Annotated in this window: 39 protein-coding genes (1 of these 39 only partly in view); 28 read left to right on the top strand and 11 right to left on the bottom strand. The window is 67.6% G+C overall.

Translation table 11 applies throughout. The features are described from left to right. Nucleotides 1–137 precede the first annotated feature (137 nt). From IHE47_RS17695 to IHE47_RS17670, 6 genes are all read left to right on the top strand, one after another. Nucleotides 138–557 carry a hypothetical protein gene (locus tag IHE47_RS17695; RefSeq protein ID WP_192108308.1) on the top strand — a complete coding sequence of 140 codons (420 nt, stop codon included), beginning with the start codon at nucleotides 138–140 and terminating at the stop codon, nucleotides 555–557. Nucleotides 558–611: 54 nt separating this feature from the next. Then, nucleotides 612–944: a hypothetical protein gene (locus IHE47_RS17690; RefSeq protein WP_192108306.1), complete on the top strand. Its 333-nt coding sequence runs from the start codon at nucleotides 612–614 to the stop codon at nucleotides 942–944. Between the two features lie 425 nt (nucleotides 945–1,369). Beyond that, nucleotides 1,370–1,678, top strand: coding sequence for a hypothetical protein (locus IHE47_RS17685; RefSeq protein ID WP_192108304.1), 309 nt, complete (start codon nucleotides 1,370–1,372; stop codon nucleotides 1,676–1,678). A gap of 1,121 nt (nucleotides 1,679–2,799) precedes the next feature. After that, nucleotides 2,800–3,042, top strand: coding sequence for a DUF6429 family protein (locus tag IHE47_RS17680; protein WP_192108302.1), 243 nt, complete (start codon nucleotides 2,800–2,802; stop codon nucleotides 3,040–3,042). Between the two features lie 66 nt (nucleotides 3,043–3,108). Next, entirely contained in the window at nucleotides 3,109–3,555 is a 447-nt protein-coding gene (locus IHE47_RS17675) for a hypothetical protein (RefSeq protein WP_192108300.1), read from the top strand. 70 nt (nucleotides 3,556–3,625) lie between these two features. Next, on the top strand, nucleotides 3,626–4,267 hold the full coding sequence (locus tag IHE47_RS17670; RefSeq protein ID WP_192108298.1) for a hypothetical protein: 642 nt from the start codon (nucleotides 3,626–3,628) through the stop codon (nucleotides 4,265–4,267). 256 nt (nucleotides 4,268–4,523) lie between these two features. Here the strand turns inward: IHE47_RS17670 and IHE47_RS17665 are convergent, their stop codons facing one another. Then, nucleotides 4,524–5,627, bottom strand: a complete 1,104-nt coding sequence (locus tag IHE47_RS17665) for an IS110 family transposase (RefSeq protein WP_192108296.1) — start codon at nucleotides 5,625–5,627, stop codon at nucleotides 4,524–4,526. Nucleotides 5,628–5,861: 234 nt separating this feature from the next. Here IHE47_RS17665 and IHE47_RS17660 point away from each other — a divergent pair, with 234 nt between their 5' ends. The 11 genes from IHE47_RS17660 to pgm all read left to right on the top strand — a co-directional run bounded on the left by IHE47_RS17660 (nucleotide 5,862) and on the right by pgm (nucleotide 15,749). Next, nucleotides 5,862–6,326 carry a GNAT family N-acetyltransferase gene (locus IHE47_RS17660; protein WP_343227504.1) on the top strand — a complete coding sequence of 155 codons (465 nt, stop codon included), beginning with the start codon at nucleotides 5,862–5,864 and terminating at the stop codon, nucleotides 6,324–6,326. A 38-nt stretch (nucleotides 6,327–6,364) separates the two neighbouring features. Next, nucleotides 6,365–6,793, top strand: coding sequence for a pyrimidine dimer DNA glycosylase/endonuclease V (locus IHE47_RS17840; RefSeq protein ID WP_225562048.1), 429 nt, complete (start codon nucleotides 6,365–6,367; stop codon nucleotides 6,791–6,793). A 154-nt stretch (nucleotides 6,794–6,947) separates the two neighbouring features. Continuing rightward, nucleotides 6,948–7,328: a GFA family protein gene (locus IHE47_RS17650; RefSeq protein ID WP_343227507.1), complete on the top strand. Its 381-nt coding sequence runs from the start codon at nucleotides 6,948–6,950 to the stop codon at nucleotides 7,326–7,328. Nucleotides 7,329–7,439: 111 nt separating this feature from the next. Next, nucleotides 7,440–7,820 carry a VOC family protein gene (locus IHE47_RS17645; RefSeq protein ID WP_192108292.1) on the top strand — a complete coding sequence of 127 codons (381 nt, stop codon included), beginning with the start codon at nucleotides 7,440–7,442 and terminating at the stop codon, nucleotides 7,818–7,820. 82 nt (nucleotides 7,821–7,902) lie between these two features. Further along, nucleotides 7,903–8,217 (top strand): hypothetical protein, encoded by a 315-nt coding sequence (locus IHE47_RS17640; protein WP_192108290.1) that lies wholly within the window; start codon nucleotides 7,903–7,905, stop codon nucleotides 8,215–8,217. Nucleotides 8,218–8,286: 69 nt separating this feature from the next. Continuing rightward, nucleotides 8,287–8,523: a hypothetical protein gene (locus IHE47_RS17635; protein ID WP_192108288.1), complete on the top strand. Its 237-nt coding sequence runs from the start codon at nucleotides 8,287–8,289 to the stop codon at nucleotides 8,521–8,523. Between the two features lie 232 nt (nucleotides 8,524–8,755). Then, nucleotides 8,756–10,153 (top strand): glucose-6-phosphate dehydrogenase, encoded by a 1,398-nt coding sequence (zwf, locus tag IHE47_RS17630; RefSeq protein WP_192108286.1) that lies wholly within the window; start codon nucleotides 8,756–8,758, stop codon nucleotides 10,151–10,153. Then, nucleotides 10,150–10,824, top strand: a complete 675-nt coding sequence (locus tag IHE47_RS17625; RefSeq protein WP_192108284.1) for an HAD family hydrolase — start codon at nucleotides 10,150–10,152, stop codon at nucleotides 10,822–10,824. The genes zwf and IHE47_RS17625 overlap by 4 nt, the downstream gene beginning before the upstream one ends. Nucleotides 10,825–10,926: 102 nt before the next feature. Continuing rightward, nucleotides 10,927–12,009 (top strand): transaldolase, encoded by a 1,083-nt coding sequence (gene tal / locus IHE47_RS17620; protein WP_192108283.1) that lies wholly within the window; start codon nucleotides 10,927–10,929, stop codon nucleotides 12,007–12,009. Between the two features lie 237 nt (nucleotides 12,010–12,246). Continuing rightward, on the top strand, nucleotides 12,247–13,899 hold the full coding sequence (gene pgi / locus IHE47_RS17615) for a glucose-6-phosphate isomerase (protein WP_192108281.1): 1,653 nt from the start codon (nucleotides 12,247–12,249) through the stop codon (nucleotides 13,897–13,899). Nucleotides 13,900–14,102: 203 nt separating this feature from the next. Next, nucleotides 14,103–15,749: a phosphoglucomutase (alpha-D-glucose-1,6-bisphosphate-dependent) gene (gene pgm / locus IHE47_RS17610; RefSeq protein ID WP_192108279.1), complete on the top strand. Its 1,647-nt coding sequence runs from the start codon at nucleotides 14,103–14,105 to the stop codon at nucleotides 15,747–15,749. A 133-nt stretch (nucleotides 15,750–15,882) separates the two neighbouring features. Here pgm and purD read toward each other — a convergent pair whose 3' ends face one another. Next, nucleotides 15,883–17,163 (bottom strand): phosphoribosylamine--glycine ligase, encoded by a 1,281-nt coding sequence (gene purD, locus IHE47_RS17605; RefSeq protein ID WP_192108277.1) that lies wholly within the window; start codon nucleotides 17,161–17,163, stop codon nucleotides 15,883–15,885. Nucleotides 17,164–17,688: 525 nt separating this feature from the next. On the opposite strand from purD, the gene IHE47_RS17600 reads away from it, so the two are divergent. After that, nucleotides 17,689–20,256, top strand: coding sequence for an EAL domain-containing protein (locus IHE47_RS17600; protein WP_192108275.1), 2,568 nt, complete (start codon nucleotides 17,689–17,691; stop codon nucleotides 20,254–20,256). A gap of 71 nt (nucleotides 20,257–20,327) precedes the next feature. Here the strand turns inward: IHE47_RS17600 and IHE47_RS17595 are convergent, their stop codons facing one another. The 5 genes from IHE47_RS17595 to IHE47_RS17575 all read right to left on the bottom strand — a co-directional run bounded on the left by IHE47_RS17595 (nucleotide 20,328) and on the right by IHE47_RS17575 (nucleotide 27,670). Then, on the bottom strand, nucleotides 20,328–21,692 hold the full coding sequence (locus IHE47_RS17595; RefSeq protein ID WP_192108273.1) for an AMP-binding protein: 1,365 nt from the start codon (nucleotides 21,690–21,692) through the stop codon (nucleotides 20,328–20,330). 144 nt (nucleotides 21,693–21,836) lie between these two features. Next, on the bottom strand, nucleotides 21,837–22,409 hold the full coding sequence (locus IHE47_RS17590; protein WP_192108271.1) for a Sua5/YciO/YrdC/YwlC family protein: 573 nt from the start codon (nucleotides 22,407–22,409) through the stop codon (nucleotides 21,837–21,839). A 263-nt stretch (nucleotides 22,410–22,672) separates the two neighbouring features. Continuing rightward, nucleotides 22,673–25,159, bottom strand: a complete 2,487-nt coding sequence (locus IHE47_RS17585) for a DNA topoisomerase I (protein ID WP_192108266.1) — start codon at nucleotides 25,157–25,159, stop codon at nucleotides 22,673–22,675. A gap of 151 nt (nucleotides 25,160–25,310) precedes the next feature. Continuing rightward, nucleotides 25,311–26,435 (bottom strand): DNA-processing protein DprA, encoded by a 1,125-nt coding sequence (dprA, locus tag IHE47_RS17580; protein WP_192108264.1) that lies wholly within the window; start codon nucleotides 26,433–26,435, stop codon nucleotides 25,311–25,313. A 110-nt stretch (nucleotides 26,436–26,545) separates the two neighbouring features. After that, complete coding sequence (locus tag IHE47_RS17575) at nucleotides 26,546–27,670, bottom strand: LysM domain-containing protein (protein ID WP_192108257.1); 1,125 nt, start codon at nucleotides 27,668–27,670, stop codon at nucleotides 26,546–26,548. Nucleotides 27,671–27,797: 127 nt separating this feature from the next. On the opposite strand from IHE47_RS17575, the gene def reads away from it, so the two are divergent. From def to IHE47_RS17545, 6 genes are all read left to right on the top strand, one after another. Beyond that, entirely contained in the window at nucleotides 27,798–28,307 is a 510-nt protein-coding gene (gene def / locus IHE47_RS17570; protein WP_192108255.1) for a peptide deformylase, read from the top strand. After that, the gene (gene fmt / locus IHE47_RS17565; RefSeq protein ID WP_192108253.1) at nucleotides 28,304–29,251 is read left to right on the top strand and encodes a methionyl-tRNA formyltransferase; all 948 of its coding nucleotides are present in this window, start codon (nucleotides 28,304–28,306) and stop codon (nucleotides 29,249–29,251) included. Before def ends, fmt begins: the two co-directional genes overlap by 4 nt. Continuing rightward, on the top strand, nucleotides 29,248–30,543 hold the full coding sequence (gene rsmB / locus IHE47_RS17560; RefSeq protein WP_192108251.1) for a 16S rRNA (cytosine(967)-C(5))-methyltransferase RsmB: 1,296 nt from the start codon (nucleotides 29,248–29,250) through the stop codon (nucleotides 30,541–30,543). The genes fmt and rsmB overlap by 4 nt, the downstream gene beginning before the upstream one ends. A gap of 166 nt (nucleotides 30,544–30,709) precedes the next feature. Next, nucleotides 30,710–32,455, top strand: coding sequence for a glycosyltransferase family 39 protein (locus tag IHE47_RS17555; RefSeq protein ID WP_192108249.1), 1,746 nt, complete (start codon nucleotides 30,710–30,712; stop codon nucleotides 32,453–32,455). 294 nt (nucleotides 32,456–32,749) lie between these two features. Next, a complete protein-coding gene (locus IHE47_RS17550) occupies nucleotides 32,750–33,934 on the top strand; it encodes an O-antigen ligase family protein (RefSeq protein ID WP_192108247.1) in 1,185 nt (394 codons plus the stop codon). Further along, complete coding sequence (locus IHE47_RS17545; RefSeq protein WP_192108245.1) at nucleotides 33,934–34,803, top strand: glycosyltransferase family 2 protein; 870 nt, start codon at nucleotides 33,934–33,936, stop codon at nucleotides 34,801–34,803. The genes IHE47_RS17550 and IHE47_RS17545 overlap by 1 nt, the downstream gene beginning before the upstream one ends. A gap of 39 nt (nucleotides 34,804–34,842) precedes the next feature. Here the strand turns inward: IHE47_RS17545 and IHE47_RS17540 are convergent, their stop codons facing one another. Both IHE47_RS17540 and IHE47_RS17535 read right to left on the bottom strand, forming a co-directional pair. Next, complete coding sequence (locus tag IHE47_RS17540; RefSeq protein WP_192108243.1) at nucleotides 34,843–35,697, bottom strand: glycosyltransferase family 2 protein; 855 nt, start codon at nucleotides 35,695–35,697, stop codon at nucleotides 34,843–34,845. 31 nt (nucleotides 35,698–35,728) lie between these two features. Next, on the bottom strand, nucleotides 35,729–36,697 hold the full coding sequence (locus IHE47_RS17535) for a glycosyltransferase (RefSeq protein WP_225562045.1): 969 nt from the start codon (nucleotides 36,695–36,697) through the stop codon (nucleotides 35,729–35,731). A 127-nt stretch (nucleotides 36,698–36,824) separates the two neighbouring features. Between IHE47_RS17535 and IHE47_RS17530 the strand changes: the two genes are divergently transcribed. The 4 genes from IHE47_RS17530 (at nucleotide 36,825) to IHE47_RS17515 (ending at nucleotide 41,094) form a co-directional block, all read left to right on the top strand. Further along, a complete protein-coding gene (locus IHE47_RS17530) occupies nucleotides 36,825–37,640 on the top strand; it encodes a glycosyltransferase family 2 protein (protein ID WP_192108241.1) in 816 nt (271 codons plus the stop codon). 228 nt (nucleotides 37,641–37,868) lie between these two features. Continuing rightward, a complete protein-coding gene (locus IHE47_RS17525) occupies nucleotides 37,869–38,906 on the top strand; it encodes a CDP-glycerol glycerophosphotransferase family protein (RefSeq protein WP_192108239.1) in 1,038 nt (345 codons plus the stop codon). Between the two features lie 116 nt (nucleotides 38,907–39,022). Further along, a complete protein-coding gene (locus IHE47_RS17520; protein ID WP_192108237.1) occupies nucleotides 39,023–40,762 on the top strand; it encodes a glycosyltransferase family 39 protein in 1,740 nt (579 codons plus the stop codon). Continuing rightward, the gene (locus IHE47_RS17515; RefSeq protein ID WP_192108235.1) at nucleotides 40,759–41,094 is read left to right on the top strand and encodes a hypothetical protein; all 336 of its coding nucleotides are present in this window, start codon (nucleotides 40,759–40,761) and stop codon (nucleotides 41,092–41,094) included. The genes IHE47_RS17520 and IHE47_RS17515 overlap by 4 nt, the downstream gene beginning before the upstream one ends. Nucleotides 41,095–41,278: 184 nt before the next feature. Here the strand turns inward: IHE47_RS17515 and ntrC are convergent, their stop codons facing one another. Then, a complete protein-coding gene (ntrC, locus tag IHE47_RS17510) occupies nucleotides 41,279–42,655 on the bottom strand; it encodes a nitrogen regulation protein NR(I) (protein ID WP_192108233.1) in 1,377 nt (458 codons plus the stop codon). After that, nucleotides 42,648–43,557: the 3' portion of an ATP-binding protein gene (locus IHE47_RS17505; RefSeq protein ID WP_192108231.1), read on the bottom strand. The gene runs 101 nt beyond the window's last position; 910 of the gene's 1,011 nt are visible here — the last part of the coding sequence; its start codon lies beyond the right edge, outside the window — the gene reads right to left on this strand; its stop codon occupies nucleotides 42,648–42,650. The genes ntrC and IHE47_RS17505 overlap by 8 nt, the downstream gene beginning before the upstream one ends.

Here is a 43,557-nt window from a genome sequence, read left to right as displayed (position 1 = left end):
GTATCGGCGAGTGGTGGAATCCCTCGCCGACCTGAGGAAACGTGCGTCCGGGGGGCGCCATTACCGGGGGTTTTCGATCAACAAAATCGATCGATCGGCTTGGCGATAGGGGTTTCTCAACAGCCTGTTAGGCCGCAATGACAAACGTCGAGGAATTCGAACTTCTGCATCCTGTAGGCCTTCGCATAGCGCGTGCGCTCACGGAGGACGCTTTGTTGTCCTCGTTTCAGCACGAGCAACTCACAAGCACCGACATGCACACAGGTTGGGTGTGGTATCGCTTGCCGGCCTTCGCCGAGTCCAACCTTGTCATTGGTGTCTCGCTCGGCTTCAACTCAGGTGTTCTGGAGCAAGTTTCGCTCTCGGATACTCACCCCAAATACGGCACAAATTGGAATACTTGGTCCGAGGAGCGGGAGCTGGCCCGTGCAGAGCAAATTGGCAGTTGGCTCGCTGGCAACGGCTTTGCTCCCGGCACATATCCGTGGGGTAGCATCTGGGCAGGCTATGATGCAAAAAGCGGGTTCGGCCATGCAGTGGTGCGGTATGCGGCCTAACCAGTCGTTCAAGGCGGACGGCTTCGCCGCCGCTTAACTCCAGCGTTAGAACTCATGAACAGCACACAGAAATTGCAGAGTCTTTCGACTCTCAGCGAAGCGCTTGAAGGGTTGCTGGCTTCTCGCATCGGTGTCGTTGAGGCATCTCGCATCGTCACGTCAAGCCGCTTCGCCCTGGGGCAGGACAACAACCCTTTGTTCATTCCGTTCGTCGGTATCGACTCAGAGACTGACCAATTTCCGCTTGGCTCAGTACGTGAGTTGTGGGCGCGTGATGCGCTTGTACGTTACGATCAGGAGCGCGAAGCTGCTGAGCAGCACTACACAGCTTGGGCAATGGAATCAGCAAAAGCACTACTTGTTTGGGCGCATTCGCAAAAGTTCTAACATTTCGTTCAAGGCGGACGGCTTCGCCGCCGCTTAACTCCAGCGTTAGGTGTCAAATGGCAAGTTCTCAGGAGACATTGCGTGGTGGCGCAAGAATCGATCTGGCAAATGCTACATGGCCATTCGCCCAGCTTCAGATCACATCGGAGCACCTTGTATTGCAGGTCAAGTTTCTGGGCACCTACACGTTCACGCCTGAGCAAGTGATCCGGGTTGCTCCGTTTGGGCTTATTCCCTTCTTTGGCAAAGGGATCCGCATTTTCCATCGCGTTGCAGGCTACCCAGACAAAATCGTATTTTGGTACTTATGCGCAGACCCACGGCCCATCGTCGCTAAGATCGCAACTTACGGCTATGGCACCTAACCAGTCATTCAAGGCGGACGGCTTCGCCGCCGCTTAACTCCAGCGTTAGGCCTCAAGAGCATGGCTGCTTCTACTTTTCGCAAGCGCTTCAACACTGTCGCTGGCCTCCTCTTGCTAGCGGGCCTTGGCTACATGTTCTGGCCATTTGTCTTCGGCCGCTCACAAATGCAGCATTTCTGCACCACGCTACCCATCGGCGCTTCAGTTTTCCAAGTGCAGGCTCTGGTCGCTGCACGAGGCTACAAAGTCTCGTCACTCATCAACGGCGAGGCCTTTGTTCACGACCCGCGCTCAATGGGCCGCTTCAATTGTGTGCTGCACTTTGACTCCAAAGGCCTTGTATCCGCTCCGTATGCGGACAATCCTTAGGCCTAACATTTCGTTCAAGGCGGACGGCTGCGCCGCCGCTTAACTCCAGCGTTAGGCGGTTGCTTTGCTGTTGTTTCGCACGTGTATTTCGTCCAGCTTTGCGTCGGCTTGTTGTTCTTCGCTTCGGCAGCATTTTTCTGCAGCAGTGCGGCGAGCCTTCAGCTTTCAGAGCTGGTAGTTTTGGGGTGGTCGGTTGCTCATGTTCTGCGCTCGTCCTGGCCACAAGCCATCGCTCAAGCGCGTCGTGGCGCACCCGTCTAACATTTCGTTCAAGGCGGACGGCTTCGCCGCCGCTTAACTCTAGCGTTAGACCTCACCGATTCCAGAAGACCAGGATGTAGCCATGTTCCTAAGAAATAGGTTCTTCAAGTGGGCCAGTTTCTCACTCATAGGGAACATAGCTCTTTCGGAGCTGCTTCTTTCCTTACCCTTGCTCGCTGCTTTTACTTTGTTGTCATCTCGCGACGGCACTTTAACTCTAGACAGATTCGGCTACATGGTCTTCGTTTGTGCTTTGGCCGGTATATTTTTTGCGCTATTTATGTGGTTCATGGTCGCTCGACCACTTATTAAGCTTAAGCGTCAGCGCTGAGCATCATCAACACGATGTTTCGTCTAACAAACCGTTCAAGGCGGACGGCTTCGCCGCCGCTTAACTCCAGCGTTAGGCATGATAGCCATGAAGTATCAATTTCTATTGTTAATTAGCGCCATGGCTCTCGGGCCATCTGTTTGCATTGCCCAGACAATACTTAAGCCAAGTATTCCGAAAAGCGCACAAGAGTGCACGGCCCGTGGTGGAAAGTGGCAACCATTTGGCTTCTCTCGAACAATTCATTTCTGCGACATTGTCACGACTGACGCTCATAAGGCATGTACCGATTCAAGCGAGTGCCAAGGCACTTGCGTAGCAATAGTCAATCCGGCAACAAAACAGATTCGTGGAGAATGTGCGAGCCACCTACAAGATCAGGGTTGCGTGGCTTATCTTGAGCAAGGCCAGTTGAAGCGCGAGCCGTGCTTCTAAGGCCTAACATTTCGTTCAAGGCGGACGGCTTCGCCGCCGCTTAACTCTAGCGTTAGCCGTCATACTGAGTCAGTCGCAATTTGGAGCTCCGAAGATGAGCTACGACCAGGCGAAAATCGAAGATACTGTTCTTGCACTGCTTGCCGCATTCAGCTTCGATGGCAGTCGAGCTTGGAAGGGGTTTGACTTTGACGTCATGGATCACCTGCACGCCCAAGGTTTCATCGACGATCCCAAGGGCAAGGCCAAGTCGGTTTGGCTCACCCCTGAAGGCTTCGAGCGCGGCAGCAAGATCGCCGAGCAACTATTTGGCGGCACATCCACAGGTGCCGGCTAACCATTCGTTCAAGGCGGACGGCTTCGCCGCCGCTTAACTCCAGCGTTAGATTTCAGGGGCGTTCCGGTGCATTGGACTCAGTACATTTCACCGATTGGTGTTCCGATCATCGCCGCTATCGCTGCATGGATCGCCTTCAGACAGTTCCAGATTGCGCGAAACAAGTTGAAACTCGACTTATTCGACAAGCGCATGGAGGTATACAACGCCGTGCGGGAAGCTCTTGGTAACATCACTCGGCAAGGCAGCCTCACGCAAGAGCAACAAATTCAGTATCTCCAAGGCACGCGCACCGCTCGCTGGCTTTTCGGCAAAGATGTGTTTACGTACCTGGACGAGACGCTGTGGCACAAGATCGTAGATCTGGAAATGCATAACGAGCTTTCCAAGGATCCATCCGAACCTGAACGCATCAAGCACGTTCACGCGAAAGCCGAGACATTCAAGTGGATGATCGATCAGCACAAAAGCTTCGATGCCATGGTCGCCAAGTATCTCGAACTAAAGCACTGAAATCTAACTATTCATTCCAGCGGACGCGCTGCGCGCGCCGCTAAATTCGGGCGTTAGACCGCGGGAAAAAATGGCAAGAGACGATTGGTTCCGGCGAACTACTTGGTCCGATACAGAGGGGCAAGCGTTCTTTGCGCGCCTCCTCCGGAGCCGAACTGCCTTCCACAAAGCTCAGTACCTGCGAATCCAGGCATACACGCTCGCTGAAACTCGAAAAAAGGAGCTGATACAGATTGCTCTTGAGTTGCTGCATCGACTTTTTGCCGAACAACCCGCGCCATCGGAACTTGCGTCGGCTCATCTGCAGGCTGCTCTGTGCTACGAACAATTAGGCGATCTCAGCAGTGCGCTTAACCAATTCCGTCTCTCGCTAGCCGCACACTCCGCATATCCGAACCACGACGCAGGCACCGCTCTTGAGCTTTCATGGTTTATCGCCAAGCACGACTTGGCGAGTCACTACGACGAAGCTCTCGATGTGCTTGAAGCAGCCCATCTGGCCTTTCCTGTGCAGTTCTTCAAGGCTGCAGCGGTTCGTGCATTCGTGGCCCAATCGCGCAATCAACAGCAAACTGCCTTGCAACACGCACGTAAAGCTCTTGAGGCAGCGGGTCTATCGCAGTCGCAGTTCCATCGCCACCCATCACTCGGACTTGTTGGACCAGAGTACGGGCCATTCGTACAACGCCTCAGCAAACTCGCAGCTGTCTAACAATTCGTGTATGGACTCCTCGTGCAACTAGCCGGTGTGCTGTGGCGGTTGATGCCGGGTGAATGAATCGGTTGCAGTCGTGTATTCGGCCTTGGGGTGAGCGGATAACGCTCGGGCCATCATGGAATCCGCGAATCGAAAACCAATCGTTCGGAGCGGCCTCGCAGGCCAGAAGTGTTATCGGCTTGGTTCGATTCGGGACCGACACATTCGCCATGACACAGATCGCCCTGGCAACTCGGGGACAGTAAAACGGTTACTCGCTGGCACACGCTACGCCGGCTGCGACAGCAGGCCGCACGCTGCAGTGATTGCCATCGAACGCGGCGTGGTGATGTTCCATGGCCCAGACGCGGCGGGCGACCTTGTTGGCCAGCGCGACCGCCGCCTTGTTGTGGCCTTGCCGGGCCTGCAACGCCAGCGCCCAGGTCTGCAGACGGTCGAGCGGTTGATCCTTTCGCTGCCGAACCTGCGCGGCACGCAGGGCGGCGCGTGCGCCATGGATCAGCAGCAGACGCAGGTAGCCGTCGCCGCGCTTGCTCATGGCGCCGAGGTGACGCTGCGCACCGGAAGAATGCTCGCGCAGCGTCAGTCCCAGCCACGCGGCAAAGTGACGGCCGCTGCGGAACCGATCCAGCGAACCGACACTGGCTCGCAAGGCGGTGGCCGTCAGCACGCCGATACCCGGCACGCTCTGATAGCGCCGGCTGGCCGGGTCGTTCTCGGCAAATCCCTCCAGCCGTTGTTCGATCGCCGTCATGTCCGCTTGCAAGCCGGCCAGGCGATCGAGCAACTCACCCAGCGTGTGGCGCAAGGCCATCGGCACGTCGTTGTCGCCGTCTTCCAGCACCGCCAGCACCGCCGGACGAACCTTGGCGGCTCCCAGCGGAATGACCAGACCGAACTCGCGCAGCACGCCGCGCAATAGATTGATCGTCGACGTCCGCTGGGCCTTGAGTCGCTCGCGGATGCGATGCAGTGCCTGCACGCCCTGTTGCTCGGGCGACTTGATCGGCACTGGGTCGATCGGCGCACAGCGATCCGCTTCCAGGATACCGGCCACGTCGGTGCGATCGGTCTTGTTGCGGCGCACGTACGGGCGCACATCGCGAGCAGGAAGCAGCCGCACCGTATGCCCCTGCCCGGCAAACCGGCGCGCCCAGTAATGCGCGCTGCCGCAGGCTTCCATCACCACGCGCAGTGGCCCACGGTTATCCAGCACATGCGCAAAGGCCCGGCGCGACAGCCGCTTGCGCTCCACGATACGGTGATCGGCATCGGCAAACGCCAGCTCGAACACGTCCTTGGCCAGATCCACGGCGACCGTGGCCACACCGGCAGTTTCAGGCGTAGCATGCATGGCGGACTCCTCTCGTGATCCCGTGTCCGGAGCCTACGCTCCTGTCTGGCTCATCGAAGCCGTGGGGTGACGCGGGAGGAGTCCATTCAATCATTCAAGGCGGACGGCTTCGCCGCCGCCTGACTCCAGCGTCAGGACTCACCATGGCAAAGGTTCGCTTCGTATTGTCCGTAACCGCCCTATTGGCTACGGCATGCGCCAGTCAAGCATCAGCCACGTACGGGAGACCACATCGTGCGCATAGACATCCGGCAAGACGACCTCTCCTCCACGGAAGTCCAGTCGCTCATTGCCGAGCATCTCTTGGGCATGCACAGGAATTCACCGCCCGGCCATGTGCACGCCCTCGCGATCGAGAGCCTTCGCGCGCAGGGTGTTACCTTCTGGACGGCGTGGGAGGATGGCGCGTTGTGCGGGTGCGGAGCGCTGAAGGAACTGGATCCCCGCTGCGGCGAGATCAAATCCATGCGCACGCAGGCTCCCTTTCTCCGGCGCGGCGTCGGGCAAGCCGTCCTTGATGAAATCGTCCGTGCGGCCCGCCGGCGCGGATATTCGCGCCTGCTGCTCGAGACTGGCACGGGCGAGGCCTTCGAGCCTGCGCACGCACTGTACCGGCGGAACGGGTTCGTATCGTGCGGCTGCTTTGGCGAGTATTCCGCGACGGACTTCAATGTGTTCATGGCCAAGGCCCTTGCCTAGCAAGCCGCGGCCTTCCCCTGACGCCCTATCCCATCAGCATGCGCCTTTGGTCATTGCACCCCGGATACCTGGACGCCCAGGGCCTCGTCGCGCTGTGGCGCGAGGGGCTGTTGGCGCGGGCAGTCCTGCGCGGGGAAACGCGCGGGTACAGGCATCATCCGCAACTCGAACGCTTCACTGCGCATGCGCAGCCGCGCCTGGCGATCAATGCCTACCTCGCCGGGGTTCACGCGGAGGCGGTGGCCCGCGGGTATGCGTTCGATCGCGCGAAGATAGGGCCGGTCAAAAGCGTCGAGCCCATCGTCGTCACCGCTGGCCAAATCCATCACGAATGGCGGCACCTGCTTGCCAAGCTGGCCGCCCGCAGTCCTGCGTTGTTTGAACAATGGCGACTGCTCGAACGGCCGGCATGCCATCCGCTGTTTCGCCAATGCCCGGGGCCGGTGGCATCATGGGAACGGGCGTAGCCAGGTCACCCGGGCAACGGGTACCGCGCACCATGGGCATCGCAGGCATCCGCCTTTCGGTTCCTCGTCGTTTGGTGGTGGCTTGCGCTGGATTCGTTCGACCGGGGCGTCGGGTGCCGCAGGCATGAGCGTTGCAAATTCCTCCGTCGCACGCGTGGCCTCCTGCAGTTGCGGCCAGTTGCAGGCGCGTGTGTCCGGCGCACCCGTGCGCGTGAGCGTCTGCCACTGCCTGGCATGCCAGCGCCGCACGGGGAGCGTGTTCGGGGCCCAGGCGCGCTTTCCGCGCGCGGCCGTCACCATCGTCGGCACCTGCACGGAGTACGTCCGGGTCGGCGACGAAGGCAGCAGGGCCACGTTCGCGTTTTGCCCGCGATGCGGCGCCACCGTGTACTACGCCGGCGACGATGCCGAAACCATCGCGATACCCGTCGGCGCATTTGCGGATCCCGCGTTCCCCGCGCCAACCGTCTCGGTCTACGAGGAGCGCATGCACCCGTGGGTCCATATGCCCCATGACATGGAACACATACCCTGAGGTCCAAGGCCCCAGCCATATATGCGTCCAGGCAGGCGTGCGGGAAATACCATGCCGCCCCGGCCGAGTCAGTCGCAGGCAAACATCGGATCGACCCATGGAGGAAATCGAATGAAGCGCGTGACCGGCATCGGCGGCATCTTTTTCAAATCCCCGGATCCCAAGCGCCTGGGGGCCTGGTATCGCGACCACCTCGGCCTGGACGTGAGCGACTGGGGTGGCGCCATCTTCCCCTGGGGCGGCCCCGGCAGCGAGCCGGGCATGACGATCTGGAGCGCATTCGCGCAGGACACGAAGAAGATGGAGCCAGGCTCCGCGTCCTTCATGGTCAACTTCCGCGTGGACGACCTCGACGCGCTGCTGGCCGCATTGCGCACGGAAGGCTGCAACGTCCTCGACGACACGGAATCCTCGGACTTCGGCAAGTTCGGCTGGGTCGTCGACCCGGACGGCAACAAGATCGAGCTGTGGGAACCGCCGGCGGGCCAGTGATCCGCGCACGGTGCCCGGCCATCCGCCCAGGTAAAGGCCGTTGCACGGTGGCGCGGCCGGGCCACGGCATCGCGGGGAACCCATGAAAGTCGTCGACCATGAACCGCACTGGTGGTACCTGTTTGAAGAGGCGGGAAACCTGTTCCTGGATGTCAATTGCAGCCACGGCTTTCTCGGCTACTCCTACCTCATCCAGCTCGACATGGACGAGTCGAGCAGGTACCGCGAGCAGGGGCACGGTTTCGTCGACCAGCTTGCGCAAGCCATCCAATACACTGCCCCGATACTGCAGGGCAGCCAGTCGCCTTACAAAGACCGGGACTTGTCGCAGTCCCGCAGGAAGCACGTCATGGCCGCCGTGGCGGCCTGGCGCGCCGGCGGCGGCGAGCGGCCCTGAGATTCCGTTCGAGGCGGACGGCCGCATCGCCGCCCGACTCCGATGCCACGCTTCACGGAGCCACACTTCGTGCCCGCCGGTTTTCTCCTCCACCTGCAACGCAACTGGCCCCTCGCGGCCGCGGCTCTCGTGTTGCTGGCGATGGTCTCGTACGCACTTTTCACCGGCACCGTGCCCACGAACCAGGGCAGCATCCTGAGGTCGCGCGAGCCCGCTGCCTACTGGCGCTGGTTGCGTCGGCTGGGCGCCCTGCTGGTGCTTGCCCTCGCCGTCCTTGCCGGCACCTTTTTCCTTGCCCGACGGTGACGAGCCGGCCCGGCTATCCGCACGGCCCTGCAGGATCGACGCCGAGGTCCAGCCGCACGGCAGGCGCTGCCTTGCCCAGGCGACGGCGGCCATCGACCCCCTGGCATCGCCCGCGCGCAGGCTTCGCCCTCCCCCGGCATGCGGATGGGATGCCAACCGCCCACGCATCATGCGATTCTCCACTTTCCCGCGCGTTACCCGCGACGCGCCCCGTCCCCTACGGAGCAGCTCCATGGCGAACCCCGCTTCCGATGCGCTGGTGTTTTTCGGCGCCACCGGCGACCTGGCCTACAAGCAGATCTTCCCCGCGTTGCTGGCAATGGTGGCGCGCGACGGGCTGGACCTGCCGATCATCGGCGTGGCGCATGCGGGCTGGTCGCTGGAACAGTTGCGGCAGCGGGCGCGTGACAGCGTGGCGGCGGCGGCGCAGAAGGACGGCGGCAGCGTCGACGAGGCCGCGTTCGCGAAGCTGTCCGGGTTGCTGAAGTACATCGACGGCGACTACCAGGACGCCGCCACCTTCACCCGGCTGAAACAGGCACTGGGCGACGCGCGGGCGCCGCTGCACTACCTCGCGATCCCGCCTTCGCTGTTCGGCACGGTGGCCAACAGCCTCAAGGCCGCGGGCTGCGCGGAGAACGCGCGGGTGGTGGTGGAAAAGCCCTTCGGGCGCGACCTGCCCACCGCGCGGGCGCTCAACGCCACGCTGCACGAGGTGTTCCCGGAGCACGCGATCTTCCGCATCGACCACTACCTCGGCAAGGAGGCGGTGCAGAACCTGCTGTATTTCCGCTTCGCCAACAGTGTGCTGGAACCGGTGTGGAACAACCGCTACGTGGACCGCGTGGAGATCACCATGGCCGAGCAGTTCGGCGTGGACGGGCGCGGCAGTTTCTACGAGGGCGTGGGCGCGATCCGCGACGTGCTGCAGAACCACCTGCTGCAGGTGACCTCGCTGCTGGCGATGGACGCGCCGATCGGCCACGACCCCGCCGCGTTGAACGCGGAGAAGCTGCGGCTGTTCCGCGCGATGCGCCCGCTACAGCCGCAGGACGTGGTGCGCGGCCAGTTCAAGGGTTACCGCGACGTGCCCGGCGTGGCGCCCGACTCCGACGTGGAGACCTTCGTGGCGCTGCGCCTCGCCATCGACACCTGGCGCTGGTCGGGCGTGCCGTTCCTGATCCGCGCGGGCAAATGCCTGCCGCTCACCACCACGCAGGTGATGGTGGACATGAAGAAACCGCCGATGTCGGTGTTCGACGACGTGGGCGCGCAACAGTCCAACTACTTCCGCTTCCGGCTCAGCCCGCAGGTGGTGATCGCCGAGGGCGTGCGCGTGAAGCGCCCGGGCGAGGCGATGCAGGGCGATCCGGTGGAACTGGTCGCGCACCATCGCGAGAGCCGGGACAAGTCGCCCTACGAGCGCCTGCTCGGCGACGCGCTGCGCGGCGACAACGCGCTGTTCACCAGCGACGAGTGCGTGGAAGCGGCGTGGCGCGTGGTGGACAACATGCTGGAACACGAGGAGGCCGTGCGCTTCTACGAGCCCGGCAGTTGGGGGCCGCCCGAGGCCGTCGCGCTGGCCGGCGCCGAGGGCTGGCACGACCCGCAGCCGGAGGCCACGCAGTGACGGCCACCGAACCGCTGGTCATCCTGCTCGACGTCGACGACACCCTGCTCGACAACGACCGCTTCGCCGCCGACCTCAGCGACGAGCTGGAACGCCGCTTCGGCGCCGCCGAGCGCGAACGCTACTGGGCGATCTACAACGAATTGCGCCAGGAGCTGGGCTACGCCGACTACCTCGCCAGCCTGCAACGCTTCCGCGTCGGGCTGGAGAACCACCCCGCGCTGCTGGAGATGTCCGCCTTCGTGCTCGACTACCCGTTCGAGCAGCGGCTGTTCCCCGGCGTGATGGAAACCCTGGCCCACCTGCGCACGCTGGGCCGGCCGGTGATCCTCTCCGATGGCGACGTGGTGTTCCAGCCGCGCAAGGTGCATCGCGCCGGCCTGTGGGACGCACTGCACGGCGACGTGCTGATCTACCTGCACAAGCAGCAGATGCTGGACGGCATGCAGCAACGCTACCCCGCCGCGCATTACGTGATGGTGGACGACAAGCCGCAGATCCTCGCCGACATGAAGCGCCTGATGGGTGCGCGCCTCACCACGGCATGGGTGAAGCAGGGCCACTACGCCGCCGCCGCCGCCGGCCTGTCCATCGACCCTGCGCCCGATCTGGAGATCGCGTGCATCGCGGAACTGCGCGGGCGTAAGCTTGGTGACTTCCTGCAGGCTTGAAAGAACGCGCATCGCGGCTGAGGCCGCTCCTACGGGTCGACGCATCGCAGGAGCGGCTTCAACCGCAAGACAAAACCTTCCCCTACATCCCCCGGAGCCACCATGAAAGCGACCCAGCAACTCCACGACCTCGGCCAGAGCCTATGGCTGGACAACATCACCCGCACCCTGCTCGACAGCGGCACGCTGGCGCGCTACATCGCCGAGCTCTCGGTCACCGGCCTGACCTCGAACCCCAGCATCTTCGACGCCGCGATCGGCGACGGCGACGCCTATGACGCCGCCGTGCGCGCCAAGGCATTGGCCGGGTTGTCGGGCGAGGCGCTGTTCATGGAGCTGGCGCTGGAAGACCTGCGCCGCGCCGCCGACCTGTTCAAGCCGGTGTTCGACGCCACCCACCAGGTGGACGGCTGGGTGTCGATGGAAGTGTCGCCGCTGCTCGCCGCCGATACCGCCGGCACCATCGCCGCGGCCGAGGCGATCCACCAGCAGGCGCAGCGGCCGAACCTGTTCGTGAAGATCCCGGGCACGCCCGAGGGCATCCCCGCCATCGAAGAGGCGATCTTCCGCGGCATCCCGGTCAACGTGACCCTGCTGTTCTCCTGCGCGCAGTACCTCGCCGCGGCGGAAGCCTACCTGCGCGGCATCGAGCGCCGCGTCGCCGCGGGCAAGGACCCGAAGGTGGCCTCGGTCGCCTCGGTGTTCATCAGCCGCTGGGATGTGGCCGCCAATGCGCAACTACCCGCCGACCAGCACAACCGGCTCGGCATCGCGGTCGCCAGGCAGACCTACCGCGCCTACCGCGAGCTGCTGGCCTCGCCGCGCTGGCAGAAGCTCGCCGCCGCCGGCGCATGGCCGCAGCGCGTGTTGTGGGCCAGCACCGGCAGCAAGGATCCCAACGCCTCCGACACGCTGTACGTGGATGCGCTGGGCGCGCCCGACACGGTGGACACCATCCCCGAGAAGACCCTGCTGGCGGTGGGCGACCACGGCAAGCCCGGCCCGGCGATGCCGGTGGACGGCGGCGACGCCGATGCGGTGCTGGCCTCCGTCACCGCTTCCGGCGTGAACCTCGATGCGCTGGCGACGAAGCTGCAGCAGGACGGCGCGGAAGCCTTCGTGAAGTCGTGGAAGCAGCTGCTGCAACGCATCGCCGACAAGCAGGCAGCGTTGAGCAAGCACTGAAAGAGCCCCTTTCACCGTGGGAGAGGGGTTGGGGCGAGGGTTCGTGCCAAGCGCAGCGTTGAAACTCGACGCAAGACTCGCCACCTCGCTTCGCCCGTACCCTCATCCGGCGCTGCGCGCCACCTTCATTCGGCACATCCCTGTGCCTCACCCTTCGGGCGGCTTCGCCGTGCAAATCGGCAATCCTGCCGATTTGTCTCCCACAGTGAGAAGAGAAACTCCAAGGAACCTCTGCCCATGAGCCGCGCCGACCTCACCCTGCTGCCCGAGTGGCAAGCCCTGCAGCAACACTGCAACCACCTCGCCACCCGCCACCTGCGCGAACTGTTCGCCGCCGACCCCGGCCGCGGCGAGCGCCTCGTCGCCGCGGCGGTGGGCCTGTACTTCGACTACTCCAAGCAGCGCGTGGACGACGAGGCGCTGCGCTTGCTGCGCGCGCTGGCCGAGGCGCGCGACCTCGAGGGCCGCACCGCGGCGATGTTCCGCGGCGACCGCATCAACAGCACCGAGAACCGCGCCGTGCTGCACGTGGCGCTGCGCGCGCCACGCGACGCGCACATCCTCGTCGACGGCCACGACGTGGTGCCGGACGTGCACGACGTGCTCGACCGCATGGCGGCGTTCGCCGACGCCGTGCGCAGCGGCGCGTGGAAGGGCTACACCGGCAAGCCCATCCGCAACGTGGTGAGCATCGGCATCGGCGGCTCCGACCTCGGCCCGGTGATGGCCTACGAGGCGCTGCGCGACTACAGCCGGCGCGACATGGCGTTCCGCTTCGTCTCCAACGTGGATGGCGTGGATTTCGTCGAGGCGGTGCGCGACCTCGACGCCGCCGAGACGCTGTTCATCATCTGCTCCAAGACCTTCACCACGCTGGAAACGCTCACCAACGCGCATGCCGCGCGCGCCTGGTGCGTCGAGGCGCTGGGCAGCGAGGACGCGGTGGCGAAGCATTTCGTGGCGGTCTCCACCGCCGCCGCGGAGGTGGAAAAGTTCGGCATCGACACCGCCAACATGTTCGGCTTCTGGGACTGGGTGGGCGGCCGCTACTCGATGGACTCGGCGATCGGCCTGTCCACCATGATCGCCGTCGGCCCGGACAACTTCCGCGACATGCTCGCCGGCTTCCATGCGATGGACGAGCACTTCCGCAGCACGCCGTTCGACACCAACCTGCCGGTGCTGATGGGCCTGATCGGGATCTGGAACGCGAACTTCCTCGACGCCGCCACGGTGGCGGTGCTGCCCTACGAGCAGTACCTCAAGCGCTTCCCCGCCTACCTGCAGCAGCTCACGATGGAGAGCAACGGCAAGCACGTCACGCTGGAGGGCGCGCATGTGGACTACGCCACCGGCCCGATCTACTGGGGCGAGCCGGGCACCAACGGCCAGCACTCGTTCTACCAGCTGATCCACCAGGGCACGCGGCTGGTGCCCTGCGACTTCATCGGCTTCGGCCAGACCCTGCAGCCCGTGCCCGCCCAGGGCGGCGGCGACCAGCACGACCTGCTGATCGCCAACCTGATCGCGCAGGGCGAGGCGCTGGCCTTCGGCAAGAGCGCCGAGGAAGTGCGCGCCGAAGGCACGCCGGAAGCGCTGGTGCCGCACCGCAGCTTCGAGGGCAACCGGCCCAGCACCACCATCCTCGCCGAACGCCTTACCCCTTTTGCACTCGGCAGCCTGGTCGCGCTGTACGAGCACAGCGTGTTCGTGCAGGGCGTGATCTGGGACATCGACTCGTTCGACCAGTGGGGCGTGGAACTGGGCAAGCAGCTCGCCAGGACCACCATCGCCGAGCTCACCGCAACGACCGAACCGAAGCTTGCGCACGATAGCTCGACCAACGCGCTGATCCGTCGCTATCGCCAGTTACGCGGAAACAACGCATAGCAACGAACTCCCTCCCCTGCGTGCAGGGGAGGGCTGGGGTGGGGTCGCTCTTCGAGACGCCAAAGCACCCCCTCCCGACCTGCATTCGGGCCATCCTTGGCCCTCACCCTCCGGGCGGCTTACGCCGTGCAAATCGACAATCCTGCCGATTTGTCCCCTGCAAGCAGGGGGAGGAGAACGGCAAAACCACCATCCGAGGTTCCATGAGCCAGCAGATCAGCCCGCTCGCCGGCAAGCCGGCGCCGAAGTCCATCCTCGTCGACGTGCCGCGCCTGCTCGCGGCGTACGGCGAGTTGAAGCCCGATCCCACCGTGCCAGCGCAGCGCGTGGCGTTCGGCACCTCGGGCCATCGCGGCTCGTCGTTCGAACGCAGCTTCAACGAGGACCACATCCTCGCGGTGAGCCAGGCGATCTGCGAGTACCGCAAGGCCAAGGGCATCGATGGTCCGCTGTTCATCGGCGCGGATACCCACGCGCTGTCGCAGCCCGCGTTCGAGAGCGCGCTGGAAGTGCTGGCCGCGAACGGCGTGGAGACGATGGTCTCCGCGGGCGGCGAATTCACGCCCACGCCCGCGGTGTCGCACGCCATCCTCGTGTACAACCGCGGCCGCAGCAGCGGCCTGGCCGATGGCATCGTCATCACGCCCTCGCACAATCCGCCGGCCGACGGCGGCTTCAAGTACAACCCCACCAACGGTGGTCCCGCCGACACCGACATCACCAGGTGGGTGGAGAACCGCGCCAACGCGCTGCTGGAAAGCGGGCTGCGCGAGGTGCGCCGGGTGCCATACGCGCAGGCGCGCCGCGCCGCCACCACGCATGAGCACGACTACCTCGACACCTATGTTGCCGACCTCGCGAACGTGGTGGATTTCGACGCGATCCGCGCCGCCGGCGTGCGCCTCGGTGTCGACCCGCTGGGCGGCGCGGGCGTGCACTACTGGGCCGCGATCGCCGAGCGCCATCGCATCGCGTTGGACGTGCTGAGCGAGACGGTCGATCCGCAATTCGCCTTCATGAGCGTGGACTGGGACGGCAAGATCCGCATGGATCCCTCGTCCAGCTACGCGATGCAGCGCCTGATAACCCTGCGCGACAAGTACGACGTGGCCTGCGCCTGCGACACCGACCACGACCGCCACGGCGTGGTGACGCGCTCGGCCGGGCTGCTGCCCGCCAACCACTACCTCACCGTGCTGGTGGACTACCTCTATCGCCACCGCCCGCAGTGGAACGCGCAGGCGGCGGTGGGCAAGACCGTGGTGAGCACCGAGCTGATCGACCGCGTGGCGCGGCGCCTGGGCCGCCAGCTGTACGAAGCGCCGGTGGGCTTCAAGTGGTTCGCGCCCGGCCTGCACGACGGCACGCTGGGCTTCGGCTGCGAGGAAAGCGCGGGCGCCTCGCTGCTGCGCATGGACGGCGGCGCGTGGAGCACCGACAAGGATGGCCTGGTGCCCGGACTGCTTGCCGCGGAAATCACCGCGCGCGAAGGCCGCGACCCCGGCGAGGTCTATGCGCGCATCGCCGACGAACTCGGCCGTCCGTACAGCCGCCGCATCGACGCCGCCGCCACGCCGGCGCAGAAGGCGAAGTTGTCGAAACTCTCACCCGACCAGCTCAAGGCCGAGCGCATCGCCGGCGACAAGGTGGTCAGCGTGCTCGACAAGGCTCCCGGCAACGATGCCGCCATCGGCGGCATCAAGGTCGTCACGGAGAACGGTTGGTTCGCCGCGCGGCCGTCAGGCACCGAAGCGATCTACAAGATCTACGCCGAGAGCTTCCGCGATGAATCGCATCTCGACAGCTTGTTGCAGGAAGCGCAGTCGGTGGTGGACGCGGCGCTGTCTTGAGGTGTTTCCCCTCCCCCGCTTGCGGGGGAAGGTGCCGAAGGCGGGAGAGGGGCGCGGCGCAGCCGCGCTGGCTTGCAAGCAAGAGCACCCCACCCCGGCCCTCCCCTGCAAGCAGGGGAGGGAGCAAGGCGCATCAGCGGTGCAAGGCGCGATGCGCGATGTCGCGCCGGCAGAACGCGCCTTCGAAGCGGATCTTCGCCACCGCGCCGTAGGCGGTTTCGCGCGCCGCGGCGATGTCCTTGCCCAGCGCGCACACGGTGTGCACGCGGCCACCGGCCGTGGTCACGCGGCCTTCGGCATCAAGCTTCGTGCCCGCATGGAACACCTTGGCGTCGGCGCCGAAGTCGCTGTCCAGGCCTTCGATCACGTCGCCGCTGCGCACCTTGCCGGGGTAGCCCCCGGCGGCCAGCACCACGCCAATGGACGGGCGTGCGTCCCACTGCGCGCGGGTCTGCGCCAGCTTGCCGTCCAGCGCAGCCTCGACCAGTTCCACCAGGTCGGACTTCAGGCGCAGCAAGATGGGCTGCGTCTCAGGGTCGCCGAAGCGCACGTTGAACTCGATGACTTTCGGGTTGCCCTGCCTGTCGATCATCAGGCCCGCGTAGAGGAAGCCGATGAAGGGCGCGCCCTCCATCGCCATGCCGCGCAGCGTGGGTTCGATCACCTGCTTGAGGATGCGCTGCTCCACCTCCGGCGTGACCACCGGCGCCGGCGAGTACGCGCCCATGCCGCCGGTGTTGGGGCCGAAGTCGCCATCGTCGCGACGCTTGTGGTCCTGGCTGCTGGCCATCGGCAGCGCGTGCTGGCCGTCGCTCATCACGATGTAGCTGGCTTCCTCGCCGTCGAGGAATTCCTCGATCACCACGCGCGCGGAGGCGTCGCCGAAGGCGTGCGCGCCCAGCATGTCGTGCAGCGCCAGCTCCGCGTCGGCCTGGGTCAGCGCCACCACCACGCCCTTGCCGGCGGCGAGGCCGTCGGCCTTGATCACGATGGGCGCGCCGTGCTGCCGCACGTAGGCCAGCGCCGGATTCAACTCGGTGAACACCGCGTAGCGCGCGGTGGGGATGTTGTGGCGCAGGAGGAAATCCTTGGCGAAGGCCTTGGAGCCTTCCAGCTGCGCGGCGATCGCGCGCGGCCCGAAGATGCGCAGGCCCGCCGCGCGGAACCTGTCCACCACGCCGGCCACCAGCGGCACCTCGGGGCCGACCACGGTCAGTTCGACCTTCTCGTGTTTCGCCAACGCCAGCAGGCCATCGAGATCGGTCACCGCCACGTCCGCGTTGCGTACGCCGCGCTCGCGCGCGGTGCCGGCGTTGCCCGGCGCCACGATCACCTCGTCCACGCGCAGCGACTGCTTGAGCTTCCACGCCAGCGCGTGCTCGCGACCGCCGTTGCCGATGACGAGAACCTTCATGCCGATGACTCCGAAAGCGCGCTGTCGCGTGGGGATGGCTGGCTATTGTAGCGGCTTGCCCCGTGCGTCCCGACGCGGGGGATCCCGGGTCACCCGCGCCGACCGACCTCCACGCAACCCCAGGGGGCAACGGCGACGAAGCCCGCGGCGCTGGCGGCGGGCACGGCGATCCACCGGGCCGGGCCGGAAGGCGGCGGCAGACACGCGCCCGGGGGACATCCCGGGCCTTTCCCCCGGGCACCGTGACATCGGCTCGACGTCACGCGCGATGCCCCGCTAAAGATCAGCCCGCGCGGGTCGATCAGCAAGGGACGCGCAATCCGGGGACAGCAGCCAGGCCATTCCGCGACCAGCCTCACAAGCGGGCCGCAAGGGGGGATTCCCGACCCGGGACGAAGCCGCTGCCCTGCGGTAGAGTCCGCAAGTCGCTTGGTCCAGGTTCGCCATGAGGGGGGCGCTCCCGAACGAAGGTGGGACACCGATCGTGCAAGCCTCGTCTCCTGATTGAAAACCGAAGGTGATTCCTTGCCGCCCGCCTCACCCAGCGCCTCGCTGATCCATCGACTATCCCTCACCCTCTGGGGACTGTTCCTGACGCTGCTGCTGCTGCTGTCGCTGCTGGGCTATGTCGCCCTGCGGCTGGCGGCGGATCGCGTGGTGCCGCTGGCCATCCAGCAATGGGTGCAGATCAAGGCGCAAACCAACGAAAGCCTGCTGGTGCAGGCCGACGCCAGCGTGCGCCGCCTGCGCCAGACGCTGGTGCAGCGGCTGGACCAGGCCCCGCCCGGCACGGCCGAACGCTTCGACAGCCTGTTCGCGCGCAACCCCGACGGGCTGTGGCGCGTGCGCCCCGAACGGCTGGACACCGAGAACGCCCCCACGCTGTACCTGCACGACGGGCCGCACGGCCTCTCCGATTCGGCGCGCCTGCGCGCCGTCGTCAGCTACGAGCTGCTGCGCGAGCAGGGCCCGGCGCTGGTGCCGCCGTTCTTCTCGGCCTACATGGACTTCGTGGAAAACGGGCTGATGGTGTATTCACGCGGCATCAACTGGGGCGGCAACGCCGACGCACAGGCCAGCAACGCCAATTACCCCACCATGCTGGGCTCCGACCCGCGCCGCAATCCCGCGCGCCAGGTGTTCTGGACGCCGGTGTACCTGGACAACCAGGCGCACACCTGGATGGTGTCCGTCATCGCGCCGCTGGACTGGCAGGGCCGCTGGGTGGGCACGCTGGGGCATGACGTGGCGATACAGACGCTGATCGACTCCGTGGCGCCGCCCCGCCCGGACGCGGCCGTGCAGCAGCTCATCATGGACAACCAGGGCAACCTGATCGCCTATGCGCAGCTGCGCAGCCGGATCGCCGCCGCGCAGGGCCAGCTGCAGATCGACGCGCTGAAGGACCCCACACTCGAGCAGGCGATGCGCCTGGTGCTGGCCAGCCATTCCGACACCGGCACCGGCCGCACGCCGGACGGCAGCCAGTGGGTGGCCTGGTCGCGCATCCGCGGGCCGGGCTGGTTCCAGGTGAATGCGCTCTCGCAGGCGTGCGTGAACCGGTGGGTCATGCTGGCCTGGCTGACGATGTGCGCCATCGGCCTGCTGATCCTGGCGCCCACGCTCTGGCTGCTGCGCCGCCGCGTCCATGCGCTGGTGACACGTCCCCTGCAGCGGTTGACCCGCGCCGTGGACGAACTGGGCCAGGGACGCACGCCCCAGCCGATCGCGCTGGACAGCCCCGACGAGCTGGGGCGGCTGGCGGATGCCTTCGACACCATGGTGGCCGAGCTGGTGCAGCAGCGCGAGCGGCTCACCACGCTGGCCGAACGCGACGCCCTGACCGGCTTGCACAACCGCCACTACTTCGAGGCCGAGCTGGCGCGTTTCTTCCGGGCCGGCATGCGCGCCGGCCACCAGGGCGCCGTGCTGCTGTTCGACCTGGACGAGTTCAAATACGTCAACGACACCTTCGGCCACTTCGCGGGCGACTCGATGCTGCTGCGCGTAGCGGGCGAAGCCAGGGCGCTGGTACGCGAGACGGATATCCTGTGCCGGCTGGGCGGCGACGAGTTCGCCGTGTTCATGCCCCACGCCACGCTGGACAGCGCCCTGGTACTGGCAGAGCGCATCGTGCGCACCGTGGGGCGCACGGCGCTGGAGGTCGAGGGGCAGCCCCTGCGGCTGACCACTAGCTTGGGCGTGGCGCATTACCCGGATCACGGCCAGGGCGCCGAGGAGCTCGTGTCGCACGCCGACATGGCCATGTACCAGGCCAAGCGCCTGGGCAAGAACCGCTGGAACATCTACCGGCCGGACCACGACGCCGTGCAGGCCATGGCCGCGCGCCTGGCCTGGAACGAGCGCATCGAGCACGCGCTCGAATGCGACCTGCTGCGCCTGCATTTCCAGGGCGTGTACCGCACCAGCGACGGCGCGATGACGCACCTGGAGGCGCTGGTGCGCATGGTGGACGAGACCCGTCCCGGGCAATACATCGTGCCGGACCAGTTCGTCGGCCACGCGGAGAAAAGCGGCAAGATCCTCGACATCGACCGCTGGGTGGTGCGCGAAAGCATTGCGCTGCTGGCCGCGCATCCCCGCCTGCCGGCCCTGGCCATCAACATCTCGGGACGCTCGTTCGACGACCCCGACCTGCCCGGTTTCATCACCACCCAGCTGGCCAGGCACGGCGTGGCGCCGGGCCGGCTGCTGGTGGAGCTGACCGAGACGGCCGCGATTTCCGACCTGCGCGACGCCGAGCGCTTCATCGACGCGCTGCGGCACGCCGGCTGCACCCTGTGCCTGGACGACTTCGGCAGCGGCTTCGCCTCGTTCGCCTACCTCAAGCGCCTCAAGGTCGACGTGCTCAAGATCGACGGGCTGTTCATCCGCGACCTGCCGCACGAGCGCGACAACCAGGTGTTCGTGCGCTCCATCATCGAGGTGGCCCGCGGCATGGGCCAGCACACCGTGGCCGAGTTCGTGGAAGACGAGGAAACCCTGCGCCTGCTGCGGGAGTTCGGCGTGGACATGGTGCAGGGCTACTACCTGGACAAGCCCCGGGCGGACCATCCGGCCCTGCGGGAATGACGGGGTTTCCGCCGCCCGCGCGCAAACGGCTGCCGGCGCGGGCCACCAGGCCCTGAGGAAAAGCCGGACCGTCAGCCCAGCATCGACAGCAACGCCGCGCGCGGCAGCTTGCCGGTGTCGTTGCGCGGCAGTGCGGGGACGCGACGCAATGGGCGCGGCAGGAACACCGGGTCGATCGCGCGGCGCAGGGCATCCAGGATCGCCGCCTCGTCCAGCGCGGGCGCCACCGCCAGCGCGGCGATGCGGCGCACGCCGGCGGCATCCGCCGCGTCGAGCTGGAACACGATGCCGTCCTCGACGCCAGGGATCGCCAGCAGGCGCCGCGTGAGGTCGCCCAGCGAGGCGCGCTTGCCGGCGATTTCCAGCAGGTCGGTATTGCGGCCGCACAGGCGGAAGCGGCGGCCGCCGTCGTGCAGGCTCACGATGTCGGCCAGCACCACCGGCGCGTCGAGCTGGGGCGCCTCGACCAGGGTGCCGTCGGGCTGCGGGTGCAGGCGCACGTCCTCGTACAGCGTCCAGTCCGTGTCGGCGGTGACGCGGCGGTTGGCGAAGGCGCAGGTCTCGGTGGAGCCGAACACTTCCAGCAGCGGCGCGCCGAACGCCTGCTCGGCGGCCCGCGCCAGCTCCGGCGGCAACGGGGCGGTGGCGGAAAGCATCGCCGCCAGCGGCGGCAGCGGCATGCCGGCGGCGACCAGCGCGCGCAGGTGCACCGGCGTGGTCACCAGCACGCGCGGCGCGGGTACCTCGGCCAGCGCGGCGGCCACGTCGGCAGGGAAGAACGGCCGCCCCGCATGCACGCCCACCTCGCCCAGCAGCGGCAGCAGCACGCTCATCTCGATGCCGTAGATGTGCTGCGGCGGCACCGTGGCGACCACGTTGAAGCGCCCGCCGGCCACGGCACCGAGCATCGCCAGCGTGCCCGCGCTGCAGGCGCGCAGGCTGCGCCAGCTCTTGGCGTTGGCGCGCGGCGTGCCGGTGGAGCCGGAGGTGTAGCCGATCGCCACCGTCTGCCCGACGGGAATCTCCGGCACCGCCACGGGCGCGGCGTCGTGGCAGGCATCCAGTGCGGGCAGCTTGCGGTAGCCATGCGGCGCGGGCGACAGCGCCAGCTCGCCCAGCGCATAACTGCCGGGATGCGCGGCCATCACTTCCTCCACGGCCTGCGGCGCGCGCGAGGGCGGCAGCAGGTTGGCCTGGCCGCGCCGCGCGATGGCGCAGAACGCCACGAGGAAGGCATAGCGGTCCTCGCACAGGTTCACCGCGGCGGGCGCCTCGGGCAGCAAGGCGGCGACCTGCTCGACATGGGCGAGGAACTGCGCCGCGCCCACCGCTTCACCGTGGCGCCAGGCCACGACGCGTTGCGGATCGCGCGCGTGCAACAGCGGCAATACGGCTTGCGCCAGCTCGCGTTCCAGGCTGTGGTGAACGATGGCCAAAACTACCTTGCTCCCAATCCACGGCGACGCGAGGCCGCTGCCGTCCTGCCCGCCCGGCGTGGGCGGCTTCCGCGATGCTAGGGATCCCCCTCGTGCGCGCCGCTGAACCACGCGCGGCTGCAACAACCGCGGTTCACCGGCAAGTCAGGCGCGGATGATAGCGCTGGTCAGCGCATCGCGGATCGTGGTGGGGCGGTCCTGCGCGCCCAGCGGAGCATCGAGCACGCCGTCCAGCGTGTCGCCGAAGTAGTCGCGCACGGTCTGCACGCTCTTCGCGGACGGCTCGCCATGCAGGTTGGCGCTGGTGGAAACCAGCGCGCCGCCGAAGGCCCGGCACAGCGCGGCGGCGGGCTCGTGTGCGGTGACGCGCAGCGCGATGCCCGCGTGCGCGCCGGCCACCCAGGCGGGCACGGCGGCGCTGCGCGGGAAGATCCAGGTATTCGGCCCCGGCCAGCTGGAACGCACCTGCGCAAGCACGGCATCCGGCACCTGCGCGAAATCGATGTAGCGCTCGACCTGGGCGAAATCGGCGGCGATCAGCAGCACGCCCTGCGTGGCCGGGCGCTGCTTGAGCGCGAAGATCTTCTCGAAAGCCGCCTGGTCCTGCGGATCGCAGCCGAGGCCGAACACCGCCTCGGTGGGATAGGCGATGACGCCGCCGGCATGCAACAGCGCAGCAGTGGCATCGAGTTCGGCCAGCGTGAAGGTTTGCAGCATCGGGTCAATACTCGAGATGTTTCATGCAGCGAAGTGCCGGCCTAGTGAGCCCCTTCCCTTGCGGGAGAGGATTCCGACCCGTGGGCACAGGAGCGCCCGTGGAACGGCGAAGCCGGCCCCGATGGGGGTGAGCGCCATGGATGGCGCGAGTCCAGGTGAGAGAGGGTTCGGTCGAAGCGCAGCATTGAGGCAAGCCCGAACCCTCACCCCCGCCCCCTCTCCCGAAGGGAGAGGGGGAAATGCACGGCCAGGCATACGCAGCATCAGGCGGGAGTCTTCTTCGCTGCGGCTTTCTTCGTGGCGGTCTTCTTGGCCGCGGTCTTTTTCGTGGCGGTTTTCTTGGTGGCCGTCTTCTTCGCCGGCGCCTTCTTGGTGGCGGCCTTCTTCACGACCGTTTTCTTCGCCGCTGGCTCCTTCTTCGCCGCGGTCTTGCGGCCGAAGCGGCCACCCTTCTTCACGGGAGCGGCGGCCAGCAGCTCGAGGCACTGCGCCTCGGTGAGCTCCTTCGGCTCCTGGTCCTTGGGGATGCGCGCGTTCTTCTCGCCGTCGGTGATGTAGGGGCCGTAGCGGCCGTTGAGCACCTGCACGCCGTTGCCGAAGTCGAGGATGACGCGGTTGGCGAGCATGGTGAGCTTGTCCTCCACCAGCTGCAGCGCGCGCGGCAGTTCGATGGTGTAGGGATCGTCCTCGGGCTTGAGCGAGGCGTAGGTGCTGCCCTGCTTCACGAACGGTCCGAAGCGGCCGACGCCCACGCTGACCTCGTCGCCGTTCGGCGCGGCGCCCAGCTTGCGCGGCAGCTTGAAGAGTTCCAGCGCCTCCTCCAGCGTGATGGTGTGCATGCTCTGGCCGGGACGCAGCGAAGCGAACTGCAGCTTCTCGTCGCTGTCCTTGTCGCCGATCGCGGCATACGGCCCGAAGCGGCCCAGCCGCACGAACACCGGCTTGCCGCTCTTGGGATCGCTGCCCAGCTCGCGCGCGCCGGTGGCCTCGCTGCGGTCCACCGACTCGGTCTTCTCTTCCACCTGCTGCTTGAACGGCTGCCAGAAGCGCTGCATCAGCGGCACCCAGGCCTCCTCGCCGCGGCTCACGGCGTCGAGTTCGTCCTCGAGCTTGGCAGTGAAGTCGTAGTCCACGTAGCGGGTGAAGTGCTGGGTGAGGAACTTGCCCACCGCGCGGCCGATGTCGGTGGGCTTGAAGCGGCGGTTGTCGAGCAGCACGTATTCGCGGTTGAGCAGCACCTGGATGATGCTGGCATAGGTGGACGGACGGCCGATGCCGTATTCCTCCAGCGCCTTCACCAGCGAGGCTTCCGAGTAGCGCGGCGGCGGCTCGGTGAAGTGCTGGTCGGCGGCGATCTCGTGCAGCGGCACCTGCTCGCCCTTCTCCAGCCGCGGCAGGCGGCGGCCTTCGTCGTCGTCGTCCGCGTTCTTCTGGTCGCGCCCCTCCTCGTACACGGCGAGAAAGCCGGGATCGACCACGGTGGTGCCGGTGGCGCGGAACGCGGCGGGGCCGCCAGCCGCGTGCGGCAGCTCGAAATCCACCGATACGGTGTTGAGCGTTGCGTGGATCATCTGGCAGGCCACGGTGCGCTTCCAGATCAGCTCGTACAGCTTGCGCTGCTCGTCGTTGAGGAAGGCGGCCACTTCGCGCGGCGTGCGCATCGCCGAGGTAGGGCGGATCGCCTCGTGCGCTTCCTGTGCGTTCTTGCTCTTGGCCTTGTAGAACTGCGCATGATCGGGCAATGCCTTCTGGCCGAAGTCGCGCGCGATCAGCGCGCGCAGCTCGCCCAGCGCGTCCTCGGACAGCGCCACCGAGTCGGTACGCATGTAGGTGATCAGGCCCACGTTGCCCTCGCTGCCGAGGCTCACGCCTTCGTACAGGCCCTGCGCCACCTTCATCGTGCGGCTGGTGGTGAAGCCGAGCTTGCGCGCGGCCTCCTGCTGCAGCGTGGACGTGGTGAACGGCGGTGCGGGGCGGCGCTTGCGCTCCTTGCTGCCCACTTCGCTGACGGTGAGGCGGCCGTGCGCGGCCTCCTTCAGCGCGGCGCGCGCGGCCATCGCGTCGGCCTCGTTGGTGAGGTCGAACTGCTCGAACTTCTTGCCGTTGAGCCGGGTGAGCTTGGCGCTGAACTCGCCCTCGGCGTGGCGCAGCTGCGCCTCCACCGTCCAGTATTCGCGCGCCTTGAACGCCTCGATCTCCTCCTCGCGCTCCACGATCATGCGCAGTGCAGGCGATTGCACGCGGCCGGCGGACAGGCCGCGCTGCACCTTGCGCCACAGCACCGGCGAGAGGTTGAAGCCCACCAGGTAGTCCAGCGCGCGGCGCGCCTGCTGCGCGTCCACCATGTCCAGCGACAGCTCGCGCGGCGCGGCCACGGCGGCCTTGATCGCCTTCGGCGTGATCTCGGAGAACACCACGCGGTGCAACTGCTTGCCCTTGGTCAGGCCGCGGTCCTTGAGGATCTCGCTGATGTGCCAGCTGATCGCCTCGCCTTCGCGATCCAAGTCGGTGGCGAGGTAGATGTCGTCGGCGAGCTTGGCGGCCTTGGCGATGGCGTCGACGTGCTTCTCGTTGCGTTCGATGATCTCGTAGTGCATCGCGAAGTGGCGCTCCGGATCGACCGCACCCTCCTTGGGCTTGAGATCGCGCACATGGCCGTAGGAAGCGAGGACCTGGAAGTCCTTGCCGAGGTATTTGTTGATCGTCTTGGCCTTGGCGGGCGACTCGACGATAAGCAGGTTCTTGGCCATGAATCTCTTTGGTAGGTGTGGCGAATCCATGCCGCATCGCGGCATGCCTATATATCTAGTGAGACCACGCCAGCCGGCGCACTGTCAAGCCGGATGGCGTGAAAGCGTGTCAGGGCGCGGGTTCCGGCACAACCCGCCCGGGCCGGACCGATCAGGGCAGGCGCTGGTAGCGGCTGCCGGGCAGGCTGGCCACCCGCCCCTCCAGTTCCAGCATCAGCAGCATCGAGGACAAGGCCGCCGCCGCCAGCCCGCTGCGCACCACCAGCTCGTCCAGCGTGGCCGGATCGTGCCCCAGCGCGGCCAGCAGGCACGCGTACTCCGGGTCGCCACGCCAGCCACCGGACCCCGGCGCCGGCGCATCGGGCCGGGCCAGCCGGACCGCCAGTTCCACGCCAAGGGCGTGCGCCGCAGGCGCCAACGCCTCGGCCACCTCGGCCGGCTCTTCCACCAGGTGCGCACCGTCGCGGATCAGCCGGTGGCAGCCGCGCGCCAGCGGGTTGGCGATGGAGCCGGGCAGCGCGAACACCTCGCGCCCCTGTTCGCCGGCCAGCCGCGCCGTGATCAGCGAGCCGGACCTGAGGTCCGCCTCCACCACCACGGTGCCCAGCGACAGCCCGGAGATGAGGCGGTTGCGGCGCGGGAAATGGTCGGCACGCGGCGCTGTGCCCGGCGGAAACTCGCTGACCTGCGCCCCCTGCGCCACGATGCGCTGCGCCAGCGCGTGGTGCTTGCGCGGGTAGACCCGGTCGAGGCCGGTGCCGACCACGGCAATGGTGGCCGCGCCCGCGTCCAGCGCGGCCTCGTGGGCGGCGCCGTCGATGCCGTCGGCCATGCCGCTGGTGACGGTGAAGCCGGCCAACGCCAGCGCGCGGGCGAAGCGGCGCGCGTGTTCCAGCCCCGCCGGGGTAGCGCCGCGCGCGCCCACGATGGCCACCTGCGGGTGCAGCAACAGGCCGGCGTCGCCGGCCACGAACAGCGCGGCGGGCGGCTGCGGGACGGTTTCCAGCAACGGCGGGAAATCCGCCTCGGTACAGCGCAGCAGGCGATGGCCGGGCTCGGCCAGCCAGGCCAGGTCGGCGGCGAGCCTGGCCTCGTCCGGGGCATCCAGCCAGGCGGCCACGCCCGCGTCCGCCCCGCCGGCCCGCCGGCGCAACAACGCCAGCGCGGCATCGATGCGGCCACCGGCCATGGCCAGCACCTCGCGCAACCCGCCCGGCCCCAGGCCGGGCGTGCGCAGGGCGAGCAGCCAGGCGCGCAGTTCGTCGTATTCATCCATGCGGCGAGTCTAGTGACCGCCACACACGACGACGGCGCGGGGTTGCCGCGCCGTCGTGTGGGTCCAGGCCGTGCCGGCGCCTCTTCCCGACGGGAAGAGGCGGGCAAGCGTCATTCCGGCAACTGCAGCTTGGCGCCCTTCTTCACCGGGCGCAGGCCGTCCATCACCAGGCCGTAGCTGACGTGGTCGAAGGTGCGGAACACCATCACGTGGCCGACGTATTCGTCCGGCAGGGTGACGCGCGGGCCCACGCCACGGCGCCAGCTGCTGCCGGCCACGTCGTCATGGATGTTCTCGCCGGGCTGCCAGACGGCGAAGGTGGTGCCGTTGTCCACGCCATCGGCCGAACCCACCGACAGCGCCACCACCTGGTGCGGGCCCACCGCATCCATCGCGCCGGTGAACGCGATCACGCGACCGTCCTTGGGCAGGCTCTTCGGCGGATGCGGGAAGAAGCTCGGGTCGTAGGGGTTGTCATCCACCGGCATCAGGCGATCGCCCTTGTGGATTTCCGAGGTGGACTCGAGCACCAGCAGGGTGGTCGGATCGCCAGTGCGCAGCGTCTCGGCCGTGCCGATCACCTTCACCTCGAGGCCCATGTCCTTGCCATGGCGGTACTGGCCGGAGCCATTGTTGAAGTCCTCCTCCCACGGCGACCGCACCAGCGCCGCATTGGCGTACAGCTCGTCGCCGAAGACCGAGGTGCCGCCATTGCCGTCGTCATAGCCGCGGAACAGGTGCTCGGGCCGCACGATGGCCCAGCGCTGGCCGGGCTGGCTGTCCAGGCCACGCACGTAGATGTTCTGGCCCGAGCTGCCGTCCAGTTGGTTCTCTTCCAGGCCGACCACGTAGGGCGCCTTGCTGGCCGCGCTGGAATCCATCACGCGCAGGTCTTTCAGGAAGGTCTTCACGGCATCCAGCGGGATCGCCGGCACGGCATCGTCGTCGTGCACGCCGGGTTCCAGCCTCAGCGCCGGGCCACCGTTGATGAAGGAGAGGTTGAGCACGTCGCCCGGGTAGATCAGGTGCGGATTGCGCACCTGCGGGTTGGCCTGCCAGATTTCCGGCCACAGCCAGGGCTTGACCAGGAACTTGGCCGAGATGCCCCACAACGTGTCGCCGCGGCGCACGGTATAGGAATCGGGGTGACTGCTGCGCAGCTGCGAAGCACCGGCGGCGCACACCGCTGCCGCGACCATGGTGCCAGCCAGCACCGTGAAGGCTTTCTTGAGCATGGGTGGGATCCCCTCTCCCCGTGATTGTGGCGAGTGTAACCGAAGCATTAAGCCGTGCAATCGGCCGCGGTTCGCAGAATTCCCCGGACGTGACCCCGTCCGGAAGCGGCGTACTACAATAGCCGGCATGTCCGTGCTCACCATCCTCGAATTCCCCGACCCCCGCCTGCGCACCAGGGCTGCGCCGGTCGCCGTGTTCGACGCCCAGCTGAAGCGGCTCGTCGCCGACATGTTCGAAACCATGTACGCCGCCAACGGCGTGGGCCTGGCCGCCACCCAGGTGGACGTGCACCAGCGCGTGCTGGTGATCGACATGAGCGACGAGCGCGACCAGCCGCTGGTGCTGGTCAACGCCGAGATCGTGGAAAAGGACGGCGCGCAGGTGTACCAGGAGGGCTGCCTGTCCTTCCCCGGCATCTACGCCGACGTCACCCGTGCGCTGAAGGTGAAGGTGAAGGCGCAGGACGCCGACGGCCAGGCGTTCTTCTACGAGGCCGAAGGCCCGCAGGCCGTGGCCGTGCAGCACGAGCTGGACCACCTCGACGGCAAGGTGTTCGTGGACTACCTCTCGCCGCTGAAGCGTTCGCTGCTGCTCAAGCGCCTGGAAAAGCAGCGCAAGCAGGCGGCCAGCGCTTGAGCGCCCGACCCCTGCGGGTCGTCTTCGCCGGCACCCCGGAATTCGCCGTCCCCTGCCTCGAAGCCTGCCGCGCCAGCGGCGCCGAGGTGGTGGCCGTCTACACCCAGCCCGACCGCCCTGCCGGCCGCGGCCGCAAGCTCGCGCCCAGCCCGGTGAAGCAGGCGGCGCTGGCTGCCGGCATCGCCGTCGAGCAACCGGAAACGCTGAAGACCGCCGAAGCGCAGGCCACGCTGGCCGCGTACCGGCCCGACCTGATGGTGGTGGTGGCCTACGGCCTGATCCTGCCGCGCAAGGTGCTGGCGATCCCGCGCCTGGGCTGCTGGAACGTGCACGCCAGCCTGCTGCCGCGCTGGCGCGGCGCGGCGCCGATCCAGCGCGCCATCCTCGCCGGCGACAGCGAGACTGGCGTGGGCCTGATGCAGATGGAGGCGGGCCTGGACACCGGCCCCGTGCTGCTGGAAAAGCGCACGGCGATCACTGGCGACGACACCGGCGGCACGCTGCATGATCGCCTCGCCGCATTGGGCGCCGAGGCCCTGGCCGATGGCTTGGCCCGCGTGCTGGCCGGCGCAATGCTGACCGCCACGCCGCAGGTCGCCGAAGGCGTCGTCTATGCGCACAAGCTGGACAAGGCTGAGTCGGCGCTGGACTTCAGCCGCCCCGCCATCGCGCTGGAACGCCAGGTGCGCGCCTTCGATCCATGGCCCGGCAGCGATGCGGAGCTTGCCGGCGAGCGGGTGCGGGTCTGGGCGGCACGCGCCGTCGGGCCTTCACAGGCAGGCGAAGCAGGCCGCGTGATCGCCGCGGGCCGCGAAGGCATAGCCATCGCCTGCGGCGAGGGCACGCTCCGCATCACTGCACTGCAGCGCGCGGGCGGCCGGCGCATCAGCGCGGCGGATTACCTCAACGCGCGCCCCGAGTTGCGTTCCCCGCGCCCACCATGAACGACACGCGCGCCCTCGCCGCGAAAACCCTCGCCGACATTGCCCTGCACGGCGCCTCGCTGCGCGAAGCGATGGATCGCCACGCGCAAAGACTCCCCGACCCGCGTGACCGTGCCCTGCTGATGGCGCTGGTCAGCGACGGCGCGCGCTGGTGGCCGCGTTTCGATGCCGCGCTAGATCGCCTGCTGGATCGCCCGTTGCGCAAGAAGGAACCGGCGGTACATGCCCTGCTGGTGCTTGGCCTGGTGCAACTGGAGGTGCTTGAGCTGGCCGATTACGCCGCGGTGGCGGCCACCGTGGAAGCCGTGCGCGCATTGAAGCGCCCGCAGCTCGCAGGCCTGGTGAACGCGGTGTTGCGCCGCTGGCAGCGCGAGCGCGCCACGCACCTCGCCGCACTCGATGCGAAAGCGGAAACCCGCCATGCCCATCCGCGCTGGCTGGCCGACGCCATCGCACGCGACTGGCCCCTGCAGGCCGAAACGATCATGGCGGCGGACAACCGCGAGCCGCCGTTGATGCTGCGCGCGAACCGCCGCCGCACCCGCCGCGAGGCCTTGCTCGAGCGCCTGCGCCTGGACGACCAGACGGCCGAAGCGCATGCCTGGCTGACCGATGCCATCGTGCTGCCGCACAGCACCGACGTGACCCGCCTGCCCGGCTTTGCCGATGGCCTGTTCGCGGTGCAGGATGGCGCGGCCCAGGTCGCTGCCGACCTTGCCGACGTGCACGCCGGCCAGCGCGTGCTGGACGCCTGCGCCGCACCCGGCGGCAAGGCCTGCCACCTGCTGGAGCGTGCGGACGTCGCGCTCACCGCGCTGGAATTCGAGCCAAGGCGCGCCGAACGCATCCGCGAAAACCTCGCCCGCCTGCATCTCCAGGCCGAGGTGGTCGTGGGCGATGCCGGCGATCCATCCACGTGGTGGGACGGCCAGCCCTTCGACCGTATCCTGGTCGACGCGCCCTGCTCCGCCACCGGCGTGCTGCGCCGCCGTCCGGACGTGCGCCTGCACCGGCGCGCGGACGACATTCCCGCGCTGGCAGCGCAGCAGCGACGCATCCTCGAAGCGCTGTGGCCATTGCTGGCGCCGGGCGGCCGGCTGCTCTACATCACCTGCTCGCTGCTGCGCGCGGAGAACGAGGCGGTGGTGGCACCCTTTCTCGCCACGCATGCCGACGCACATGCCGTGCCGTCCGCCCTGCCCGCGGGACAGGCCGCCGCCGTCGGCTGGCAGATCCTGCCGGGCGATGGCGATCTCGACGGCATGTACTATGCGATGCTCGAAAAACGCTGATCCATAGTCCCCTCTCCCGCTTGCGGGAGAGGGCGCCGAAGGCGGGAGCGGGTCGCGGCGGCGCCGCGCGTCCAGACGAAAACACCCTCTCCAGCCCTGCCGGGCAGCCTCTCCCGCAAGCGGGAGAGGCGAAAGCACGAAACTCACCATCCTTCCGAGTTGCTCCATGTCCGCTCTCACCCAGGCCACCCCGCAGGAACGCCGCCGCTTCTGGCTGCTGCTGCTGATCGCACTGGTGATCCTGGGCGCCGGCGTCGGCCTGCGCGATCCCTGGCCTTCGGACGAACCGCGCTTCACGCTGGCCGCGAAGCAGATGGTGGAGAGCGGCGACTGGCTGTTCCCGCACCGCGGCAGCGAACTGTACGCGGACAAGCCGCCGATGCTGATGTGGGCGGAAGCCGCCAGCTTCGAGCTGGTGCGCTGGTGGCGGCTGGCCTTCATGCTGCCTTCGCTGCTGGCGGGACTGGGCACGCTGCTGCTGGTGTACGACCTCGGCCGCCGCCTGTGGAACCGGCGCATCGGCCTGTACGCGGCCGGCGGCCTGCTGCTGGCCTTCCAGTTCACCTACCAGAGCCAGCGCGCGCAGATCGATCCGCTGGTGATGTTCCTGATCACGGCCGCGAACTGGGGCCTGCTGCGGCACCTGCTGGCGCCACCCGACCACGGGACGAGTGCCAACTGGCCGATGTACTGGTTCGGCTGCTTCTGCGCCGGGCTGGGCGTCATCACCAAGGGCGTGGGCTTCCTCGCCCTGTTGATGCTGGTTCCCTATGCGTGGGCTGCGTACCGCCGCTGGGATGGCGTGGCGCGGCCGGGGCGCGGCGTGTGGTGGCGCTGGCTGCTTGGACTGGCGACAACGCTGGCGGCCATCGCGCTGTGGCTGGTGCCGATGCTGCTGGCCGCGCATGCGCGCGCCGGCGATCCCGCGTACGCGGCCTACGTCAACGACATCCTGTTGCACCAGACCGCGAAGCGTTACGCCAACGCATGGCACCACATCCATGCGTGGTGGTACTACATCCCGATCCTGTTGTTCAGCTGGTTGCCGCTTTCGCTGCTTTACCCCGGCTGCCTGCCACGCTGGCGGCAGGCGCTGCGGCAGGGCGAGGCGCGCGTGCTGCTGCCGCTGGGCTGGGTACTGCTGGTGCTGGTGTTCTTCAGCGCCTCGCCGGGCAAGCGCGACGTCTACATCCTGCCCGCGCTGCCGATGCTGGCGCTGGCCTGCGCTCCGTTCGTGGACGAATTGCTGCCAAAACGCTGGCTGCGCGTGGCGGGCCTCGCCTTCATCGCCGTGCTGGGCGCGGCGATGCTGGCGCTGGGCGGCTATGCGCTGCTGTCGCACGCCCCCCGGGTGGCGCGGTTCGCCGCCGAGCACGACCTGGCCCGCGGCGGCTCGGCGCTGTGGTGGATGTGCGTGCTGCTGGGCGCGGTACAGCTGGGCCTCGTCGCCGCGCTGCGCGCGCGCCGTGCCGTGTGGGCGGTATGCGGCGGCATGGCCGCGCTGTGGCTGGCATGGGGATGCTGGGCAGTGCCGCTGCTCAATCCCTCCAGTTCGGCCTCCGCGCTGATGGCCGACGTGCGCGGCCACCTCGGTCCACAGGACGAAGTCGGCCTGGTGGCATGGGTCGAGCAGGACCTGCTGATGCTGGATCGCCCCGCCGCCGACTTCGGTTTCAAGCAGCCCTGGCACATCCAGTTCGCGCGTGCCGTGCAGTGGCAGGCGCAGTCGCCGGCCACGCGCTGGCTGTTCGTGCAGCAGCCGGCGATGGGCGATTGCGTGGTTCGCGCCAAGGCAATTTCCCTGGGCCACGCCAACCAGCGCGACTGGTGGATGTTCAAGGCCGATGCGCTGGTGCCGGGTTGCACGCCGCACGCCGCACCGGATGACGAGGAAGAGGATTCGTCATTGTGACAAGCGGTTTGGCGTGAGCCTGTCTTGGAGTTAAACAGCTGCACCGCCCGATACACCCAGTACACTTAGCGTTGCAAAACCGGTGGCTAAAGTTTCATGGATGAAAACTCTGACTTGCGTTGCCGAGTTGCACGATGGCCGTCATGGCTGTCGCATCGACCGTCACCTTCCCCATCCCAGGTGACAGTCATGCCGGCCATGGACACAGCTGCAGGCATCCCGTCGTCGCGTTTGCGCAGGACAATGCTGGCCGCGGGTCAATGGTGTGCGGTCGCCAGCCTGTTTTTCGTTACGTTGAACAAGCCTGCAACCAACGTAACCATCGTGCTCAGCGTTGTCCTTTCCCTGCTGGGCAGCGACATGCGCCAGCGCTGGAGGGATGCGGCGCGCCACCCCGTGGCGCAGGGTGCCCTGGTCTGGTGGGCGGTGCTGATGCTGAGCGCCGCGCATACCTGGCTGGGCGCCTCGAGCGTACCGCGGATGGATTCATTCGTATGGGCCTGCTGGTACCCGCTGGTGCTGGGCTCGCTGCTGCGTACCGCGCAATGGCGCAACCGGGCGTTGCTGGCCTTCGCCCTCGCCATGACGCTCGTACTGCTGGCTTCCTACGGCATGGACTTCGGCCTCCTGCCGCAGCGCCCCGTCGTCCACGAATTGCCGCAGATGCGCAACACCCTGTTCAAGGAGTACACCCAGCAAGGCCTGGATGTGCTGGTGCTCGGGTCCATGGCCCTGGCCGCCGCGCTGGTCACGCGCTCGCGGCCACACCGGCGCCTGCTTTACACGCTGGCGATACTGGCGCTCATCAACGTGATCGCCGTACTGGAAAGCCGTACCGCCTATCTCACCCTGGTGCCGCTGCTCGCCTATTGGGCCTGGCGCCTGTGCGATCACTGGCGCCTGGACCGCCGCACCAGGTGGGCCGGGGCCGGATTGATCCTTGCCGGCCTGGCCATGGCCTGTTACGCCTCTCCCATACGCCAACGCCTGCTGCTGTCCGTCACGCACGAAACCGAAGCGTACATCGACCAGAGCACGCCGACCTCCACCGGCATCCGTCTCGAACTGTGGCAGCACACGTTGCCCATCATCGCCAGTGCGCCCGTGTTCGGCCATGGGCTCAGCCAATGGTTCCCGCTGTACAAGCAATCCATCGAGGGGATGCCTGACTACGACAAGTTCCTGATGGGCCACCCCCACCAGGAGATGCTGCTGATCCTGTCCGAACAGGGCATCGTGGGCCTGGCCGTGTTCCTCGGGCTGCTGGCTGCATTGGCGCGCTACATCTCCCGCCTGGCCTCGCCGTACCGGGATTTCTACGCCTGCCTGCTGCTGATCTACCTCACGGCCGGGCTGGCCAATTGCCTGTGGGCCGATTTCTCGCATCGCCACATGTTCATCCTCCTGCTGGCATGCATCCCGCTGGCCGGCGCCGGTACGGCCAGCGGCGCCGAACCTCATAAAGAAGAAGCCACGTGATGGATCACGACATCCTCCAGCAGGTCACCCTCGTCTGCGTCACCTACCAGAGCCACGGCCTGGTGGACGAGCTGGCAGACATGCTGCGGCTCTTTCCGAAAGTGCTGGTGATCGACAACGGCAGCAGCGATGGCACGGCCGGAGCCCTGCGCGAACGGCTTCCGCAGGCACGGATCATCGAGCGTGCGGGCAATGCGGGCTTCGGCTGCGCGAACAACGAAGCCATGGCGCAAGTCGCCACCCCTTACGCCTTGCTCCTGAACCCCGATTGCCGGATCGAGCCGGCGACGTTGTTGACCTTGCTCGATACGCTGCGCCGCTACCCGGATGCCGCCATCGCGGCACCCCAAGGCTGGCGCGACAGCCATACGCCGCGAAAATCCTACCGCCCGGCCTTCTACGAAATGGTGGCGAAAATGCCCTATCGCGTGCCGGACGCCACCTGCTCCGTCCGTTGGGTGCCCGGCTGCTGCCTGCTCCTGCGCGTGGAGGTATTCAAGGAAGTCGGCGGCTTCGACGAGCGCTTTTTCCTCTACTACGAGGATGACGACCTCTGCCTGCGCCTGCACGACGCGGGTTACGAATGCCTGCTGGAACCGGCTGCGAAGGTGCTGCATCCTGGCAACGCTTCATCGGCGCCAAGCCTGCGGACGAGTTTCACGAAGCACTACCACTACGCGCGCTCACGCCACATGGCGATCCGCAAATACCTGGGTGCGCATGCCGCACGACGGCATGTCGCCAAGCTCCAGATGGCAGCGCCGTTCGCCACTGCCGCCTACGCGCTGCTGTTGCAGCGCAAGCATTGCATCAAGTGGCTCGCCTGGAGCTGCGCGGTGTACGCATCCATCTTCAACCACCCGCTCTGATCCGCACTCCTCCAGGCAGCATGGCTTTCGGGTGCCCGCTCAGATATCCGCGGCCAGGACACCCTCTGTCTGCACCAGCGCACGCACGTCAACGGGCGGCACGGCAAACTCGCCCAGGTGCTGCTCCACGCCGAGTTCGCAGCGCACCAGCCGCCGCGCCCGCGTGTCGTCGAGAATGCGATCGTTGGGATTGTCGACCGTCTGCTTGCGCGTAGGGTGGTAGATATGCGTGGCCAGGGCGCCGAAACGCAACTCGCGGCGCAGCAGGCCGGCATGGAAGGCGCGCACGACCAGTTCGGTATCCTCGCGGCCCCAACCCGTCATCGCCTCGTTGAAACCATTCAGCCGCAGCAGGTCGTCGCGCCAGAAGCCCATGTTGCAGCTCTTGATGCCACGCCGCTTGGTGCTCGGCCGTGCATAGCAGTGCGCCAGCAGCGGAATGCGCAGGGTATGCCGGCGCCGCTCGATGCCGCGCGTGAAGAAGCCCGGCATCGCCGCGCCGTCCAGGAGACGGTGCGCCAGCTCCGCGCTGGTCAGCACGCGCGACCCCTGCACGAAGCAGCCTGGCCGGGCGAAGCGGCGGTGGTCGGCGATGAAATGGCTCTCGGCCACCATGTCGCCGTCGAGCAGGATCACGTAGTCCCCCTGCGCGGCGGCGATGGCGCGATTGCGCGCCCGGCTCATGCGCGCGCCATCGTCGGGCTGCCACAGGTAGACCAGCCGCGTCGGATAGTCGACAGCCAGCCGCTCGACCAGCTGCCGGGATTCCTCGCGCGAACCGTCGTCGGTGACGATCACCTCGTAGGGCAGCTCGGTCTGCGCGGCCAGCGCGCGCAGCACCTGTTCCAGCGCCCTGGGCCAGTTGTAGGTTATGACGGCGACGCTGATGCGCATGGGTCTATGGTCGTTGCTCGGTTGATGGCATTCAGGCGCGGCGCGATTTCCAGCCACGCGCCAGCACGCTCAAGGCGAACTCCCACTTGCGCCACAGCGGCCAGACCCGTCGCATCATCACCAGCCTGGCGTAACGCGTGGTCTCGAACCACGGCGGGCGTGGCTTGGTACGGTACTCGTACTTGCAGGCCTTGATGTCGCAGGCCGTGTCGTCGAAACCCGCGACGTGCGCATAGTGGCCGATCAGGCGGCGCGTACGGATCAGGTTGAGGTAACCCTGCTCGGCGCTGCGGTTGGAAGCCCAGGCGTTGTTGCCGTGCATCCGGTAACGCACGCAGCCGGTGGGCAGGTAGTACTTGCGCGCGCCCAGCACACTGGCGCCATACACCAGACAGTTGTCGGGCGAGGTGCGCCAGTCGGCACGGAACGCCTCGGGCAGGTCCAGCACGCGGCGGGCCCAGCCTGCGCGCATGGAAACCGCCGAGGTCGGGGCGCCATACCAGCAGGTGAGCACATAGGTGCTGATCGCGGTATAGCCGAGGTCGAGTTCGCGCGCGTGGAAGCTCAGGTCGCCCTCGCGCTGGTCGAAGTACTGCATGTCGGAAAACACGAAGTCGACGTCCGCGCGGGCGTCGTACAGCGCGCCCAGGCGCGCGAGGTAGTCGGGCTCCCAGCAATCGTCGGAGTCGAGGAAGCAGGCCACGTCGGCATCGAGCAGGGCGATGCCGCGCTGGAAGGCGTGCAGTTGCCCGCCATTCGGCGCGCACACCAGGGTGACCCGGGGATCCGCACCGAAGCGTTGCCGCAGGAGTTCGTCCGAACCGTCGGTGGAGCCGTCGTCCACCACGATGACCTGGATGGGCGCGCGCGTCTGCGCCAGCGCCTTCTCCACCGCCTCGGCCACGAAGGCCCGGTAGTTGTAACTGGTGACGATCACCGCAAAGGTGGTCGGCGGACGGCCTGTCGCGGGTTTTTCGTCGGGATTTGTCATGCTCGGCATGGCAACACGGTTGCGCACACTCCCCAGGGGTTGGCCGCGCCGCCTGCAGGCAGCGCGGAGATTGGGCCATCATAGCGAATCGGATCGCGGCGGCGGCATGCCCGTGGCCATCGACTAGAATCCCGGCATGCCCACCCTGCCACTCACCCTCGCCGTCATCGCCCGCAACGAAGCCGCCGTCATCGCGCGCTGCCTGGACAGCGTGCCGTTCGCGGCCGAGAAGCTGGTAGTGGACTCGGGCAGCGACGACGACACCGTGGCCATCGCGCAGGCGCACGGCGCGCGCGTGGTGCATCAGGACTGGCTGGGCTTCGGGCCGCAGCGCAACTTCGCCACCACCCTGTGCAGCCACGACTGGATCCTGGTGCTGGATGCCGACGAATGGCTGTCGCCGGAGCTGGCCGCCGAACTGGAGCGCGAACTGCCTGCGCTGATGGCCAGCGATGCCACCGCGGCGACCCTGCGCCGGCGCACCATCTACATGGGCCGGCCGCTGCGCTGGTATCGCCCCAGCGTGGGCGAGAAGCTGGCGCGCATCTATCACCGCAACCGCGCGCGCTGGAGCGACGCAAGGGTGCACGAATCGCTGCGCTTCGAAGGCCGCGCACCCCTGTTCAAGGCGCCGTTCGAGCATGCCAACAACCCCACGCTGGTGCACAAGCAGCTCAAGGTGTTGCGCTACTCGGAGCTGAAGTGCCACGACTGGCTGGAAAAGCACAAGGGCGCGCGCATGTGGCAGGCGCCGTTCGTATACGTGCTCGCCTTCCTCAAGGACTACGTGTTCCGGCTGGCCTGCCTCGATGGCTGGCGCGGCTTCCTGATCGCGCAGACCGCCGCCAGCTACGCGCTGTACAAGCGCATGCGGTACTACGAGATGGTGAACAACCCCGCGTCGGTCGCGGAAGGGACCGACGCCTTGAACAAGCACCACATCGAGCATTGACCTGCACGTGACCGCAAAGCCCGAGAGGGCGAACGGGCATGGCACGTTCGCCTCCTTTCCCCTTTGGGGAGAGGATTGAGGTGAGGGGCCAAGGCTTGCCTCGCACTTGTCGAAGCGGGTCTTGCTTCGATGCAGAATCCTCGCAAGAACCGCCCCTCACCCCAGCCCTCTCCCCAGCGGGGAGAGGGAGCAAAGTAAGCTAAGCCCTCCCCTCGAACACTCGACTCCATGCCCAAGCACTACCTCCTCTACGGCTCCGAACGCTACGCGCTGGCGATCCTGCGCCCGATCCAGGCCGCGATCCGCGCCCGCGGCGACGAGGCGGCGTGGTTCTTCGACGGCCCCGGCGCGGAGGACCTGCATGCCGACGAGCGCCTGCTGACGGTGCAGGAAGTGCGTGCGTGGAAGCCACTGGCGGTGATCACCTCGTCCAACGCGGTGCCGCATTTCTTTCCCGGCGTGAAGGTGGAGACCTTCCACGGCTTCGACGCCGGCAAGCCGCGGCACATCTACGTGCGCGGCTTCTTCGACCTGTACTGCACCACCGGCCCGCGCGACACCGCGCAGTTCCAGGCGCTGGCCGACCAGCTCGGCCACTTCAGCGTGATCGAAACGGGTTTCCCCAAGATCGACCCCTTCATGCGCGAACTCGGTGGCGCCGTGCCGCCCGTGCGCACGCCGCCGGTGATCCTCTACCACTCCACCTTCTCGCCCTCGTGGAGCGCGGCGGAGACGCTGTACGAGGAGGTGAAGCGGCTGTCGCGCGACGGCCGCTGGCGCTGGATCGTCAGCTTCCACCCGAAGATGAACCCGGAGACGGTCGCGAAGTTCAAGGCGCTGCAGAACGAGTACCTCAGCTTCGCCGAGAACGACAACATCCTGGAACTGTTCGGCCAGGTGGACATGATGTGCTCGGACACCAGCTCCGCGCTCAACGAGTTCCTGCTCACCGGCAAGCCGGTGGTGACCTTCGACAACCGGCGCCCCGGCCCGCAGCTGATCGACATCCACGACCCGAAGGATTTCGAGCCGGCGATCGAGCGCGCCTTGAGCCGACCGCCCGAACTGATGCAGGCCATCCGCGACTACGCCGACGCCATCCATCCCTACCGTGACGGCCGCTCCAGCGAACGCGTGCTGGATGCCATCGACACCTTCGTCACCAGAGGCGGCAGGAACCGCCGGGCCAAGCCGGGCAACCTGTGGCGCAAGCTGAAGATCCGCCGCCGCATCGGCTACTGGGGCCCGGCGCGCTGGCCACGCTGAATCCGCAGGAGCGCACCCTGTGCGCGAATGCTCTTGGCTCTGATCGGACATCAGGGCGTTCGCGCACAGGGTGCGCTCCTACAGGCAGGCGCGGCTAGAATCGCGCCGTTGCCCCCATGAGTCCGCCCGTGACCCTCAGCCCCTACAGCCGCTCCGAACACCTGCGCTCGCTCTGGCCCTGGCTGCCGCTGTGGACGGTGGTGGCGCTGCTGGCGATCTTCGCGCACGGCCCGATGCCGCTGTATTCCACGCGCACGCTGGCGGTGGCGTGGGAGATGTGGCACGGCCACCACTGGCTGGTGCCGCACATCAACGGCGCGCCGTACAGCGAGAAGGCACCGCTGCTGTTCTGGCTGATCCACGCCGGCTGGCTGGTGTCCGGCGTCAGCGACGCGTGGCCGCGCGTGCTCGAGGTGATCTTCGGCGGCACCGAGCTGGTGCTGATCTCGCTGCTCGCGCGCCGCCTGTTCCCCAACCGTGCCTGGATGGCCAAGGCCGCGCCGTGGACCCTGCTGGCGCTCAGCTACAGCTTCCTGTTCGGCCTGCAGATCATGTACGACGTGCTGCTGGCGGTGTGGGCCCTGGCGGCGCTGCTGTGCCTCACGCCCACCCCGCGCCGCGAGGAACCGCGCTGGTGGCTGTTCGGCCTGTGCATCGGCTTCGGCCTGCTCACCAAGGGGCCGGTGATGCTGCTGCACGTGGCGTTCCCGTGGCTGCTCGGCCCGTTCTGGAGCGGCTTCGCGCTCACGCACCGCGCACGCTGGTACGGCCGTGGCGCGCTGGCCGTGTTGCTGGGGCTGGCGATGCTGGTGGCATGGGCGGTGCCGGCCGGCTTCGCTGGCGGCGAGGCCTACATGCACCGGCTGCTCTTCAGCCAGACCGCGGCGCGCGTGATGCACGGCGTGCAGACGGCCGAACCGCTGCAGAGCCATGCGCGCCCGGTGATCTGGTACGTGCTGATGCTGCCCGCCCTGCTGTTCCCCTTCTTCGCCTGGCCGCGCGCATGGGTGGCGCTGGCCATGCTGCGCAAGCCGCTGGAGCCGGGCCTGCGTTTCGCCATCGCCTGGGTATTGCCCACCTTCGTGCTGTTCTCGCTGGTGCGCGGCAAGCAGATGTACTACCTGCTGCCGGAACTGGCCGGCACCATGCTGCTGCTCACCGCGGCCATCGCGATACTGCGCGAGCGCAGGCCGCGGCTCGCCGGCACCGGCTGGCTGGGCACCTGGCCGCTGGGCATCGGCAGCCTCGCCTTCGCGCTGCTGCTGTTCGCCCTGCCCGACCTGGTGGCGGGCAACCACCTGCATGGCGAATGGCCCGATGCCTGCGCACCGTACAGCCGCTATTTCGCCGTGCTGTTCCTGCTGCTGGGCCTGCTGCTGCTGCTGCGCGGGCGCGGCGAACTGCGTCGGCTGGCGGTGGCGGGACTGATCGGCACGCTGGCACTCAACACCCTGTTCACCCTCACCATGTGGCCGCGCTACGAACTGCGCCCCACTGCGCAACTGCTCGGCGATGCGGAACAGGCCGGCCACGCCATCGGCTACGTCGGCAACTACGAGGGCGAGTTCCATTTCCAGGGCAGGCTGACGCAGCCGATCCAGGAGATGAACAACACCCGGCAGATCGCCGCGTTCGCCCAGGCACATCCGGACGGCGTGATCGTGGAGCACCCGGAGCAGCTCGACGCCCAGGCCGCGCGCTATGCGCTGCTGATCCAGCCCTTCCGTTCGTCGTGGATCGTGGTGTGGCCCGCCGCCACGCTCGCCGACCTGCGCAGCGGCACGACGCCGCCCGAGCCAACCCAGCCACCGCAGGTCTATTCCGTCGACGGCAACCGTTCGCGCGTGCTGCCGTGAGCAAGGACGCGCTGATCGCCAACCTGCGTGCCCAGTGCGACGGGCCGCGCGACGGCGCCCTGCTGCGCTACGCGCTGGGCGATGCGCTGCTCGACGCCGGCGATGCCGCTGCCGCCACCGGCGAATTGCGCCACGCCCTGCGCTTCGACGCGCGCTATTCGGCGGCGTGGAAGCTGCTCGGGAAGGCGTGCCTCGCCCTGGACGATCGCGCTGGCGCCGCCGAGGTCTGGCGGCAAGGCATCGCCGTGGCGCGGGAGCGTGGCGACAAGCAGGCGGAGAAGGAAATGGGGGTATTCCTGCGGCGCGTGGAGAGGGAGCCGGGCGGCGGCTGATTGCCGCCGGGGCGACTCGCGTTGCCGGCACCTCATGGGCATGGGACATGGCGGGATGACAGGCAGTGGCTTCGGGGCCTCGCGTCGCCAAAGAGTAGCGGCCCGGCCACCGGCAGGCGGACGAGACCGCCCCGTTGCCTGCGATGGCGCGAGGGCATCCGCCGCTGGCGCCAGTCCATGAAAATCAGCGCTTGCGTTGCCGCGACGCACCCAGCTTGCGCGTGAGCGTATTGCGCCCCACGCCCAGCGCCGCCGCCGCGTTCTGCCGATGCCCGGCACGCGCAGCCAACGCCGCTTCCAGCAGCACTCGGTCCAGCGTCTCGCGGGCGCGGGCATGGATCTCCGCCTCGCCGTCGGCCAGCGCCTGCGCCGCCCATGCGCGCAAGGCATCGCTCCAGTCGCCGGTGACACCTTGCGACGACGATGCCCCAAGATCCGTGGCCAGGATCTCCGCACCGGGCGCGATCACCGCAAGACGCCGGCAGAGGTTTTCCAGCTCGCGCACGTTGCCGGGGAAATCCCGCTGCGCCAGCGCCTTCAGCGCAGCCCTGGCGAACCGCTTGGGCGGCAGCTTGAGCTCCTGCGCCGCGGCGGCAAGGAAGTGCTGCGCCAGCAGCGGGATGTCCCCGCGCCGTTCGCGCAACGACGGCAACGCGATGCGCACCACGTCCAGGCGATGCTTGAGGTCGGCGCGGAATTGCCCGCTCGCCACGCACGCATCGAGATCCTGGTGGGTGGCGGCGACGATGCGCACGTTGCAGCGGATCAGCTCGCGCCCACCCACGCGGTAGAACTCGCCGCCGGCAAGCACGCGCAGCAGCCGCGTCTGCAGCGCCAGCGGCATGTCGCCGATCTCGTCGAGGAACAGCGTGCCGCCCTCGGCCTGCTCGAAGCGCCCGGCCACGCGCCGTTGCGCACCGGTGAAGGCGCCCGCCTCGTGGCCGAACAGTTCGCTTTCCAGCAGTTCGCTGGGGATCGCCGCCGTGTTGAGCGCCACGAAGGGCTGGCCGCGGCGCGCGCTTTCCTCGTGCAACGCGTGCGCCACCAGCTCCTTGCCGGTGCCGGTTTCGCCGGTGACCAGCACGTTGAGGTCGCTGGCCGCCACGCGGCCGATCAGGCGGAACACTTCGCGCATCTGCGCGCTCTCGCCCAGCAGCGCGTGCGTCGGTGACGCCGCCGCGGCCGGGGCCGCGGCCTGCGCGCCGTCGGCCAGCACCCGGCGCACGGTGGCCACGGCCTGGTCGAGGTCGAAAGGCTTGGCGAGGTAGTCCGCCGCGCCCGCACGATACGCCGCGGCGGTGGTGGCCACGTCGGTGAACGCGCTCATCACGATCACCGGGCCGATGCCTTGTGCCTTGAGCTCCCCGAGCAGGACCAGCCCGCTGTCGCCCGGCATGCGCACGTCGGTGACGAGCAGCGCCGGGCGCGATTTGCGCAGGGCGCTGCGCACCGCGTCGACCGCGTCGAACTCGCGCACGGCCAGGCCGGCGTCGCGCAGCGCCGCGGCCAGCACGAAGCGTACCGAGCGATCGTCGTCGGCGATCCAGATTTCGTCAGTCATGCCCACGCTCCAACGGCAGGTACAACGAGAACACCGTCTCGCCCGGACGGCTGGTGCAGCGCAGTTCGCCGCCGTGTTCGCGGGCGATCTCGCGCGACAGCGCCAGGCCCAGGCCCGTGCCATCCGGGCGGCCCGACACCAGCGGTTCGAACAGCGTGTCGCGCAATTCCGCGGGCACGCCGCGGCCATCGTCGATCACGTCCACGCGCAGGGCGCTGCGCAGCACGCGCGCGCCGGCGCGCACGCCATGCTCGGCGCGCGTACGCAGCACCAGCGTGCGCGCACCCGCCTCCACCGCGTTGCGCGCGAGGTTGAGCAGCACCTGCTGCAGGCGATCCGCATCGCCATGCACGTCGGGCAGGCTGGGGTCGTAGTCGTGGCGCAGCCGCGGCGGCGAAGGCTCGGCCTGCAGCAATTCGCTCAGGCGGTCGAGCAGCTGATGGATGCCCACCGCCCCCAGGCGCGCCGCGCCATCGTGATGGAGCAAGCGGTTCGCCAGCGCGGCAAGGCGGTCCGCCTCGTCGATGATCAGGCCGGCCAGCGCCTGCAGCTCCGCACCGTCGACGCGGCGCTGCAGCAGCTGCGCCGCACCGCGCAGGCCGGCCAGCGGGTTCTTCACCTCGTGCGCGAATCCGCGCAGCGTGGCGGACAGCGGCGACGCCGTTCGCTGGCGTTCGGCCAGCGCATGCACCTCGACCAGCAGGCCGCCGTCGGCGTCGGGCTGCAGGCCGATGTCGGCTTCAAGCACCCGCTCGTCGAACGTGTTGAGCAGGGCTTCGCGCAACTGCACGAAGCGCGTTTCATCCAGGGCGCGTCGTGCCTGCGCCAGGTCGTCCGGTGACCGCAGCCACAGCGCCAGCGGCTGGCCCACCGCGCTGCGCATGCCGCTGCCCAGCAACTCG

Source organism: Rhodanobacter sp. DHB23, from assembly GCF_014842975.1.
In the GTDB taxonomy this organism is placed as follows: Bacteria; Pseudomonadota; Gammaproteobacteria; order Xanthomonadales; family Rhodanobacteraceae; genus Rhodanobacter_A.
Note: the sequence above shows the minus strand (reverse complement) of the source record. Positions and strands in the feature narration are given on the sequence as shown.

What these genes read in the sequence shown, in the direction of transcription:
- IHE47_RS17525 (WP_192108239.1), top strand. Translation starts at nt 37,869, where the DNA reads ATGCCCAAGCACTACCTCCTCTACGGCTCCGAACGCTACGCGCTGGCG.
- IHE47_RS17665 (WP_192108296.1), bottom strand. Translation starts at nt 5,627, where the DNA reads ATGCATGCTACGCCTGAAACTGCCGGTGTGGCCACGGTCGCCGTGGAT.
- IHE47_RS17585 (WP_192108266.1), bottom strand. Translation starts at nt 25,159, where the DNA reads ATGGCCAAGAACCTGCTTATCGTCGAGTCGCCCGCCAAGGCCAAGACG.
- dprA (WP_192108264.1), bottom strand. Translation starts at nt 26,435, where the DNA reads ATGGATGAATACGACGAACTGCGCGCCTGGCTGCTCGCCCTGCGCACG.
- IHE47_RS17690 (WP_192108306.1), top strand. Translation starts at nt 612, where the DNA reads ATGAACAGCACACAGAAATTGCAGAGTCTTTCGACTCTCAGCGAAGCG.
- IHE47_RS17540 (WP_192108243.1), bottom strand. Translation starts at nt 35,697, where the DNA reads ATGCGCATCAGCGTCGCCGTCATAACCTACAACTGGCCCAGGGCGCTG.
- rsmB (WP_192108251.1), top strand. Translation starts at nt 29,248, where the DNA reads ATGAACGACACGCGCGCCCTCGCCGCGAAAACCCTCGCCGACATTGCC.
- def (WP_192108255.1), top strand. Translation starts at nt 27,798, where the DNA reads ATGTCCGTGCTCACCATCCTCGAATTCCCCGACCCCCGCCTGCGCACC.
- IHE47_RS17530 (WP_192108241.1), top strand. Translation starts at nt 36,825, where the DNA reads ATGCCCACCCTGCCACTCACCCTCGCCGTCATCGCCCGCAACGAAGCC.
- IHE47_RS17645 (WP_192108292.1), top strand. Translation starts at nt 7,440, where the DNA reads ATGAAGCGCGTGACCGGCATCGGCGGCATCTTTTTCAAATCCCCGGAT.
- tal (WP_192108283.1), top strand. Translation starts at nt 10,927, where the DNA reads ATGAAAGCGACCCAGCAACTCCACGACCTCGGCCAGAGCCTATGGCTG.
- pgm (WP_192108279.1), top strand. Translation starts at nt 14,103, where the DNA reads ATGAGCCAGCAGATCAGCCCGCTCGCCGGCAAGCCGGCGCCGAAGTCC.
- ntrC (WP_192108233.1), bottom strand. Translation starts at nt 42,655, where the DNA reads ATGACTGACGAAATCTGGATCGCCGACGACGATCGCTCGGTACGCTTC.
- purD (WP_192108277.1), bottom strand. Translation starts at nt 17,163, where the DNA reads ATGAAGGTTCTCGTCATCGGCAACGGCGGTCGCGAGCACGCGCTGGCG.
- IHE47_RS17545 (WP_192108245.1), top strand. Translation starts at nt 33,934, where the DNA reads ATGGATCACGACATCCTCCAGCAGGTCACCCTCGTCTGCGTCACCTAC.
- IHE47_RS17535 (WP_225562045.1), bottom strand. Translation starts at nt 36,697, where the DNA reads ATGCCGAGCATGACAAATCCCGACGAAAAACCCGCGACAGGCCGTCCG.
- IHE47_RS17640 (WP_192108290.1), top strand. Translation starts at nt 7,903, where the DNA reads ATGAAAGTCGTCGACCATGAACCGCACTGGTGGTACCTGTTTGAAGAG.
- IHE47_RS17575 (WP_192108257.1), bottom strand. Translation starts at nt 27,670, where the DNA reads ATGCTCAAGAAAGCCTTCACGGTGCTGGCTGGCACCATGGTCGCGGCA.
- IHE47_RS17840 (WP_225562048.1), top strand. Translation starts at nt 6,365, where the DNA reads ATGCGCCTTTGGTCATTGCACCCCGGATACCTGGACGCCCAGGGCCTC.
- IHE47_RS17695 (WP_192108308.1), top strand. Translation starts at nt 138, where the DNA reads ATGACAAACGTCGAGGAATTCGAACTTCTGCATCCTGTAGGCCTTCGC.
- IHE47_RS17520 (WP_192108237.1), top strand. Translation starts at nt 39,023, where the DNA reads ATGAGTCCGCCCGTGACCCTCAGCCCCTACAGCCGCTCCGAACACCTG.
- IHE47_RS17670 (WP_192108298.1), top strand. Translation starts at nt 3,626, where the DNA reads ATGGCAAGAGACGATTGGTTCCGGCGAACTACTTGGTCCGATACAGAG.
- IHE47_RS17685 (WP_192108304.1), top strand. Translation starts at nt 1,370, where the DNA reads ATGGCTGCTTCTACTTTTCGCAAGCGCTTCAACACTGTCGCTGGCCTC.
- pgi (WP_192108281.1), top strand. Translation starts at nt 12,247, where the DNA reads ATGAGCCGCGCCGACCTCACCCTGCTGCCCGAGTGGCAAGCCCTGCAG.
- IHE47_RS17590 (WP_192108271.1), bottom strand. Translation starts at nt 22,409, where the DNA reads ATGCTGCAAACCTTCACGCTGGCCGAACTCGATGCCACTGCTGCGCTG.
- zwf (WP_192108286.1), top strand. Translation starts at nt 8,756, where the DNA reads ATGGCGAACCCCGCTTCCGATGCGCTGGTGTTTTTCGGCGCCACCGGC.
- IHE47_RS17680 (WP_192108302.1), top strand. Translation starts at nt 2,800, where the DNA reads ATGAGCTACGACCAGGCGAAAATCGAAGATACTGTTCTTGCACTGCTT.
- IHE47_RS17555 (WP_192108249.1), top strand. Translation starts at nt 30,710, where the DNA reads ATGTCCGCTCTCACCCAGGCCACCCCGCAGGAACGCCGCCGCTTCTGG.